At 72.0% G+C, this 42,466-nt stretch carries 29 protein-coding genes and 1 tRNA gene; 16 read left to right on the top strand and 14 right to left on the bottom strand.

The window, feature by feature from the left end:
- The 3 genes from AC2CHG_RS10620 to AC2CHG_RS10610 form a co-directional block, all read left to right on the top strand.
- Nucleotides 1-1,063 (top strand): hypothetical protein (locus tag AC2CHG_RS10620; RefSeq protein WP_484524646.1); only part of this gene is annotated, 1,063 nt, incomplete at its 5' end.
- Between the two features lie 196 nt (nucleotides 1,064-1,259).
- A complete protein-coding gene (locus AC2CHG_RS10615; protein WP_194798746.1) occupies nucleotides 1,260-3,107 on the top strand; it encodes a 2-oxoacid:acceptor oxidoreductase subunit alpha in 1,848 nt (615 codons plus the stop codon).
- Nucleotides 3,100-4,134, top strand: a complete 1,035-nt coding sequence (locus AC2CHG_RS10610; RefSeq protein ID WP_262012677.1) for a 2-oxoacid:ferredoxin oxidoreductase subunit beta — start codon at nucleotides 3,100-3,102, stop codon at nucleotides 4,132-4,134. The genes AC2CHG_RS10615 and AC2CHG_RS10610 overlap by 8 nt, the downstream gene beginning before the upstream one ends.
- An 80-nt stretch (nucleotides 4,135-4,214) precedes the next feature.
- Here AC2CHG_RS10610 and AC2CHG_RS10605 read toward each other — a convergent pair whose 3' ends face one another.
- Nucleotides 4,215-4,862 (bottom strand): FMN-dependent NADH-azoreductase, encoded by a 648-nt coding sequence (locus AC2CHG_RS10605; RefSeq protein ID WP_262012678.1) that lies wholly within the window; start codon nucleotides 4,860-4,862, stop codon nucleotides 4,215-4,217.
- 86 nt (nucleotides 4,863-4,948) lie between these two features.
- Here AC2CHG_RS10605 and AC2CHG_RS10600 point away from each other — a divergent pair, with 86 nt between their 5' ends.
- Complete coding sequence (locus AC2CHG_RS10600; protein ID WP_174361689.1) at nucleotides 4,949-5,431, top strand: MarR family winged helix-turn-helix transcriptional regulator; 483 nt, start codon at nucleotides 4,949-4,951, stop codon at nucleotides 5,429-5,431.
- A 24-nt stretch (nucleotides 5,432-5,455) separates the two neighbouring features.
- On the opposite strand, the gene AC2CHG_RS10595 is transcribed toward AC2CHG_RS10600, so the two are convergent.
- On the bottom strand, nucleotides 5,456-6,469 hold the full coding sequence (locus AC2CHG_RS10595) for a potassium channel family protein (protein ID WP_135243166.1): 1,014 nt from the start codon (nucleotides 6,467-6,469) through the stop codon (nucleotides 5,456-5,458).
- 154 nt (nucleotides 6,470-6,623) lie between these two features.
- On the opposite strand from AC2CHG_RS10595, the gene AC2CHG_RS10590 reads away from it, so the two are divergent.
- Complete coding sequence (locus AC2CHG_RS10590) at nucleotides 6,624-7,265, top strand: helix-turn-helix domain-containing protein (RefSeq protein ID WP_357207756.1); 642 nt, start codon at nucleotides 6,624-6,626, stop codon at nucleotides 7,263-7,265.
- A gap of 125 nt (nucleotides 7,266-7,390) precedes the next feature.
- The gene (locus AC2CHG_RS10585) at nucleotides 7,391-7,981 is read left to right on the top strand and encodes an ATP-dependent Clp protease proteolytic subunit (RefSeq protein WP_194798752.1); all 591 of its coding nucleotides are present in this window, start codon (nucleotides 7,391-7,393) and stop codon (nucleotides 7,979-7,981) included.
- Between the two features lie 48 nt (nucleotides 7,982-8,029).
- Here AC2CHG_RS10585 and AC2CHG_RS10580 read toward each other — a convergent pair whose 3' ends face one another.
- The 3 genes from AC2CHG_RS10580 to AC2CHG_RS10570 form a co-directional block, all read right to left on the bottom strand.
- Entirely contained in the window at nucleotides 8,030-9,829 is a 1,800-nt protein-coding gene (locus AC2CHG_RS10580) for an adenylyl cyclase (RefSeq protein WP_484524645.1), read from the bottom strand.
- A 120-nt stretch (nucleotides 9,830-9,949) separates the two neighbouring features.
- Nucleotides 9,950-10,726: an HAD-IIB family hydrolase gene (locus AC2CHG_RS10575; protein WP_262012681.1), complete on the bottom strand. Its 777-nt coding sequence runs from the start codon at nucleotides 10,724-10,726 to the stop codon at nucleotides 9,950-9,952.
- A 126-nt stretch (nucleotides 10,727-10,852) separates the two neighbouring features.
- A complete protein-coding gene (locus AC2CHG_RS10570) occupies nucleotides 10,853-11,650 on the bottom strand; it encodes a 6-phosphogluconolactonase (RefSeq protein ID WP_402809406.1) in 798 nt (265 codons plus the stop codon).
- Between the two features lie 46 nt (nucleotides 11,651-11,696).
- Between AC2CHG_RS10570 and AC2CHG_RS10565 the strand changes: the two genes are divergently transcribed.
- The 5 genes from AC2CHG_RS10565 to AC2CHG_RS10545 all read left to right on the top strand — a co-directional run bounded on the left by AC2CHG_RS10565 (nucleotide 11,697) and on the right by AC2CHG_RS10545 (nucleotide 16,251).
- Complete coding sequence (locus AC2CHG_RS10565; RefSeq protein WP_484524644.1) at nucleotides 11,697-12,944, top strand: hypothetical protein; 1,248 nt, start codon at nucleotides 11,697-11,699, stop codon at nucleotides 12,942-12,944.
- A 4-nt stretch (nucleotides 12,945-12,948) separates the two neighbouring features.
- Nucleotides 12,949-13,782 carry an inositol monophosphatase family protein gene (locus AC2CHG_RS10560; RefSeq protein ID WP_402809402.1) on the top strand — a complete coding sequence of 278 codons (834 nt, stop codon included), beginning with the start codon at nucleotides 12,949-12,951 and terminating at the stop codon, nucleotides 13,780-13,782.
- Between the two features lie 187 nt (nucleotides 13,783-13,969).
- Nucleotides 13,970-15,052 carry a family 43 glycosylhydrolase gene (locus tag AC2CHG_RS10555; protein WP_463840507.1) on the top strand — a complete coding sequence of 361 codons (1,083 nt, stop codon included), beginning with the start codon at nucleotides 13,970-13,972 and terminating at the stop codon, nucleotides 15,050-15,052.
- A 288-nt stretch (nucleotides 15,053-15,340) separates the two neighbouring features.
- Entirely contained in the window at nucleotides 15,341-15,514 is a 174-nt protein-coding gene (locus AC2CHG_RS10550) for a hypothetical protein (RefSeq protein WP_013283846.1), read from the top strand.
- 74 nt (nucleotides 15,515-15,588) lie between these two features.
- Nucleotides 15,589-16,251, top strand: a complete 663-nt coding sequence (locus tag AC2CHG_RS10545; RefSeq protein WP_463840506.1) for a DUF6882 domain-containing protein — start codon at nucleotides 15,589-15,591, stop codon at nucleotides 16,249-16,251.
- A gap of 8 nt (nucleotides 16,252-16,259) precedes the next feature.
- Here the strand turns inward: AC2CHG_RS10545 and AC2CHG_RS10540 are convergent.
- From AC2CHG_RS10540 to AC2CHG_RS10530, 3 genes are all read right to left on the bottom strand, one after another.
- Nucleotides 16,260-16,335: transfer RNA gene (locus AC2CHG_RS10540), tRNA-Arg, on the bottom strand.
- A 373-nt stretch (nucleotides 16,336-16,708) separates the two neighbouring features.
- Entirely contained in the window at nucleotides 16,709-17,860 is a 1,152-nt protein-coding gene (locus AC2CHG_RS10535) for a hypothetical protein (RefSeq protein ID WP_262012687.1), read from the bottom strand.
- 6 nt (nucleotides 17,861-17,866) lie between these two features.
- Nucleotides 17,867-18,178, bottom strand: coding sequence for a hypothetical protein (locus AC2CHG_RS10530; RefSeq protein ID WP_262012688.1), 312 nt, complete (start codon nucleotides 18,176-18,178; stop codon nucleotides 17,867-17,869).
- Between the two features lie 61 nt (nucleotides 18,179-18,239).
- On the opposite strand from AC2CHG_RS10530, the gene AC2CHG_RS10525 reads away from it, so the two are divergent.
- The 3 genes from AC2CHG_RS10525 (at nucleotide 18,240) to AC2CHG_RS10515 (ending at nucleotide 22,510) form a co-directional block, all read left to right on the top strand.
- Nucleotides 18,240-20,588 carry a TOTE conflict system archaeo-eukaryotic primase domain-containing protein gene (locus AC2CHG_RS10525; protein ID WP_355512341.1) on the top strand — a complete coding sequence of 783 codons (2,349 nt, stop codon included), beginning with the start codon at nucleotides 18,240-18,242 and terminating at the stop codon, nucleotides 20,586-20,588.
- Between the two features lie 93 nt (nucleotides 20,589-20,681).
- Nucleotides 20,682-21,107, top strand: a complete 426-nt coding sequence (locus AC2CHG_RS10520; protein ID WP_174533516.1) for a hypothetical protein — start codon at nucleotides 20,682-20,684, stop codon at nucleotides 21,105-21,107.
- A gap of 140 nt (nucleotides 21,108-21,247) precedes the next feature.
- Entirely contained in the window at nucleotides 21,248-22,510 is a 1,263-nt protein-coding gene (locus AC2CHG_RS10515) for an ATP-binding protein (RefSeq protein WP_174533515.1), read from the top strand.
- A 305-nt stretch (nucleotides 22,511-22,815) separates the two neighbouring features.
- Here the strand turns inward: AC2CHG_RS10515 and AC2CHG_RS10510 are convergent, their stop codons facing one another.
- The 5 genes from AC2CHG_RS10510 to AC2CHG_RS10490 form a co-directional block, all read right to left on the bottom strand.
- Complete coding sequence (locus AC2CHG_RS10510; RefSeq protein ID WP_484524643.1) at nucleotides 22,816-23,430, bottom strand: superoxide dismutase; 615 nt, start codon at nucleotides 23,428-23,430, stop codon at nucleotides 22,816-22,818.
- Nucleotides 23,431-24,479: 1,049 nt separating this feature from the next.
- Nucleotides 24,480-24,683, bottom strand: coding sequence for a cold-shock protein (locus tag AC2CHG_RS10505; protein WP_007074326.1), 204 nt, complete (start codon nucleotides 24,681-24,683; stop codon nucleotides 24,480-24,482).
- A gap of 468 nt (nucleotides 24,684-25,151) precedes the next feature.
- A complete protein-coding gene (locus tag AC2CHG_RS10500) occupies nucleotides 25,152-25,448 on the bottom strand; it encodes a helix-turn-helix domain-containing protein (RefSeq protein ID WP_262012692.1) in 297 nt (98 codons plus the stop codon).
- Nucleotides 25,449-26,031: 583 nt separating this feature from the next.
- Nucleotides 26,032-28,494, bottom strand: a complete 2,463-nt coding sequence (locus AC2CHG_RS10495; RefSeq protein WP_484524642.1) for an ABC transporter permease — start codon at nucleotides 28,492-28,494, stop codon at nucleotides 26,032-26,034.
- Complete coding sequence (locus tag AC2CHG_RS10490; protein WP_484524641.1) at nucleotides 28,488-29,261, bottom strand: ABC transporter ATP-binding protein; 774 nt, start codon at nucleotides 29,259-29,261, stop codon at nucleotides 28,488-28,490. Before AC2CHG_RS10490 ends, AC2CHG_RS10495 begins: the two co-directional genes overlap by 7 nt.
- Before the next feature lie 169 nt (nucleotides 29,262-29,430).
- Between AC2CHG_RS10490 and AC2CHG_RS10485 the strand changes: the two genes are divergently transcribed.
- Complete coding sequence (locus AC2CHG_RS10485; protein ID WP_484524640.1) at nucleotides 29,431-30,588, top strand: sensor histidine kinase; 1,158 nt, start codon at nucleotides 29,431-29,433, stop codon at nucleotides 30,586-30,588.
- Nucleotides 30,585-31,253 (top strand): response regulator, encoded by a 669-nt coding sequence (locus AC2CHG_RS10480; RefSeq protein ID WP_262012696.1) that lies wholly within the window; start codon nucleotides 30,585-30,587, stop codon nucleotides 31,251-31,253. The genes AC2CHG_RS10485 and AC2CHG_RS10480 overlap by 4 nt, the downstream gene beginning before the upstream one ends.
- A gap of 165 nt (nucleotides 31,254-31,418) precedes the next feature.
- Here the strand turns inward: AC2CHG_RS10480 and AC2CHG_RS10475 are convergent, their stop codons facing one another.
- Nucleotides 31,419-42,410 (bottom strand): amino acid adenylation domain-containing protein, encoded by a 10,992-nt coding sequence (locus tag AC2CHG_RS10475; RefSeq protein WP_484524639.1) that lies wholly within the window; start codon nucleotides 42,408-42,410, stop codon nucleotides 31,419-31,421.
- Nucleotides 42,411-42,466: the final 56 nt, after the last annotated feature.

The following is a 42,466-nucleotide window of genomic DNA, read 5'->3' as shown; positions in this document are numbered from 1 at the left end:
GGCCACCACGGCACCGGCGCCCCCGCCGGTCGTGCCGCCGGTCAAGACCCCGCCGCCACCGCCGGCGCAGCCGGCCGGCGGGCCCCTGGGGGTACGCGTGACCACCGGCGACGTGGTCCTCCCGCCGGCCTACTGGAACGCCGACGCCACGGTGGCCACGCTGCTGGTGACGGTGGCCAACACGGGCGGACGGGCGGAGCGGATCAGCCTCGCCTACACGCTGCCGCCAGGGCTGACCGACGCGGGCACCCCGGGTTGCGAGCCGGCCGGCGACGGCAACCACAGCTGCGTCGGGTGGGACGCCGAGCCGGGTGCCCGGTTCAGCGCGACCATCCGGGTCCGGGTCGACGGCGACGCCTGGCGGACCATGCCGCTGGCCGGATCGGTCCAGGTCACCGCCGTCGCGCCCGGGGTGACCGGCGCGGCGTACGACGACGAGGGCTTCGCGGTGCTGTTCCCGCCCGGGCCGCCGGTACCCGGCATCTCGCTGCGCGCCGAGGAGGTGCTGTTCGACATCAGCGGCGCGCCCAGCACGCTCACCGTCCGGCTGGGCAACACCGGCAAGGTCGACGCCGCGGGCCGGATCGAGGTGCTCCTGCCCGAAGGGGTGACCGTGGCCGGCACCGAGAGCGGCTGCGCCCCGGTGTCGGCCGACCGGACCCGCTGCGAGCTGGGCGCGCTGGCGGCCGGGCGGACCGCTACCGTACGCCTGACGTTGGCCGCCTCGGCGGAGGCGCAGCGGCGGGCGCCGCTGTCCGGGGCGGTGATCGGCCGGCTGGATCCGCGTAGCGGGCGGGACCGGCAGGTGCAGATGAGCTTCCGGATCAGCGCCGCGGCGGCGGACACCGTCCCGCCCGGCGGAGCGCCGGCTCCGACCGGTTCACAGGGCGTGCTCGTCGCGGCCGGCGAACGGGACCGCGACGACACCTCGGTCCGGGGGACCGCCATCGCGCTCATCGCCGTGTCCGGTCTCCTGGTCGTGCTCGCGCTGACGCTGGCGACCCGTTCGCTGCGCCGCCGCAGCGACATCACCGCGCCGGAGCGTCCGATCACCGACCGGTGATCATGGATATGTGGTGATCTGGGTTACGGGCCCAGGTACTAAACCCTGCAAAGCAGGGCATACAGCGGCCCGATCCAGTCCCATACGTCGGACCTCGACCAAGGTGGCCCTAACGTGGCGACGTAGGCTCTGACGTGAGAATCGGAGCGGGCCGGGCCGGCGAGGGCGACGGCGCTCAGTTAAGCGAGGTGCGGGTGTGACCAAGCAGATCCGTCAGCTGGACCGGGTGGTCATCCGGTTCGCCGGTGACTCCGGCGACGGCATGCAGCTCACCGGCGACCGGTTCACCTCGGAGACGGCGCAGCTGGGCAACGACATCTCCACGTTGCCCAACTTCCCCGCCGAGATCCGCGCTCCCGCCGGGACCCTGCCCGGCGTGTCGAGCTTCCAGGTGCACTTCGCCGACTACGACATCCTGACCCCGGGTGACGCGCCGAACGTGCTGGTGGCGATGAACCCGGCCGCGCTGAAGGCCAACCTGGCCGACCTGCCGCGCGGGGCGGACATCATCGTCAACACCGACGAGTTCACCCGGCGCAACCTGGCCAAGGTGGGCTACGCGGCCAGCCCGCTCGACGACGACTCGCTCGCCGGGTACGCGGTACACCCGGTGGCGCTCACCTCGATGACGATCGGCGCGCTGGCCGAACTCGACGTGTCCAAGAAGGACGCCGAGCGGGCCAAGAACATGTTCGCGCTCGGGCTGCTGAGCTGGATGTACTCCCGCCCGTACGAGTCCACGCTGCGCTTCCTGGAGCGCAAGTTCGCGGCCCGCCCCGAGCTGGTGGCGGCGAACGTGGCAGCGTTCCGGGCCGGCTGGAACTTCGGCGAGACCACCGAGGACTTCTCCGTCCGGTACGAGGTCAAGCCGGCCAAGATGCTGCCGGGCACCTACCGGAACATCACCGGCAACGCGGCGCTGTCCCTGGGCCTGGTGGCGGCAGGCGTGCGTTCCGGGCTGCCGGTGTTCCTCGGCGCGTACCCGATCACGCCGGCCTCGGACATCCTGCACGAGCTGAGCAAGCACAAGAAGTTCGGCGTGGTCACCATGCAGGCCGAGGACGAGATCGCCGCGGTCGGTGCGGCGCTGGGTGCGTCGTACGGCGGCGCGCTCGGCATCACCACCACCAGCGGCCCGGGTGTGGCGCTCAAGAGCGAGACGATCTCCCTGGCGGTGGCGCTGGAGCTGCCGCTGGTCATCGTCGACGTGCAGCGGGCCGGTCCGTCCACCGGCATGCCCACCAAGACCGAGCAGGCCGACCTGAACATGGCCCTGTACGGCCGGCACGGCGAGGCGCCGGTCGCGGTGATCGCGCCGAAGTCGCCGTCGGACTGCTTCCACGCGGCGCTGGAGGCGGCCCGGATCGCGCTGACCTACCGCACCCCGGTGATCCTGCTGTCGGACAACTACGTCGCCAACGGCTCCGAGCCGTGGCTGCTGCCCGACGTCGAGTCGCTGCCCGACCTGCGGGTCGAGTTCGCCACCGAGCCCAACGGCGAGGACGGCACCACGTTCCTTCCGTACCTGCGGGATCCGCAGACGCTGGCCCGCCCGTGGGCGGTGCCCGGCACGGCCGGCCTGGAGCACCGGATCGGCGGTCTGGAGAAGGCCGACAAGACCGGCGACATCTCGTACGACCCGGCCAACCACGACTTCATGGTGCGGACCCGGGCCGCCCGCATCGAGACGATCCCGGTGCCGGATGTCGAGGTGGAGGATCCGGACGGCGACGCCCGGGTGCTGGTGCTGGGCTGGGGCTCGACGTACGGGCCGATCGGTGCCGCCTGCCGTGGCCTGCGTCAGCGCGGGCTCTCGGTGGCCCAGGCCCACCTGCGGCATCTGGCCCCGATGCCGGCCAACCTCGGCGAGGTGCTGAGCCGCTACGACAAGGTGGTCGTGCCGGAGATGAACCTCGGCCAGCTCGCCCACGTGATCCGGGCGAAGTACCTGGTCGACGCGATCGGCTACAACCAGGTCCGCGGCCTGCCGTTCACCGCCGCCGAGCTGGAGACGATGCTGGAAGAGGTCCTGAAGAATGTCTGAGCCCGTCGCCCTCAAGCTCACCGCCAAGGACTTCAAGTCCGACCAGGAGGTGCGCTGGTGCCCCGGTTGCGGCGACTACGCCATCCTGGCGGCCGTGCAGGGCTTCATGCCGGAGCTGAACATCCCCCGGGAGAACATCGTCTTCGTCTCGGGCATCGGCTGCTCGTCGCGCTTCCCGTACTACATGAACACGTACGGCATGCACTCGATCCACGGCCGCGCCCCGGCGATCGCCACCGGCCTGTCGGTGTCCCGGCCGGACCTGTCGGTCTGGGTGGTCACCGGTGACGGTGACGCGCTCTCCATCGGCGGCAACCACCTGATCCACGCGCTGCGTCGCAACGTGAACCTCAAGATCCTGCTGTTCAACAACCGGATCTACGGTCTCACCAAGGGCCAGTACTCGCCCACGTCCGAGGTCGGCAAGATCACCAAGTCGACGCCGGTGGGCTCGGCGGACGCCCCGTTCAACCCGCTGTCGCTGGCGCTCGGCGCCGAGGCCACGTTCGTGGCCCGGACCATCGACTCGGACCGCAAGCACCTCCAGTCGGTGCTGCGGGCCGCCGCCCAGCACGAGGGTTCGGCGTTCGTGGAGATCTACCAGAACTGCAACATCTTCAACGACGGCGCGTTCGACCCGCTGAAGGAGCCGGCCACCCGGGACGACTTCCTGATCCGGCTGGAACACGGGCAGCCGATCACGTTCGGCAAGGACGGGCAGTTCTGCGTCGTCCACCCGCCGGGTGGCTTCGGGCTGGAGGTCCGGGAGACCGCGAACACGCCGGCCGACCAGATCGTCGTGCACGACGCGGGCGTGGCCGACCCGGCGTACGCGTTCGCACTGTCCCGGCTGCCCGGCCTGGACCTGAGCAACACCCCGATCGGGGTGTTCCGGTCGGTCGGCCGCCCCTCCTACGACAGCGTGGTGCAGGAGCAGGTCGCGGCTGCCAAGGCCGGCGTCGACAAGACCCCGGAGCAGCAGCTCGCCGCGCTGCTCGGCAGCGGCGACACCTGGACGATCCTCTGATCCACCGCTGACCCGTCACGGTCGAAGGGCGGGCCGTTCCCCCGTGGAACGGCCCGCCCTTCGCGTATGCGACAGCCCGGTCAGGCGGCCGCCGAGGCGGGCACCCACAGCTCGTCGACGGCCCGCTCGGCCGCGGCGAGGCTCTGCTCGAACAGCGGGATCAGCTCGGCCATCGCCGGGTTGACCGGGGCCAGGGTCAGCTCGGCGCAGATGAACCGCGGCTCCAGCCCGGTCAGGGAGAGCCCGTGCGGCAGCCACGGCTCGGCGTGGTCCCAGCCCTCCCGCGGGGTGCCCGGGCCGTACCCGCCACCGCGGCTGACCAGGACGACGAACTGGCGGTCGCCGAGCAGCCCGGCGTTCGTCACCGGGTCGTACGCGATGCCGGGGGCGATCAGGTGGTCGACCCAGGACTTCACGCTGCTGGGCGCGCCGTAGTTGTAGAGCGGGAGCCCGAGCAGGACGGTGTCGGCCTGCTTCACCTCGGCCACCACCTCCTCGGTCAGCCGCCAGGACGCCTGCTGCTCCGGGGAGTGCTGATCCGGCGGCACCATGCGCGCGAGGCCGCTCGCCGTGTCGAGGTGCGGCAGCGGGTTCTGACCCAGGTCGCGGTAGGTGACCGTGCCGTCCGGGTGGGCGGCACGCCACGCGGCGGCGGCGCGGGCGGTGAGCCGCCGGCTGATCGACCGCTCCCCGGTGATGCTGGAGTCGATGTGCAGTAGGTGTGCCATTGGTGATTCCTCCTCCGACGATCGTTCGTGCAGGACCAACTATTTATAGCAGGTCGATGTTCCCCGGGCCGCGTAAACTGGGTCACATGTCCGCCGCACCGGTCGAGGAGTCCGAGCGCCGCTCCGGGCCCCTGCTCGACCACCTGGCCCGGCGGATGCGGCTGCGCTCGGAGTCGGTACTCGCCCCGCTGGGCCTGCGCCCCCGCCACCTGGTGGCGCTCACCGTGCTGCGCGACGCCGGCGGAATCAGTCAGCAGGCGCTCGCCGGCACGCTCCAGATCGACAGCACGAACGTGGTCGGGCTGCTCAACGACCTGGAGGCGGACGGCCTGGCCGAGCGCCGCCGCTCCCCGGAGGACCGCCGCCGGCACGAGGTACGCCTCACCGAGGCGGGCACGAAGCGGCTGCGCGAGGCGGAGTGCGCGCTCGCCGGGGCGGAGGAGGAAGTCCTCGGCGCGCTGGCACCGGGCGAGCGGGACCTGCTCTACGACCTGCTGCGGCGGGCCACCCAGGGCCGGTCGTCGACCTGCGGCGAAGTGATCGCGGAGGGCGGCCCGGGCGCCTGCTGACCGCGGGCGCTCAGCGGGGCCGGGTCAGATCGCGGTGGTGGCCTGCGGCCGGTCGTCCCGGACGTGGACGAGCATGTCGCCGGTCTCGATCACCGAGGCGGCACGGTCGTTGAGTGTGACCACCTTGCCCCGGCGGACCAGCGCGATGACCAGCGCCTCCAGCTCGCGCGGCGAGCGGCCCACCTCGCTGCGCTCGGCCGACCGCATGGCCAGCGCCATGCCCTGACCCGGGGTGAGCAGGTCCTCCACCACGTCGATCAGGGGCGGGGCCGAGGTGGACAGGCCGAGCAGCCGCCCGGCCGTGGCCGACGAGACGATCACGTGGTGCGCCCCGCTCTGCTTGAGCAGCGGCGCGTTCTCCGCCTCCCGGACCGCCGCGATGATGCGTACCTGGCCGGCGGTGAGCTGCCGGACCGTGAGCGCCACCAGCACCGACGCGTCGTCGCTGTCCGTCGCGATGATGACCGACTTCGCGGTACGCACGTGCGCCTGCTCCAGCACCGACGAGCGGGTCGCCGAGCCCTCGATCGTCACCAGCCCGTTGGAGGTGGCCTGCCGCAGCGCCGGCCCGCTCCGCTCGACCACCACGATCTTGGACTTGTCCGTGCCGTTCTCCAGCAGGGCGGAGACCGCGCTGCGGCCCTTGGTGCCGTAGCCGCAGATGATGACGTGGTCCTTCACGGTTCTCCTCCACCGCGACAGGCGACGGCCGGTGCGGTACTGCTCGGTCAGGACTTCCAGGGTGGTGCCGACCAGGATGATCAGGAACAGCACCCGGGCGGGGGTGATGAACAGGACGTTCGCCAGCCGCGCCGACGAACTGACCGGCGTGATGTCGCCGTACCCGGTGGTGGAGAGCGAGACCACCACGTAGTAGAAGCAGTCGAGCAGGGTCAGGCCGCTCTCGTCCACGTCGCGGTAGCCGTCGCGGTCCAGCCAGACCACGAAGACCGTGGCGAAGACCAGGCCGAGGGCTGCGAGCAGGCGCAGACTCAGCGCGCTCAGCGGCCCCCGCCGTTGCGCGGGAAAATGGATCACCGTCGGTCCTGCTCCGCCACCTGCACGCCCACAAGATAACGGGTACGCCGGGATCCAGCCCGCCGGGTGACGATCGGTACCCGCCGGGGCCGCTGCCGGCGACGTGGACAGGGCATGATGGGGACGTCGGGACGGCGACCGCGAGGAGGCCGGCATGTCGTTGCTGCGACGCGTGATCGGCGGGGTGCTCCGGCGCATCCGCCTGCGCCAGGGCCGCACGCTGCGCGAGGTGGCCCAGGCCGCCGGCGTCTCCCTGCCCTATCTCTCGGAGGTCGAACGCGGCCGCAAGGAGGCCTCCTCCGAGGTGCTCGCCGCGATCTGCCGCGCGCTCGGCATCCACCTCGCCGACCTGCTCGAAGAGGCCCGCGACGAGCTGCGCCGGGAGCGTCCGACCCCGGTCGGCCCCGGGATCTCGGCGGCCCGCTTCGACCGGGTGCCGGTCGCCCGCACCGGGCCGCAGCTGCGGGTCGGCCCACCACGGCTGTCCGTCACGCGCCGTCCGGCCGTGTCGCCCCGGCAGCACGTGACCCGGCGGCCCGCCGTCTCGCTCCGGCCGCACGTCGCCCGCCGGCCGGTCACCGCCACGCCGCTGCTGGGCGGCGCGCTGCGGCCCTTCGGCCTGGTGCCGGCGCCGCTCGGTGCGCCCCTCGACGCCGCCACGCCGATCGGGTTCGCCGGCGGCATCCGGATCTGGCCGGCTCCCTCCGCCCCGGCCGTCCGCCCCCGTCCGCGTACCTCCGTCACGCTGGCGCGGCGGCGAGCCCGCGCGGGCCGGCGGCGGCCGGTCGCCGCGTAGCTTCTGCCGACGGCGAATCTGCCCCGGGCAGAAAGCCTGGGCCGCACGGGTGCGCCCGGCGGACGCTGGAGACCGCCGGGTTCCCGGGCGGTCCCCCGCCCACCGGCGGCACGGAGGTGGCGGCGATGAGTGGCATCTGGATGCTCGACGAGGGGCAGCCGGCGTTCGGCGACCGGGTCTTCGAACGGCTGCTGAAGGAGCGGATCATCTTCCTCGGCACCGAGGTCACCGACGCGTCGGCCAACCAGATCTGCGCGCAGATCCTGCTTCTCGCGGCCGAGGACGCGGAGCGCGACATCTTCCTCTACATCAACTCGCCGGGCGGCTCGGTCAGCGCCGGCATGGCCGTCTACGACACCATGCGGTACGTCAAGAACGACGTGGCGACGCTGGCGCTCGGGATGGCCGGGTCGATGGGACAGTTCCTGCTCTGCGCCGGGGCGGCGGGCAAGCGGTTCGCGCTGCCGCACTCGCGGATCATGATGCACCAGCCGTCCGGCGGGATGGGCGGCACCGCCGCGGACATCACCATCCAGGCCGAGAACATGCTGCACGTGAAGCGCACCATGCAGGAGCTGATCGCCCGGCACAGCGGGCGGACGCTGGAGGAGATCCAGCGCGACTGGGACCGCGACCGCTGGTTCACCGCCGAGCAGGCCCGCGAGTACGGCCTCGTCGACCAGGTGCTCACCCGCGTCGACCAGCTCGCGGCGTGAGCGGGCGCGGCCCGGCCGGTCCCGCACCGGCCGGGACCCGCCTCGCGGTCAGGGGTAGCTGATCACCGGGCTGGTGCCGTACGAGCCGACGACCGGCGTGCCGATCTCGTTGATCGTGCGCTCGATGCCGCCGCTGCCGTCCAGGAACACGGTGATCGCGTCGTGGAACCGCACCCCGGCCCGGCGCGGCGCCTCGATAGCCCGGTCGCAGCGGATGTCGACGCCCTGGTTGAAGTACGAGTAGACGCCGAGCCCCCACGCCTCGTGCGTGCGGACGTGGTCGGCCACCTTGTACGAGGCCCAGCCGTTGCCGGTCGGGCTGCGCCAGGCCGCCTGGCTCGGCGGGTCGTAGGGCAGCTCGCTCTGGTAGAACACGGTCCGGCCACGCTCGCCGTTCCAGATCGTCTGCCAACGCTGGTAGTGCTCGACGAACAGCCCGTACGCGGTCACGTCGTCGCCGTTGACGATCACGCCGGTGGCGGCGGTGTTCACGGTCCAGCCGATCGTGCCGGCCCGGCCGTGGTCGCCGCGCCAGGCCCAGATGTTGTCGATGAGCGTGTGCCGGCTGTGCACCACGAGGCTGGTCACCGCCCGCCCGGCGTACGGGCCGCCGATGCGGAAGAAGACGTCCTGCAGCGAGATCGGGTTCGTGGCGTGCGACCGGTGGCAGTGCCGCGTACCGACCTCCACCAGCACCGGCGACTCGACCGGCCCGGCGTCCACGAGCACCCCGGCGATGCGGACCCCGTCCACGTCCTCGATCCGCAGCGCCGCGTCCCCACGGTCCGGCACCAGGCTCGGCATGCCGATGCCGAGCACGACGGTGTCCGGGCGGCGTACCCGCAGGGCCCGGTCCAGGTGGTAGACGCCGGGGGTGAGCAGCAGGTGCCGGCCCCGGGCCAGTTCGGCGTTGATGCGCCTGGCCGAATCGGTGGGCCGGGCCAGGTAGAACGCGGACAGCGGCAGCGACGGCACCGGCGCGCCGCCGGTGGCCCAGGTGGTGCCGGCGGTGTTCCGGCGCAGGCGCGGTACGGCGACCCGCCAGGCGCCCTTGGCGTCGACGAACAGGTACGGCTTTTCCCGGGTGACCGGGCTGGTCGGCAGCGTGGTGTACGGCGGGTCGGGGAAGCCCTGCGCGGGCGCGCCGATCACGCCGGAGAAGACCTGGTTCCACACGCCGTTCGTCCACTCGCCGCCGAGTTCGCTGTCGCGGGTGAGCCACTGCTGCTGGGAACCGTTGATGGTGATGCCGTCCACCTTGGAGTCGGCGATGTAGCCGCCGCTGGAGTAGCCGCCGTTGCCGGGTTCCAGCCACAGCACGCCCTTCACGTGCACCCGGCGCATCGGTGACGCCTGCGAGACGGCCCATTGGTTCGACCAGTCCGTCGGGGTGACCGCGAGGTTCTCCGCCGAGCGCCAGAAGTTGGTGAGCGCGGAGATGCCGGCGGGCGAGTTGGGGTCGGGCTGCCCGACCACCCGGACCGCGCCGTGGATCTCCACGTCGTCCGGGTGGGCGCCGAGACCGGCGACTGTCGTGTAGTAGCCGAGCCGGGCGTCCACCTCGTAGCGGCCGGGCTTGAACAGCACGGCGTACCTGTCGAAGCCCATCTCGTTGCGTTCCTGGGCGGTGAACAGCCCGTCCAGCGTGGACTGGATCTCCTCGACCGGCGTGCTGGGGTCGTACACGAAGACGTTCGGGCCGAAGTCGGGCTCGCGGGCGGGTCGCGCGGCCGGCGATGCGGCCGGGGACGCGGCGGCGGCGCCGGCCGGGAGGCCGAGGGCGGTGAGTGAGGCCGCGGAGGCGGTGAGCGTGAGGAAACGGCGGCGGGAGGGGTCGGGTGATCGCATCTGCCTGCCTGTTCGGTGATGGGACGGGAGAGCGCTCTCTCGGCTGTTCCTACCTCATCACCGTCGATACCGCCAGAGCCCGCCGGTTCCGGAACCGGCGGGCTCTGCTGCGGGCTGCGCTCAGGCGCGCTCGGCGCGCTGCTTCACCAGGTCGTCGACCAGCTTCTCGACGTAGTCGGCGGTCTCCTCCCAGCGGGTGACAGCGACGCAGCGGATGCCCATCGCCTTGACCGGGTAGTCGTTGCCACCCACGTCCAGGCGGTCACCCACGAAGAGCACGTTGTCGATCTTCAGGTCCAGGTGCTCCAGCAGCTTCCGCATGCCGTACGCCTTGTCCACGCCCTTGCGGGTGACGTCGATCGACGTCGAGCCGCCGCCGCGCACCTCCAGATCGGGCAGCTTCGCCGCGACCGCGTCCCGCAGACGCCGCTTCTTGTCGCCGTCCGGGTCCCAGCCGTACTTCTCGGCCGCCGGGGCGGACTGCCCCAGCGCGGAGAACGTGATCTGACTGCCCCGATCCTCGATGATGTCGCCCCAGGTCTTCGCCTCCCACAGGCCCAGCGCCTGCGCCGACTCGGTGAGCGCGGCGACCACACGGGCCTTGTCGGCCTCGGTCAGATCCTCCGCGTAGACCTGCCGCCAGTCCCCGTCGGACCAGCGGTAGTAGCGGGTGCCGCAGGTCGGCATCAGGTGCAGCCGGTCGCGCTGCTCCTCGGTGAGGTCGAGGTGGGCGAGCACCTGCGACTGGAACTGCTCGAACCGGCCACCGGAGATGACCAGCACGTCCACCTCGGTGAGCAGGTGGCCGAGCAACTCCGCCATCCGACGATCGATCTGGGACTTGGAAATCGCCAGGGTGTCGTCGAGATCGAACGCCACCACTCGAAGATCGTTCACGAATACCTCATGTCGTCGCGGACAGGCCAGGACCTGCCAGGGTACCGACGGTGACACTCCCGGCGTCCGCGCGCCCCGATCGTCACTCCGCGCCACCTTCCGGTCGCAGGCTATCTCCTCCGCCGCTCACTCGTGGGAACGAGCTGCGGAAATGTCGGAGTACACCACCCCGTCGCCGCAGGCCGCCACCACTGACGCGGGCCACTCGGGGTCATAGTCCCGGCACCGGCTCACCCGCCGGAAGGCGGCCGCCTTCTCCTTCCCGGGCAGGAGCAGCAACGCACGGTGAGCCAAATCGGCCATCGTGGCGATTCCCATGGTGACGCCGTGCGTAGGCACCTCGTCGACCGAGCGGAAATCGGGATACGTACGAAGGTTGTCCCGCCTGGTCGACTCCGCCAATTGCACCACCCGCGTGACGCTCTCCCGGGGCGCCCCCGGGCCGTTGAAGCCCACGTGCCCGTCACCCGATCCGGACGCCAACAGCAACAGGTCGATGCCCCCGTGCGCTCGAATCCGCACGTCGAAGTCACCGGGCCGCTCCGGCCCGGGCACCCACACCTGATCGGCGGGAAGCCGATCCCCCGGCGGCAGCCCTCGGTTGAGCGGACCGACGATCTCCGCTGCGACGTACCGCTCACAACTGTGGTGGCGATCCGCCGGCACCGGCATGAACCCGCCGGCCCCGGAATCGACATACGCGTCCAGCGAGACCACGACGAGCCCGGCAACCGGAACGCCCTGTTCCGCCACGATCCCGGCGAGAGCCCGGAACGCCTGGGTCGCACTTCGACCCGAGGGACAGCCCAGGAGATAGGGACGATCCTCGGACGCAGCGCTCCTCAACCCACGGGCAATTTCCAGCGCCACCTGGGTCGCGAGATCCGCAGCCGAGGCGAATACGACGGACCGGACCCGCACCATTTTCCTCTCCTGCCGCTTTGGAATGGTTCGACGAGATGGAGATGTTGTGTCCCCCGCTACCGTCGTCGATACCCGCCCGGGCGAAATCCGCGCCAGAGGGAAGCCGACGATGTCATCTCCTGCCTCATCCGACGTGACCGCCAATCTGCAGCGATTCGATGGAATTCGGGTACACGATCTTCTGCACGAATACACCGAACGACGCGCCGCCGTGGTCCACCTTCGCGTGGTCGACGCACCGGCAACCTACGTCGGCACGGTCCATGTCGACATCGACGTACCGGTGCCGGCGCGGGGCCGCAGCGCCTGGACACCGCTGGTCAAGTTCGCGGTGCCGCTCCCGCTGGACTCCCTGCGGGCCACCGGCACAGCACCACCCCGGGTCGCCGCTCTGACCATCTCCGGCGGCAGCCGCACTATCGGCGCGCGTCAGGTCACTACCGACTCCTGCCTGATCGTCGAGGCACCCACCCGGGAGCTACGCGGACTGTCCGGTAGCCTGCGCGTCAGTTTCACGAGCGCCAGCCTGTTCTTCCTGATGGGTGGCGACGGCGTGCTCCAAACTTGGCGACTCGGCTTCTCCGTCGAGGCGCCGTCCGCCTCCCGCATGATCATTAACCTCGAACACTCGCCGGAACTATCGTTGCGCTGCCGGGTGGACACGTCCGAGTACCACTCGCTGGCGCAAGGAGTCGGGCCGGGCACCGTTCGCAAGATCGGCTTCTACCCGTACGGCCGAGGCGAGCTCTCCTACCTCTTCGGCCTGCACAGCGAATCACGTTTCCGCAATCTCGCGATGCTGCCCTTCGCCGGATGCGTCGGCCTGTTGGCCTCCGCCCTCACCATCGCACTCGTATACGGCGGCTACACGGACATGGCCGCGGTGACGCTTGCGCTCGCCCTCGCGCCGCCCGTGCTCCAGGCGGTACGACCGTCGACCGGCTTCTACCGATCGGCCGACATCCACAGCCGCAGCCCTGGAGCCTGGATCTTCACCATCTCCATCATCCTGTACGTGCCCGCCGCCCTGTTCGCGATCGTCACGATCACCGATCTCACCGAACTCCGCCGGGTGAGCCAGGTTCTCTGCTACGCGTTCGGTGTGCTGCTCGGCCTGCTGGGAACGGCGATCCTCCTCGCTGTAAGGGAGCAGATCCTGCCGCCGCACTACTGCGACGTCTGCACGGCACGGCTCATCTGGCGTCGCCGAAGCAGGCTGCATCGGGCAAGCAGGCGTACGGTGTGCGAGACATGCTTCGCGGACATCGAAGCCCGAGGGCAGGCGAGAGGCTGAGGACGTGGCGCACGAACCGCTGACATTCGACCTGGCCGCTGAGATCGCCGAAACGGTTCGACCCGCCCTCTCGGACGCAGCGGCGACGACCACTCTCGGTGAGGTCACCGAAGACAAGGGTGGCGGCCACACCGCCCACAAGGTGGACGACGTCGCCGAGCGGGTGCTGTTCGACGCGCTGGGGCGGCACGGGTTCCAGGGACAGGTGTTCTCGGAGGAGGCCGGCCTCGTGCGCCTCGGCGACGAGCCGCGAATGATCGTGTGCGACCCCTACTGCAACACCACGCTGACCTTTCACGGCGTACGGGAGTCGGCGGTGGCCGTGTACGAGTACACCCTCGAGGGAGAGTTTCTCAGCGGTGCCATCGCGGACATCCAGATCCCACGTGTCGTCTGGGCCACCTCGGACACCGGTGTGCACGTCACGTCGATGCACGGCAGCACCACGCCCGCGACCTGCTCGGCCACGGAGCGCGTCGAGGACGCGTTCCTGGTCGTGTCGCTGCTGAAGCGCAACCGCCGGCAGGATCCGCCGCTGAAGCTGCTCGGCGGCCCCAAACTGCTTGGGACGGTGGACGGCGCCATCGTCGCCGCCCGGATCGCGGTGGGTGAGGTCGACGGGTTCGTCGACCACCAGTTCGGTCAGCCGTCCTACGAGACCTTGGCGTACGAGTTGGTGGCGCGCGCCGGAGGCACGGTCACGGATCCCGCCGGCCGACCGATCGACTTTGGTGAGATCGTCAGGGGTCTCAGCCGGGGCGAGGTCAGACGACACCAGATCCTTGCCGTCGCGAACCCGAGCCTGCACCGCGACGTACAAGTCCACCTCGCGGGCTGACGACTGCTCGCCTGGAGCGCGGAGGGGATCGACAGACCCCTTCACGGCCCAGTCGTCGGCGGATACGTCCCTCCCAACCTGACCGACATACTCGCGTCGGGCACCTGCCACCTCCGGCTCATTGACGGGATCGCCACCCATCTATAGCCTCCGACCGGCAACCACCTTCATCAGGGGAGGCTGTCCGGTGAGTTTCTTTCCAATGCGCGGGGCGCTCGCCGCCCTCGCGGCGACCGTCCTGGTCGCCGGCACGGCAGCGACGCCCGCCACGGCGGCCGCCGAGGGCGACCTGTCCGCCCTGGCGAGCTCGTCCACCTTCCCGCTGGCCGACCCCGACACCCTCCTGGCGAAGGACGGCTCGTACGTCACCTACGGCACCACGGTCGGCGCCGGGACCGGCGCGCGCTGCGGCGCGACCGGCAGGCTGTACGTACCGGTCCTCGTCCACGGCTCCGGCAACAGCGTCGGCATGGCCGACTGCGCGTCGCACGACGCCCTGCCGTCCGGCCCGGGCGCCTGGGCCGAGCCCGGCGGCGCGGTCTGGGCACCGGGCGTCGCCCGCTTCGGCAGCCGGTTCTTCATGTTCTACACCGCCTCCCGCAAGGGCACCGGCCAGAAGTGCATCGGACGAGCGATCTCCGACAGCGCCCGCGGCCCCTTCCAGAACCAGGGCGAGTGGGCCTGCCCGGACGCCGGCCGGTGGGCACTCGACGCCAACCCCTTCGTGGCCGGCGGGAACCTGTACGTCACCTACCGGGACGACGCCATCGCCTCCGGCGCCGAGACCGGCATCTCCACCGTCCGCACCGACGGCGAGGGCCGCGCGATCTGGGACACCCGCCGGGACATGCTCAAGAGCACCGACATCACCTGGGACACCGCCAAGACCAGCGGCGGTACGCACGTGGTGGAGAACCCGTCGATGTGGAAGGCCGCCGACGGCGACTGGTACCTCATGTACTCAGGCAACAACTGGGACAGCGCCCGCTACGCAACCGGCATCGCTCGCTGCGGCGCCAGTCCCCTGCCCGGCTCCCGATGCACTCCCATCCGCGAGGGCGTGTCGCGGCCCTTCTTCGGCTACACCGGCAGCGCCGGACTCAACCCGATCAGCGGCCTGCCCGGCAACCACCAGGGCCCTGGCGGGATGGACGTCTTCGCCGCCGCCGACGGCAGCGAGCGCGTGGTGTGGCACTGGTGGAACGGCTCCACCCGCTTCCCGATGACCGGCGTCCTGACCCGCCCTTCGACCGGCTTCGTCGTGTCGTAGTCGGCGCGCCTGGTGACACGACTGCTCACCATGCGCTTTGGTGTGGTCACGCTGGGTTGAACTGCTTCACGGAAAATTGCATTTGGCAAGAGATGGCACCGAAATTTTCTCGATGCGATGCATCTGCTTGTCAGGTACCCGACAGTGAATTGACCACTCTTGTGCTAGCTGTCCGCCGGGAGGATGCTCGAACCGTCGAACGGCACTGCGTCGCCTCACACAGAGGGCGGCGCCCGGCTGCCACCGGACGCCGCATTCGACTCCACCGCTGCAACGGAAGGAGTCACGTTGACTGTAATCCCTCACGGGTCAGACTTCGAGACACCAGAGGACGAGGACGAAACCGTTGCCGAGCCGACCGACCGGCACCGGCTCATCCTGGCGTACATCAAGACGCTCAGTCCGATCATCGCCGCCGTCGTCGCCTGCATCGGGACGCTGGTGGCAGCGCTGGTCCGCTGACCCGCCGGCCCCGCGCTCCGGCTCCGGCCGGACGCGGGGCCGCCCCGCGCTGAAAGGTCTGGCACACTGCGGCGATGCCGACGTTTGATCGACTCTTCGCCGAACATGTCGGCACCGGCCTGGCCCGCCAGATGGCGCTGGCCGACCTGCTCGGCGAACGTGACTGGCAACTCGACGTGCCCGGCGGCATCGCTACGTTCGGGACCGACCTGCGGTACCGCGTCCAGGTCCTCGGCACCGAGAGCCACGACGACGGCACCTGGCTGTGGGCCTGGGCCAACGAGGCCAGCAACCTCCCGCCGTCGGTGCTGCATCTGGCCGGCTGGCTTCGCGAGTACGGACACCGCCAAGGGGTCGCCGAACTCACCGAGCCCACGTTCCCGCTCCAGCGCGCCGACGGTCACCGCCTCGCCCTGCTGGCGTCCGGCCTCACCGGCCGCTGCTACTACCGCGGGCCGTACGACGGCGGCGCCGTCTTCTTCCACCTCGACGACGCCCCGCCGCAGATCACCGCGCCGGTCCGGCCGGAGCGGGTGCTGACCGTCCTGACCCAGGTCCTACAGTCCTTCCCGGTGGAGCACCGCGTCGCCGTCGAGTCGTTCCTGCACCAGCAGGGGTGGCGGCTGGATCGGGCGCCGATGTCGGTGACGGCGCAGGATCGGGACGGGTCGGTCCTGCGTGTCGACTTCGACGCGATGGGCCGGGTCAGCAACCTGTCCGGAACGGTCAGCCCGTAGGCGGAATGTGGTGCCCCCGGCAGGATTCGAACCTGCGACACACGGTTTAGGAAACCGATGCTCTATCCCCTGAGCTACGAGGGCGCGAGCGCCTAGTCTAGCGACGTGGGGGTTCACCTGGGGTGGCAGGGAGTGGCCCCCGTTCACCCACGTCACCCGGACCGCCGTTCTCCCAGCCCAGGACCACACCCGGCGCACACGAACCCCGGTTCGCGACCGGCGGTCGGCCATGGTGACCCACGTTGGCACCGGTTCACCCCGGTCGGCATCCGCTGGAGGAGTCTCCAGGTGACCCCGGTTGATCTTGGCGGGCAGAATGAAGTGTCCGGCGCGATGGGGTCGCGTCGGGGAGCGGACCGCCGCCGGCGTCGACTGTCTGGGGCGTCACGCTGGCACGCCGCACCGGCCATCCACGATCCTCGCCACACCTTGGCGACGGTCAGCGGGGAACCATGCGTCAGCTGTCGAGGCCTGCGAGGTTGAGGCGTTCGAGCAAACTGGGCTTGCGGGCGTGCGCCACCCGTAGCTCGGCCAGCTGGTGCTGGAACGACGAACTGTCCCCGTCGCGTTCGCTGAGTTCGCGCAGGTCGACGAGGAGTTGCACGGCGGTGTCGTACTCGCGGGGTTTCTTCGTGGCGATGAGCTCGTCGACTCGCTGCCAGGCGGCGGGTTGGTCGACTGCGAGGGTGTCGAGGTGCCGTTGCCGGGCTGCTGCGGCGGACCGTTCGCGGCGAATCCGGTCGCGTTCGCGTTGCTCGGCGTCCCGTCGTTCCCGTTCGGCGCGCAACTCCGCGGCGGTGGCGAGCAGTTCCCCGGCGGTACGGGCGGCTGCCGGGGTGGGCGTATCAGTGCGGTGTGCGTCGCGGTAGCGGCGCAGCAGCCGGTTGCGCAGTTGGCTGTCGCCGCCGGTGATCAGGTCGGTCAAGATGGCGTCCTTGTCCCGCGCGGACAGCCCGACGACCCAGGTGCGTAGTTGCGCAGCGGTCGGTTCGCCGGAGGTGGCCGGCGCCGATCCGGCCGCCGCGGCCGCGATCAGGTCGGGGTCGATGCGTAGGAACTCGGCGACGGCGGTGAGGGACGCGTCGAGGGTCCCCAGCCGGGCGGGGACGGGCGGTTCAGGCTCGTCGTCGGCGATCTCGGCGGACTGTACGCAGCGCAGCCAGGCCAGGTAGAGCAGGCGCAGGTCGCCGGCGGCGAGGCGGGCCCGGACCGGGATGATGGAGGCGAGGAGGCCGTGACCGTCGAGGTCCCACTCATCGGTGCCGTCCTCGTCCTCGTCGTGGAGGTCGATGATGACGTGCTTGCCGGCGGTCCACGCGGATGCACTGTCACCTTGGCAGTACTGGGAGACGGTGGCGGGGTCGAGCACGTGTTTCGGTAGTCGCAGCATGAGCTGGCGGGTGCCCCAGTTCGCCAGGTACAGGTGCGCGTCGAAGTACCGTTCCATCAGCGTGCGCGGGTTGCCCTTGAAGTTGCCCCACTCGTAGGTGTTGACGAAGCTGGTGGCAGTGATGTCGGCCCGGGTGGACAGCGACCGCAGCTCGGCCCGCTCGCGGACGGTGAGGGGACGGTCGACGGCGGTGAATTCGTAGTACTGGTACTCGCTCATCGTGGCCTACCTCCCGGCCCAGTGCCGGTAGGCGTCGATCCACGCGGCACCGTCCGGCATAGGGGTGGGTAGCGGAAGGTCGAGAAGACCGACCCGTTGCCGGTGGCGGCCTCGGGCGCAGACCGCGACGATGCTGTCCGCGGCCAGCTCGATCTTGCCTATGGTGACCTCGACGCCGAGGACGGTGGTGGTGAACGGCACCGCCAGATGCTCCTCGATCATGGCGAACAGGCCGGCACGCTGGTCCTCGTGACCGTCCGTGTCGACGGTGGCTTCCTCGATCATCGCCTCCAACGCGGCGGTCCCCTTCGATGCCATCGGCGGAGGATAGCGGACCGGTGTCGGGGTGTTCGGAGCCCGATGCGCGAGGATGGTCGGCATGGGTTCGGTGGCCGATTTCGTCGATCTTCGGCGGGAGGTGGAGCGGTTACGGGCGGAGAACGCCCGGCTGGGGCGTCTGCTGGAGCTGCGCGGCCAGGACACGACTGCGGCGCCGGAGCAGTTGTCCGCTCCGGTTGAGCCGCCAGGGCTGGTCACCATGGCTTCGCCGACCCGGGACAAGCTGACGTTGTTCACCGACCGGTTCCGGGCCCGGGCCGACGTGTACGCCGTGCGGTGGGACAACGCCCGTACCGGCGCAGCCGGATGGATGCCCGCGGTCGCGGGCGGCTGGCGCAAGGGTATGGACCGGCGGGGTGCCACCTACCTGCCCCGCACGACGGAGGTCGTCGCGGCACATCTGGTCGGCGACGTGTTCATGGGCCTGTACCCGCTGATGCCCGGCAACACCTGCCACTTCGTCGTGGCCGACTTCGACGGCCCGACGGCGATGCTCGACGCCCTCGCATACGTGAAGGCGGCACGGGCCAGCGCGGTGCCCGCCGCGTTGGAGATCTCCCAGTCGGGCCGCGGAGCCCACGTGTGGGTCTTCTTCACCGGCGCTGTTCCCGCGGCCACCGCGCGGGCCGTGGGTACGGTCCTGCTGCGCGAGGCGATGGTGCTGCGCGGGTCGATGGATCTGCGGTCGTACGACCGTCTCTTCCCCAACCAGGACGTCCTTCCTGAGGGTGGCTTCGGCAACCTCATCGCCGCGCCGCTACAGGGCCGCCGCCGCAAGGACGGACTGACCACCTTCCTCGACCTCGGCACCCTCGAGCCGTACGCCGACCAGTGGGCATTCCTGTCGACACTGGACCGGCTCAGCCCCGGCGACGCCGAACAGATCGCCCGGCAGGCCAAACAATCCGTCACCGGTGCCGACATCGCAACGATCAGCCGGTCCGCCGCGACGCAGGTCCACCCTCCACTGCCTCCGGTGGTCCACGCGGAGGCCGGTGCCGGGCTGAGCATCGACGCCGGACAGCTCACCCCCGCCGCACTCGCCACGTTCAAACACGCCGCCGCCATGGCCAACCCGAAGTTCTACGAGCTGCAACGACTCCGCAAGTCCACCTGGGATACGCCACGCTTCATCCAGGGCTATGACCTCACCCTCGATGGTCGCCTGATCCTTCCGCGGGGCCTACGGCACACCATCACCACGATCGTCGAGCGCACCGGGTCACGGCTGGCCGTCGCCGACGTACGAAACTCCGGGACCGAGATCGACACCGCGTTCACCGCCGAACTCACTGGCCAGCAGGCCGTCGCGGTCGGCGCACTCCTCGCCCACGACGACGGAATCCTGGTCGCCCCACCGGGCTCCGGCAAGACCGTCATGGCCTGCGCCGTGATCGCCGAACGCAACACCTCCACCCTCGTCCTCGTCGACCGCAAAGCTCTCGCCGACCAGTGGCGCACCCGCATCCAACAGTTCCTCGACATCAAGCCTGGCCAACTCGGTGGCGGCCGACGCAAGCTCACCGGCACGGTGGACATCGCACTGCTGCCCTCCCTCGCCCGGCGCGACGACGTCGCCACCCTGACCCAGGGGTACGGGCACGTCATCGTCGACGAATGCCACCACCTCGGCGCCGCCGCGTACGAGCACTCGGTCAAACGGATCGCCGCGCAGTTCTGGCTCGGCCTCACCGCCACCCCTACCCGACGCGACGGCCTCGGCCAACTCGTCACCTGGCAACTCGGCCCCGTCCGCCACACCCTGACCGACGAGGAACAGGGCACCCTCGCGGCTGCGATGCACACCGATGCCGGCCCCCGTCGAGCGCTGTTCATCCACGAGACCACTTTCCAACCCGGCGACGTCGACCTTGACGCGCCCGGCGCGCTCGCCGAGGTGCACCGAAGGCTGGCCCTCGACGAACCCCGCAACACCCAGATCGCCGACGACGTCGCCGCGGCCCTGACCCGCGGTCGCAACTGTCTCGTGCTGACCCGACGGGTCGCCCAGGTCGAGGCACTCACCGCTCTGCTCGCCGCACGCGGACATCAGGCGCTTGTGCTCCAAGGCGCGGTGAGCACCCGCGACCGGCGGGCCATCGTTGACCGGCTCGACGGCGCGAAGGCCGGCGACGGCCTGCTCGTCATCGGCACCACACCGTTCATCGGTGAAGGCTTCGACGCCCCCGCCCTCGACACCCTCTTCCTCGCCGGCCCGATCTCCTACGACGGCCTACTCGTCCAATGCGCCGGCCGCGTCATCCGCGCCGCGCCCGGCAAGGACCTTGCCGAGGTCCACGACTACCACGACCCGGCCACACCCATCCTCGCCGCCTCACTCCCACGCCGCATGCCCGGATACCGGGCCCTCGGCTTCACCAGAACATGAGCGCATCCCATAGCGATCACCATCACTGGCCCGCCGGTTAAAGAGATTGACAGAAGCCAAGCGCGCTGGGCCTAACATGGCAGGCTAACGGCCATGGGCCGGTTCTCGGAGGATGAGCTGCAGGCGGTTGTCTCCCGGTACGAGGCGACGCGGGCGGCCGGGTTGACCGAGCGGGACGAACAGCTGCGGGCGGACTACCAGCCCTACGGAAACCGGAAGCCCTACGTGGTGGCCGAAACCCTTGCCGCGCTGCACGGCCCCACCGACGGCGCGGTGACGCTTCCGCGTCACCTCGACTGGTCCGGGCACGCCGAGTACGACCTGAACCGGCCCACGCGCCTGGCCAGCATGTACAAGGTGGTGCTCACCGAAGCCAGTACGGTCGAGGATTTGCACACCTGGCTCAATGCCGACCTGCTGCGGCGGCTCTGGCCCACCCTGTGGCTGCCACCCCAGCTCCGCCAGCACTGGGAAGACGCCTTCCCCGAACTAGCCCCGACTCGCAGCAACGCGACGTAGCGGTGGACCCCTTCCACGAACCGCCCCGTTCGCCTGGCCCGCAAATCGAACATCGAATGACCGCGTATCGAACGCTTCGGTGCCGCAAATCGAAAGCAACCTCCCTCGCAGATCGAAAATGCGGCGGTTATGATGACGCCGTGCCCACACCGCATCTAGTCCCCCGCCACGCTGCCGCGCAGGTCAACGCTGCTCTGGCGGACACCCGCGTCGTCTTGATCAGCGGGGCACGCCAAGCGGGCAAGAGCACCCTGGTCCGCCTCGTTGCCGGCGATCGTCTGGCCGAGCGCCGCGATCTTGATCGGGCTCAGGACCGGGCGGCGGCGATCGCCGATCCGGTCGGGTTCGTGGACTCCTCCGAACTCCTGGTCATCGACGAGATCCAGCGCGCTCCGGAGCTCCTGTTGGCCATCAAGGCTGCCGTCGACGAGGATCCCCGTCCTGGCCGGTACCTGCTCACCGGATCGTCTCGGCTGTTCGGCATGGTGGCTGCGCCGGACGCGCTGCCTGGTCGGATGGAAACCGTCGAGCTCTGGCCATTTTCCCAAGGCGAACTCGACGGAGCCCTGGACGGATTTATCGACGCCGTCTTCGCGCTCGGCCCGAACCTGCGACACGAGTCGGACGTGACCCGCGCCGACTACGCGGCTAGGATCGTGCGAGGCGGCCTACCCGAGGCCACCGCCCGCACCGACCCGCGCCGCCGCCAACGGTTCCTCGACGCCTATGTCCAGGCGCTCATCGACCGCGACGTCCGGCAGCTGTCCGACATCCAGCACAAGGGCGAGCTACGCAGGCTGGTACGCCTCCTCGCGGCCAGGTCCGCGACCATCATCGCCGCGAACTCCCTCGAATCCGCCCTCGGACTGAGCCGGCCGACGATCGTCCGCTACCTCCAAGCCCTGGAAGAGATCTTCCTGATCAAACGGATTCCCGGCTGGTCCCGCAACCTCGGCACCCGTGCCACCGCCGCGCCAAAGCTGATCTTCGTCGACTCGGGCATCGCCGCCAACGAAATCGCGACCGACGCCCGGGCACTGCTCCGGCCGGGCGCACCGTTCGGGCCGCTGCTCGAGTCATTTGTGCTGTCCGAGCTGTCCCGGCAGCTCACCTGGTCCGAGCAGTTCGTCGACCTGTCTCACTACCGCGACCAGAGCAGGTACGAAGTCGACGCGGTGCTCGAGAACCGAGCTGGTCAGGTGGTCGGGATCGAGGTCAAAGCAGCCAGCACCGTCGGACCCGACGACTTCCGCGGCCTACGCCGACTCGCCGACCGCCTCGGCGACGACTTCATCGTCGGCATCGTCCTCTATACCGGAACCGCCACGCTGCCGTTCGGCGACAGACTCCGCGCCATGCCGGTCAGCGCCCTATGGCAGGTTTCCGCCTCGACAGCAGATTGACCTCGCTCGCAGGCCGCTCCCCAGCCGTCAGGGGAGTGGGCATGCCCTCAACCGGGCGAGGGCGGTGGTGTGGTGGCGACGAGCAGGGTGAGTTCCCGGACCAGGTCGTCCAGGACTGACCGGTCTGCGCGCGGACCAGTCCGAGGGCGAGGTCAGCGAGGAGGTAGAAGCCGAGCGTGCGGGCCTGGTCGGTGTCGAACGAGGCCAGCAGCGCCTCCGCGCCGGCGAGATCACCGCGGTGGCGGGCGGCGATGACCCCGGCGGCGCGCTGCACGAGGTCGGCGGCGACGGACCGGTCACGCCGGTCAGAGCTTCGGCGCGGCGGCGCGGGCGGCCTCGAACCGGGCGGTCACGTCGGCCCAGTCGACGAGATTCCACAGCCGGTCGACGTAGTCCGGGCGCACGTTGCGGTACTGCAAGTAGTAGGCGTGCTCCCACGCGTCGAACACCAACAGCGGCGTGGAGCCCTGCCCGACGTTGCCGTGGTGGTCGTAGACCTGCTCCACGATCAGCCGCTGCCCCAGCGGCTCCCAGGCGAGGACACCCCAGCCGGAGCCCTGCACGCCCTTCGTCGCCGCCGACAGTTGGCCAGCGAAGCCGTCGAAGGAGCCGAAGTGCTCGTCGATCGCGGCAGCCAGCTCACCGTCGGGGCGGTCGCCGCCGTGCGGGGACAGGTTGTTCCAGAAGATCGAGTGCAGCACGTGCCCGGAGAGGTTGAACGCGAACGTCTTCTCCAACCCGACCAGCGCCGCGAAGTCACCCTTGTCCCGGGCCTCGGCCAGCTGCTCTAGGGCTTCGTTGCTGCCCTTGACGTACGCGGCGTGGTGCTTGCTGTGGTGCAGCTCCAGGATCTCGCCGGACATCGCCGGCTCCAGCGCACCGTAGTCGTACGGCATGTCGGGCAGAGAGTAGACGGCCACCAGCAGCTCCTCGCACCATCGTCGTCGCAGAGTTGGGCGGGCGCCCCGGCGGTGGTGCAGATCATCGCGTTGCCGGAGCGCCCACCCACTGCTGCCAGGATTACGTAGTTGCCAAGCTCTGGCAATAAAGACGAGCCAAGCCGCGATGAGGCCGGACGTACAGTCGGGGCGCAGCACGTCGCGCGAGACCGACACCGCGGCCCACGGGAAAGTGGCACTGAGCAGCGCTTATGCACTTCTGCTGGGCTTCAGCAGGCGATCACAACGGCGCGCGGGTGCGACCGGCGCAGAAAGCCTGGAAAGAGAGAAGCCGCAGGTCATCGGCCTGCGGCTACACACGGAGCGTCGGGTTAGGAAACCGATGCTCTATCCCCTGAGCTACGAGGGCGCGAGCGCCCAGTCTAGCGACCTGAGGGTTCACCTGAGGTGGCAGGAAGCGGCCGACGTTCACCCACCCCGTTCTACCAGCCCAGGACCACAGCCCAAGCACACGAACCCTGACTTGCGGCCCGCGATGCGGCCGCACCTCGTCCGCCTCACGATCAGCGGGCAGGCTCTGGCGCTCGCCCGCCTCGGCGATCGCTCGGGCGTACACCAGGACGTGGACCGCGTGTTCGCCCTACTGCCGGAACACCCACCGGACGGAAGGTCAGCACTAGCCTCACCCTCGGCCCGTACTGCCCGACACGGGCCGCCGCCAACGCGGCGACGGCCTACCCGGGTTTCGGCGACACCACCGACGTCATCGACCACCTCACCGCCGCTGTCGCGGTGTTCGACGCGGCCGGACTACGGGGACCGCAAGCGCTCAGCCGCCTCAAGCTGGCCACGGCTAACGCGCGGCGGGACAAGGGGCGATGCTTGGCAGACGAGCGCCCGAGGTCCGAATCGATCCAGTGGGGAGAGCACGGGGACACTGCTGGGCCGGCTCCACACCGAGACGGCCGGCCTTCAGCCGATCAGATGATTTTCGCGATGGCGTGGTGAGCGCATGAAACGCCGAACGGCGACCCGCTGAACCAGTCGGGCCGCCGTTCAGAGAATCTGGATCAGAGCGGGCGGATGTTCTCCGCCTGCGGGCCCTTCTGGCCCTGAGTGATGTCGAACTCCACCTTCTGATTCTCGTCGAGGCTGCGGAAGCCGCTCGCCGAGATCGCGGAGAAGTGGGCGAAGACGTCAGCGCCGCCGCCGTCCGGGCTGATGAAGCCGAAGCCCTTGTCGGCGTTGAACCACTTCACGGTACCTGTAGTCATGTCTGCTCCTTCGCAGGCTGTCAGAGGCCGCACTGTGCGGACCCTTACGCCGCCGCGTTGATCACCCGCGTCGAAACGACACGAAAAACGAAAAGCGCCTGGATGGGTTTCAGATGCCCCATCAGGCGCCGGAAAACGTCTACTGGAAATCAAAACTGCAACTGGGACACCGTAGCACATGATCCGTTGTTCAACCGATGGCGGTGAGTGGACCTGGTCAACTGAGCTTGCTTCCCTGCGGAGGCGCGCCGGATCCACGCCGCGCTGGGCGACCCGGCGATCGTGGACGCGCTCACCCTGGGTGGCACCGCACCCCTCGCCGAGATGCGCGACTTCCTCACCGTCCTCGACGGGCCGTCGGACCGAGGCGGGAACCTGGACGTGCGCCTGGTGGGCCGGCCGGCTTACCAGCCCGCCGACGGCCTCGCACGAAGGGTGGGCTGGTCAGTCCGGTCATCGCGGCCCCCGCTACTGCTTCTCGTTCTGCCGGAGAGCTTCCTCGAGTTGGTCTTCGAGAATGATGATCCGGCAGGCGGCCTCCAGGGCGGTGCCGCCGTCGACCATTTCGCGTGCCCGGGCGGCCAGGCGCAGCTGGTAGCGGGAGTAGCGGCGGTGCCCGCCGCTGGAGCGGTGCGGGTTGATCAGTTTCGCCTCGTCCAGGCGACGCAGGAAGTCCTGCGTGGTGCCGAGCATCTCCGCGGCCTGCCCGATGGTGTAGGCCGGGTAGTTCTCATCGCCGAACATGTCTTCGGGGTTTCGCCCCATGTCACCTCCACGTCGAGGGCCCCGGCGCTTGCGCGCCGGGGCCCAGGGTCACGAGTCAGAACACCATCTACCGACAGGAACGTCGGCTTGTCGTATCCGCACCAGCCGTCATTGACGGCTTCGGGTGCGAGGACCGCATATGCGTGACCGGAGACCACCTCTCGTTCGATGGAAACTGCGGTGTCCGCCCGGCCTGACATGACGACCGACGGCGGGCGATCCAACGGTGGTGTACGACCCTCCCTTTCCTCTGCTACTTCTTTCCCTTGCTGTCGTACGTTCTGCCGGCGCCGGAGCCCACGCGACTTCACAGCCCCGACACGTGCGGCGAACATCAGCTGGAGCCCTGAAAGAACTTTGGCCCCACCTGCACCCCGGCGTATGCCACGCCGGAACTGACGTGCTCTTACCGCCTCTCGGGAGGAACGGTGAAGCGTGTTCCTCTCCCAGCCGCCCGTCGTGTCCTCACGGCCGGACGGTCCGTCTGCGTCTTGACGGATCTTTCCTCTCGACTCGAAGAACAGTATGCCACACGGCAGAAGATGTCTAGCTCTCCCAGCCTAGATTTCCTGGCCGACGGTCATCAGGATGGCCGCGCTGTGATGTCGATACGTCTGGAGGAGGCGGCAATACGGTTCACCCCACGGCACCGGCGACCCAGTGACCGCCAGGTCGGCAGTGCGCTCGCCAGCACCGCCAGGAGCAGGCAGAGCCCCACCACCCCGCCGACGACGGACCACGGCACCACCAGGTCGACCGGTACGCCGGTCTGCTCGGCCAGGCCGGCACGGATACTCAGCAGACCGACGAACGCGACGGCCCCGCCGAGCAGCGCGCCGATCAGCACCACCAGGGCGGACTCGGCCGTGACCAGCCAGATGACCTGCCGTCGGGTGGCACCGGCCAACCGGATCAGCCGCAGGTCGGCCACCCGGCCGGAAGCGGCCATCAGCAACGTGTTCGCCACCGCGACAGCCCCGTAGCCCGCCGAGACACCGATCAGTAGCAGCGTGAACAGCCAGACGAGGCGGTCCTCGGCGCGGTCCGCCTCGGCCGCCCACCCGGCCACGTCGATGATCCGTGCTCCGGTTGGAGGATCGATCCGATCCTGGACGTACACCGTGGAGGTGAGCGCCGAGGGGTCGTGTGCCCGCACCACTGATCGTGGCAGGAGCAGGTCGCCGGGGATCGAGTCGTCGGTGACGACGGCGACGACGTGCAGCGACACCGACTCCCCATCGGCGAAGACCAGCTCGTACGGCTCGACCGGCCGCCGGTTCGCCGAGGCGGGGAGGACCACCGTGTCGTCGCCGCTCAGGTCGTCCAGTGAGCCGGCGACGACGGTGAGCGCCCGGTTCGCGGCGGCGAAGCCCGCCGGGTCCACGCCGAGCGCGGTCAGTGGCCGGTTCGCCGGCGGCGAGTTCGGGTCGCTCTCGTAGACCGTCGTCGGGAGGAGGGCGGTGCCCCCGGTCGCCGCTACGGCCTGGTCCGACAGGCCTGGTGCGCGGTCGGGCACGACGATCCAGCCGGCGTTGACGTCGTCGGCCCGGCCCGCCGCGTAGGCAGCCGTGGTCGTCCGCACCATTCCGGCGACCAGTACCGCGAACGCGACGGTGAGCAGCACCGGGGCGGCGATCGAAGCGGTCCGCCGGGTCGCGGTCGACGCCCCGGCCCGGACCAGCAGCCCGATCGCGCCACCCGGTCGGCGCACCGGCCACCGCAACATCCGCACCAGCGGGCCGACGACCGCCGGAGCCAGGACTGTGGCACCGGCCACCAGCGCCATCACCGCGTACAGGGCGTACTGCGCCGCGACGCGGGCCTCGTCGGCGGTCGCCGTCCCGATGCTGAGCGCGACCCCCACCGCGACGAGCAGCGCACCGGTGGCGATGCGCAGCTTCCCGATCGGCCGCTGCTCCACCGCCGCTTCGCGCAACGCCTCAAGCGGTCGGACCCGGGCCGCCTGCCGCGACGCCGACCAGACGGCCGGCAGCGAGATCACCGGACCGGCGACGAGCGAGAGAGCGACCGGCCAGTGCTCGTACCCGACCCGGAAGGTCGACGGTTCGAAGCCGGCGTCGACGAGAAGCCGACCCAGCAGCGGCGCGAGCCCGCCGCCCACCAGCAGGCCGGCGATCCCGCCCACGGCGCCGACGACGAGCGCCTCGCCGTACACCATGCGGCGGACCTGACGCCCGGTGGCGCCGACGGCGCGCAGCAGGCCCAGCTCACGGCGGCGCTGGGCGACGGTGAACGCGAAGGTGGAGGCGACCACGAACACCGTGACGAAGCCGGCGAGGGCCGCCGTGGCGGTGAGCACCTGCATGCCGATCCAGCGGGTGCGGGCGTCGTTGCGGGGCTCCAGCGCGCCACGCGCGTCACCGGTGAGAACCGATCCGTCCGCGCCGACGATTCCGCGAGCCGCCGTGGCGACCCGCTCGGGGTCCGCGCCCGCCGCGAGCACCAGCCCGATGGCCCGGACGCCGGGCGCGAGCGTGGCGGCCACCTCGTCGGCGACATGGACGCCGGGTTCGTCGACCAGACCGGTGACGGTGTACGACTCCGGGCCTGCCGCCGTCAGCAGGGTGACCGGCACGCCGGGACGCAGCCCGAGCGCACGGTCCACCACCACCTCGCCGGGCCTGCGGGGCGGCTCGCCGGCGGTGAGGCGCAGTCCACCGAGTCGGGCGCTGGCCCAGCCGTGCCCCTGGTGGGCGTCCTCCCGCCGTCCATCGGTGCCCGCGGGGCGACCGGCGACGAGCGGCTGCGCGTAGAAGGTCCGGTCCGGCACGGCCGCCGCGACACCGGGCAGGGCGGCCAGCCGGCCGGCGAGCTCCGCCGTCGTGGTGGCGGACCAGGGCCGCGTCGGCACGAACGAGTCGGGCGATGCGCCCGCTTCGGGGCTCTGCACCACCACCGCCGCCCGCGCGAGCCGATCCGGCACCTGCGGGCGTCCGGAGGCGAGGAGCAGGGTGGCCGCCGCGATCAGCGTGACCCCGATGGACACGGCCACGAACGCACTGACCGACCGCCGGATGCTCAGCACGCCGGCCCCGCAGGCGTCGCCTCGTGCTCGGACGGGCGGTCCGCACGCTCGGCGATCCGCGCGGCGACAACCGCCGCGGTGATCTCGCCGTCCAGCTCGTCGACGACGCGGCCGTCGGCGAGCAGCAGGACCCGATCGGCGTACGCGGCGGCGGCGGGATCGTGGGTCACCATCACGACGGTCTGCCCCTGGTCGTCGACGAGTGCGCGCAGCAGTCGGAGCACCTGTCGGGACGCCGCGCTGTCCAGCGCCCCGGTCGGCTCGTCGGCGAAGACCACCGCCGGGCGGGTGATCAACGCCCGGGCCACGGCGACGCGCTGCTGCTCGCCGCCGGACAGCTCGCCCGGCCGGTGCCCGGCCCGGCCGGCCAGACCCACGGCGTCGAGCGCGGCGGCGACGTCCCGAGCCGGCGGGCGGCGGCCGGCCAGGCGCAGCGGCAACTCGACGTTCTGCGCCGCGGTCAGCGTGGACACCAGGTTGAACGCCTGGAACACGAATCCGATCCGATCGCGGCGCAGCCGGGTCAGCTCGTCCTCACCCAGGTCGTCGAGGCGGGTGCCGTCGATGGTGACGGTCCCCTCGGTCGGGCGGTCCAGCCCCGCCGCGCAGTGCAGCAGGGTGGACTTGCCCGAGCCCGAGGGGCCCATCACCGCCGTGAACGTGCCGCTCGCGAAGCCGGTCGTCACGCCGTCGAGCGCCGTCACCCGCCGGGTTGCGGTGCCGTACACCGCGCGTAGCCCCGTCAGGGTCACCGTGTGTGTGGTCATGGCCGCCACGGTGCCCGGTGTGCGGGGTGCCGCGCGTCGTGCCGGCGTGGACACTTTCCGGCCCTCCGCCGGGTGGAGGCGGAGGGCCGGAATCGCCGGTACGTCGTCCTCCGGGATGACCGCCCGCAGGTGGACGCGGCGGACCCGGCCGGCCGATACCGTCGTGCGGGTGACAGCTCCCCTGCTGACCCGGCGGCTGCGGCCGGTGGACCTGTACGTCGTGGACGCCGTGCTCGCCGTGGCGGTCGGCGGGCTGCTCTGCCCGTACGCGGCCCTGGAGTCGCCGTTGCACGGTGGCGTACGCGAGCCGCTCTGGGTGTCCGTGCTCGTCGGGATGTCTCTCGGGCTGCCGTTGGCCGTCCGGCGACGGTGGCCGGTCCCCGTTTCCGTCATGATCAGCGGCAGCACCGCAGCAGCCCTGGTCACCGGCGTGATTCCTAACTTCGCCGCCGCCGCGCCGGCGGTCGCCGTCGGTCTGTCCTTCTACACGGTGGGCGCGTCGACGGCCACCCGCCGGTCGCTGCTCAGTGCCGCCGGTTGTCTCGCTCTGGTGAGCGTCGCGCTGGCGCTGACCGCTGGTGATCTCTGGTCGCGGACCGGTGCCGTCGTCTACGCCGCCGTCATGATCGCTCCTGCCTGGGTGATCGGCTGGTTGGTCCGTGAGCGCCGCGCCCTCGCCGCCCGGCAGGGCGAGCATGTGGTCCGGCAAGCCGTCGCCGAGGAGCGGTTACGGGTGGCGAGGGAGCTGCACGACGTGGTCGCCCACACCTTGAGCCTCATCGTGGTGAAGGCGGCAGTCGCCAACCACGTCGCCGAGACCGATCCCCGCGAGGCGGGGGCCGCACTGCGGGTGATCGAGGAGACCGGCCGCAACGCGCTGACCGATGTACGCCGGGTGCTCGGGGTACTGCGCGAGGACACCCCGTACGCCCCGGCGCCCGGGCTGGACGAGTTGCCCGTGCTCGCCCGGCAGGCGGCGATCGGTGGTGTGGACGTTCGGCTCGACGTACGGCGGGAGGAACCGGCCGGCGCGGTGCCGGAGTCGGTGGGACTGACGGTCTACCGGATCGTGCAGGAGGCGGTGACCAACGTGGTGAAACACGCGGCGCCGGCGGCCTGCCGGGCGACGGTGACCGTCACGCCTCGCGAGGTCCGGGTCGAGGTGACCGACGACGGCCGCCGGCCTGTGCTGCCCGGCGGGGAGGGGCACGGGCTGATCGGCATGCGGGAACGGGTGACGTCGCACGGAGGCGAGTTCCACGCCGGGCCGTGCTCCGGCGGCGGCTACGCGGTGACGGCGAGTGTGCCCTACCGGGTGGCCGCGTGATCCGGGTGCTGATCGCCGACGACCAGGCGCTGCTGCGCGGCAGTTTCCGGCTGTTGGTCGATTCCACCCCGGGCCTCACCACTGTCGGCGAGGCGGGCACCGGCGTGGAGGCTGTGGCGCTGGCCGCCGAGCACCGGCCGGACGTGGTGCTGATGGACGTGCGGATGCCGGAGATGGACGGCATCGAGGCGACCCGGCGGATCTGCGGCGAACCCGCCACCGCCGGCACCCGGGTCGTCATCCTGACCACGTTCGACCTGGACGAGTACGTCTACGGGGCACTGCGGGCCGGAGCCAGCGGGTTCCTGCTCAAGGACACCCCGCCGGCGGAACTGCTGGCCGGCATCCGGGTGGTGGCCGCCGGTGAGGGGCTGCTCGCGCCGACGGTGACCCGCCGGCTCATCGACGAGTTCGCCCGTCGGCCCGAGCCGGCCCGGCCGCTGCCACGACGGCTGGACGGGGTGACCGAGCGGGAACGGGAAGTGCTCACGCTGATCGGCCGGGGCCTGTCCAACGCGGAGTTGGCCGGGCACCTCGGTCTCAGCCTGGCCACCGTGAAGACGCACGTCGGGCGGTTGCTGACCAAACTGGCGGTACGTGATCGGGCGCAACTGGTCATCGTCGCCTATGAAACGGGCTTGGTCGGACCGGGCGGCCTGCGCTGAGACCGGGTGGCCTGCGCTGAGAGCGTCGCCCCTCCGGGGAAGAGACACCAGGCGTGCCTGGCGACGCGGACGCTCCGACCGGAGGCACGGGGACGCGAAGCCCTCGACGCCCTCGGCCGGCGGGGACGGGGCCCGGCCGGTGCCGGCCGGGCCCCGGTGCGCGGGTCAGCCGTGGCCGGTGCCGGCCAGTTCGGCCAGCCGGCGGTCGGCCTCGTCCTGGATGCGATCCTTGTCCGCCACGATGACCGTTCCCGGGTCGGCGTCGGGCAGCTCGTCCTCCAGCCGCCGGATCGGCCGGTACGACCAGCCGACGGCGGCCAGCAGCAGGCTGCACACGCCGGCGGCCACCGCGGTGAGCGCGATGCCCCGTCCAGGGCCGTGGCCGACCAGGACGGCTGCCAGGTCGGCGACCGGCCCGGTGCCGGAGACCAGAGGGGTGAAGACCCGCTCGGCCAGCGGTGCGGCGGTGAGGAAGCCGACCGGGACCATCAGCCAGGTGAGCATCAGGTTGGTGGCGAGCACCCGCCCCTGCAGCTCCAGCCCGACCTTGGCCTGCACCAGCGCCAGCAGATGGGTGTTTACCAGCGCCGACGTCAGGCCGAGACCGAACAGGCCGATGGCCGGGAAGACCGGGTTCGGCCGCAGCCCCGCCACGATCATCGCCACGCCCAGCAGCAGGATTCCGACAAGCACCCCGGTGGTACGCCGCGACGTGCCGCCCCACACCCCCATCAGCACGCTGCCCAGCAGCATGCCGATACCGCTGGCGGCGAGCACCATGCCGAGCACCGACGGGTCGCCGAGGGCGAGGGTCAGCGGGGTGGCCAGCACCTCCACCACGGCGAAGAAGTAGTTCAGCGCCGCAGCGAGCAGGATCAGCGAGAGCAGGCCGTGCCGCCGGGAGACGAACCGCCAGCCGCCGAGCAGCTCCCGGCCGAAGGACTCCTCACGGCGCTTGAACATGGTCGCCGGGAAGCGTACGGAGAGCGTGATGCCCACCGCGACCAGGAAGCTCACCAGGTCGATCAGGACCACCCCGCGCAGCCCGACGGCGACCACCAGCGCGCCGCCGAGCAGCGGGGCGAGGACGGTGCCGGTGGCGCTGCCCAGCGACACGATGCCGTTGGCCCGGCCGTAGTACCGCTTCGGCACCAGCTGGGTCACCGCCGCCAGGTACGCGGGTTGCTGGAAGGCGTTGGCGACGGCGCTGACAGTGACCGCGGCGAAGACGTGCCAGATCTGCAACCGGTCCAGCCAGAGCAGTCCGGCCAGGGTGACCGTGCCGGTGGCGGCGAGGCAGTCCGCGCCGATCATGACCAGCCGCCGGTCGAACCGGTCGGCCACCGCCCCGGCCACCGGGGCGAGCACCGCCGCCGGCAGCAGCGCCAGCATCGCGGCCAGCGCGAACCAGGAGATCGAGCCGGTGCGCTGGTAGACCCAGAGCGACACGGCGAAGTTGGTCAGACCGGTGCCGACCAGGGAGATCAGCTGCCCGAAGGCGACCAGGAGGAAGGTGCGCAGGTCACCCCGTCCCGGGCCGGCCGGGGCCGCCCGCCCGTCCCGGGGTGGCGGCGTCGCAGGTCGTGCCCGGCCTGGGGGCGCCGTCGCCGACCCGGCCGCCACCGGGACAGCCGGCTCGACCGAGGTGGCCGGCGCGGCCTCGGGCTCGGGCTCGGGCTCGGGCTCGGGCTCGGTGAGGATGATGTCGGCCAGCTCGCCGGCCTGGTGCTTCTGGAAGTAGTGGCCGGCACCGCCGATGGTGCGCAGGGAGACGTCGTCGGCGAAGTAGGTCCACTCCCGGTAGCGCTCCTCGTACAGCTCGGTGGTGCGGTCGCCGGTGCCCACCACGCAGACGATCGGCGCGGCGAGGCGGCGGGCGGGCGGGTCGGCGTAGACGTCGGTGTAGTAGTCCTCGCCGATGCGGGTGTCGCTGAGGAAGACGCCCATCAGGAAGTCCTTCTCCCGCTGGTCCAGCACGTCGGTGAAGAAGCCCATGGCGCGCAGCATCTCCAGCGCGTGCCGCTTCGAGGTCCACCGCTCCATCGGGAAGACCCGGCGGAACCAGCGGGCTGCCCGGCCGGGCAGCCGGGGTGCCGGAAAGTGGCCGCCGACCACCAGCCGGCGCAGGTCCACCCCGGCCTCCTCCAGCCGCCGGGCCAGCTCGACCGCGATCGCGCCACCGATGCAGTGCCCGTAGACGATGACCGGCCCGGTGATCCGTTCGGTCACCTCGGCCACGCAACGGTCGACCAGCTCGTCCAGCGGGGGCGTCGGCTCGTCGGCCCGGTTCACGTCGTGCCCGGGGCGTTGCAGCGCGTAGAGCGCGACGTGGTCGGGCAGGGCCGCCGCGAGCTGCTGGAAGGTGACCGCGCCGGCCCCGGCGAACGGTACGCAGACCAGCGTCACCGCCGGCGGCGCCGACCGGGCCGGGGTCAGCTCGTGCAGCAGCCGCCGGGGCTGACCGGCGGTCGCCTCGGCGTTGCCGGTCAGGCCACGGATGGTGGGGTGCCGGAACAGGTCGAGCACGCTGATCGGCGGGTCGATGCCGCTCAGCGCCCGGATCGCGGTGAACGAGTCGCCACCCAGGTCGAAGAAGTCGTCGTCGATGCCGACCCGGTCGTAGCCGAGCACCTCGGCCCACCGCTCGGCGAGGGCCTGCTGCACCGGGGTGGTCGCCACGGCCGAGCCGACCACCCGCCCACCGCGTTCCGGCGCCGGCAGGGCGGCCCGGTCCAGCTTGCCGTTCGCGGTGAGCGGCAGCGCGTCCAGCAGCACGTACGCCGACGGGACCATGTAGTCCGGCAGCCACTCGCGCAGTGCCGCCCGCCAGCCCCCGGCGCCCGGGTCCTCCTCCCCCGGCCGCAGCGCCAGGTACGCCACCAGCGCCGGCTCGCCGTCGGTGTCGCGGACCAGCACCGCGCTCTCCCGTACCGCGGGGTGCCGTTGCAGGGCGGCCTCGATCTCGCCCAGCTCGATCCGGTAACCGCGCAGCTTCACCTGCGAGTCGTTGCGACCGAGGAACTCGATGCGCCCGTCGGGGCGGAACCGGGCCAGGTCGCCGGTGCGGTACATCCGGGCACCGGGCTGCTCGGCGTACGGGTCGTCGAGGAACCGTTGCGCGGTGAGCTCCGGCTGGCCGAGGTAGTCGCGGGCCACGCCGGCGCCGCCGAGGTACAGCTCGCCGACCACGCCCACCGGGACCGGCCGCAGGGCGGCGTCGAGGACGTACGCCCGGGTGTTGGCGATCGGCCGGCCGATGGTGACGTCGACGTGCTCCGGGTCGATGGTCTCCATCGTGGACCAGATGGTGGCCTCGGTGGGTCCGTACACATTGACCAGCCGGGCCACCCGGGGCGCGAGGTCCCGGGCCAGCGGCTCGGGCAGCGCCTCCCCGCCGCAGAGCGCGGTCAGGCCGGGCATGCCCGGCCAGCCGGAGCCGAGGAGCAGCCGCCACGTCGCCGGGGTGGCCTGGAGCACCGTGGCCCGCTCGGCGGCGAGCAGCGCGGCCAGCGCGGTCGCGTCGTAGCCGACGTCCCGGCCGGCGATCACCACCCGTGCGCCCACCACCAGCGGCAGGAACAGCTCCAGCACCGAGATGTCGAAGGCGAAGGTGGTCAACGCGACCAGGGTGTCGTCCGGGCCCAGGCCGGGGTCGTCGGCCATCGCGAGCAGCAGGTTCACCACGCTGGCGTGGCTGACCCGGACCCCCTTGGGCCGGCCGGTGGAGCCGGAGGTGTAGAGCACGTAGGCCAGCTGCTGCGGGGTGGTGACCGGCTCCGGGGCGGTGGCCGGCTCGACGGCCAGCCCGGGGTCGTCGACCCGGAGCACCGGGCCGGCGAAGTCGGCGAACCGTCCGGCCAGCGCGGGCTCGGCGATCAGCACCCCGGCCCGGCTGTGCTCCAGCACGTAGCGCTGCCGGTCCAGCGGGTACGACGGGTCCAGCGGGACGTACGCGCCGCCGGCCTTGAGCACGGCGAGCAGCGCCACCAGCAGGTCGGCCGAGCGCTCGAGGCTGACCGCCACTGTGGCGTCCGGTTCGACGCCGACCCGGCGCAGCCGGTGCGCGAGCCGGTTGGCCCGCACGTCGAGTTCGGCGTAGCTGAGCGTGGTCCCCTCGAAGGTGACGGCCGGCCGCTGGGGACCACGGGCCACCTGGGCCCGGATCAGCTCGGCCAGGCCCACCGGGGGCAGCGGGCGGGCGGTGTCGTTCCAGTCGTGCAGCTGCCGCCGTCGCTCCGCCTCGGTGAGCAGCTCCAGCTCGGCCAGCCGGCGCGTCGGGTCGGCGACGAAGCCGGCCAGCAGGGTCTCCAGGTGGGCCAGCATCCGCGCCGCGGTGGCCTCGTCGAAGAGCGCGGTGTTGTACTCCAGACAGCAGAGCAGCCCGTCGGGGTTGTCGTACGCGTAGAGAGCCAGGTCGACCTGGGCGGTGCCGGAGTCGACGGGCAGCTGCTCGACCCGCAGGCCGGGCAGCTCAAGCCGCTGGTCGGGCAGGTTGAGCAGGTTGACCATCACCTGGAAGAGGGCGTTGCGGCTGAGGTCCCGGGGCACCTTGAGCGCGTCCACCACCCGCTCGAACGGCGCCTCCTGGTGCTCGTACGCCTCCAGCGCGGTGCGCCGGGTCTCCTCCAGCAGCCGGGTGACGGTCCAGTCGCCGTCCAGGGTGGTGCGCAGCACGATGCTGTTGAGGAAGAAGCCGACCAGGGGTTCCAGTTCGGACCGGACCCGGCCGGCCACCGGGGAGCCGACGCAGACGTCGGGCTGGCCGGTGTAGCGGAACAGCAGGGTCTGCACCGCGGCCAGCAGGGTCATGTAGAGGGTGGCGTTGTGCTCCCGGCCGAGCCGGCGCAGCCGCTCGGTCAGGTCCACCGGCAGGGTCAGCCGGGCGACCGCGCCGTCGAAGGTCTGCACCGGCGGGCGGGGCCGGTCCGTGGGCAGGTCCAGCGCGGTCGGCGCCCCGGCCAGCCGCCGCGTCCAGTACGCCAGATCGTCCGCACCGCTCGCGGCCCGGTCCCGCTGCCAGCGGGCGTAGTCGGCGTACCGCACGGGCAGCTCGGGCAGGGGCGACGGCCGGCCGGCCAGGAACGCGGCGTACAGGGCGCCCAGCTCGGCCCGGATGACGCCGAGCGACCAGCCGTCGGAGACGATGTGGTGCATGGTCAGGCAGAGCAGGTGCCGCCGGGGGCCGGAACGGAACAGCACGGCCCGGAGCAGCGGCCCGGCGGCGAGGTCGAACGGCCGGCGGGCCTCGGCCACCACGGCCACCCGTTCCCGCTCGGCGAGCGCGGCATCGCCGGCCTCCTCGCCCGCCCCGCCGCCGACCGGTGCGGGGTCCGGGCCGGTCAGGTCCACCACCGCCGGGGCGACGCGTTCGGCGGAGAGCACCAGCTGCACCGGGTCGCCGCCGTCGGGACCGGGGCGGAAGACGGTACGCAGCGCGTCGTGCCGGCGGACCAGCTCGGTCAGCGCGTCGGTGAGCACTGTGACGTCCAGCTCGCCGTGCAGCCGCAGACCGGTGGCCACGGCGTACGCGACCTGGTCGTGGACCTGCTCCAGGAACCACAGCCGGCGCTGCCCCGAGGAGACCGGCGCCGGCCCGTCGTCGTCGGCGCGCGGGATCGGGGTGGCCGCCGGCGCCGGGGCGTCCGGCAGGGCGGCGGCGATACCGGCTGCGGTGGGGCGGGCGAAGACCGCGTCGATCGGCAGCGCCACGCCGAGCTGGGTGTGCAGCCGGGCCACCAGCTGGGTGGCGAGCAGCGAGTGCCCGCCCAGGTCGAAGAAGCTGTCGTGCACGCCGACCGGGGCGATGCCGAGCAACTCCTCGACGATCGCGGTGACCTGCCGTTCGGCGTCGTCGCGCGGCGCCTGGTAGGCGATGCTCAGCGCCGGCCGGTTCCCGTTCCCGGCCTGCGGGGTGCCCGCGTCGTCGGCCGGCTCGACCGCCTCCGGCAGGACGGCGGCGCCGGTGACCGGCGGTGCCGACGGCCCGGAGGCCGGGCGGTCGATCCAGTGCCGGGTCCGCTCGAACGGGTAGGTGGGCAGCGGCACCCGGCGCCGGTAGGCGTCGCCGTGGAACGCCGCCTGGTCGATCCGGACGCCGGCCAGCCAGAGCCGCCCGATTCCGTCCAGTGCGGTGAGCAGGTCGTCGGCGTCGGCCTTCGGGTGCCGCATCAGCTGCACCACCTGGCCGGGTCGGGCACCGGCCTGGCGGACCAGGCCGCCGAGGGTGTGCCCGGGCCCGGCCTCGGCGACCACCAGGTCCTGGTCGACCAGCCACGCCGCGCAGTCGGCGAAACGGACCGTGCGGCGCAGGTGCCGCACCCAGTGCTCGGGGTCGGTGGCCTCGGCGTCGGTGACCGGCGCACCGGTCACGTTGGACAGGTACGGCAGTCGCGGCGTGCGGTACCGGACCTGCCGCGCCTCGGTGCGGAACTCGTCGAGCACCGGTTCCAGCAGCGGCGAGTGGTAGCCACGGTCGGCCCGCAGCCGGCGGCACTCCACCCCGTCGCGGCGCAGCCGCTCCTCGGCCCGGTCGACGGCGGCGGGACGCCCGGCCAGTACGCAGAGCCCGGGCCCGTTGACGGCGGCCAGACCGAGATCGTCGCCGAGCAGCCCGGTCAGTTCGGCCTCCGGCAGTGACACGGCCAGCATCGCGCCGGGTTCGGTGCGGCCGGAGAGGCGGCTACGGGCGCAGACCAGCCGCAGCGCGTCGGCGACGTCGAAGACGCCGGCCAGGCAGGCCGCGACGTACTCGCCGAGGCTGTGTCCGGCCAGCACGTCGGGGCGTACGCCCCGGTCGATCAGGGTGCGGCCGAGGGCGTAGCCGGTGACGAAGAGCGCGGTCTGGAAGACGGTCGGGTCGGCGAGGGCCCGCTCGGCGTCGGCCCGTTCGGCGGGGTCGGGCAGCAGCACCGGGCGCAGGTCCACCCCGTACCGCTCGCGCAGCAGGTCGGTGCACTCGTCGACCACGGCCCGGTAGCCGGGGTCCGCCGCGTACAGGCCGGCGCCCATGCCGACGTGTTCGGGGCCGTGGCCGGGGAAGACGAACGCCAGCCGGCGGTCGCGCCGGTCGGCGTGCGCGGTGGGCAGCCGCTCCGGAGCGGCCAGGCCGTCGAGGGCGTCGGCGACGTCCGCGCAGACCAGGGTCCGCCGGTGCGGCATCGGCTGCCGGCGGGCCAGGCCGGCGGCGACGTCCGCCAACGGCAGATCGGGGTACGCGGCCAGGTGCTCCCGCAGCCGTGCGGTGGCCCGGTCCAGGGCGGCCGGCGTACGCGCGGAGAGCAGCAGCAGCCGCGGGCCCGGCGCCGTCGGTGCGGCCGGCGGGGCGGGCCGGGCCGGGGGCTCCTCCAGCACCACGTGGGCGTTGGTGCCGCCCATTCCGAAGGAGCTGACCCCGGCGCGGCGGGGTCCCCGGTCGGCCGGCCAGTCGCGGCTGGTGCCGAGGAGCCGGAACGGGCCGGTGGCCAGCTCCAGGGCCGGGTTGGGCCGGGTGACGTTGACCGCCGGGGGCAGGGTGCGGTGGCGCAGCGCCAGCACCGCCTTGATCAGGCCGGCGACGCCGGCCGCCGCGTCGGTGTGGCCGATGTTGGCCTTCACCGAGCCGAGCGCGCAGAACTGCCGGTCGTCGGTGCCCCGCCGGAACGCCTCGGTCAGCGCGGCCACCTCGATCGGGTCGCCGAGCAGGGTGCCGGTACCGTGCGCCTCCAGCAGGCCGATGTCGCGGGGGTGCACGCCGGCGTCGGCGAGCGCCCGGGTGACCACCTCGACCTGACCGGCCACCCCGGGCGCGGAGTAACCGGCCCGGCGGGCGCCGTCGTTGTTTGTGGCGGAGCCGCGGATCACCGCGTGGATCTCGTCGCCGTCGGCGAGCGCGTCGGCCAGCCGGCGCAGCACCACCACCCCGGCGCCGCTGGAGGCGATGGTGCCGCGGGCGTCGGCGTCGAAGGGCCGGCAGTGCCCGTCGGGTGAGAAGAGCCCGTCGGAGTGCAGGTAGCCCTGGCGCTGGGCCGGGAAGACGGTGACGCCACCGGCCAGGGCCAGGTCGCACTCGCCGGCCAGCAGGCTGCGCCGGGCCATGTGCACGGCGACCAGTGAGGTGGAGCAGGCCGTGCTGACGCTGACGCTGGGCCCGGTCAGATTCAGCTGGTACGACGCCCGGCTGGCCAGGAAGTCCTTGTCGTTGCTGACCGCGAGCTGGTACTCGCCGACCGCGCGGACCACGTCCGGGTTGCTGCGCAGGTGCTCCAGCAGATAGGTGGTGCGTCCGGAGCCGGCGAAGAGGCCGACCGGCCCGGCGAAGTTCTCCGGGTCGTGCCCGGCCCGTTCGAGGGCCTCCCAGGCGATCTCGAGCAGCAGCCGGTGCTGCGGGTCGAGGACCTGCGCCTCGCGCGGGGTGAAGCCGAAGAAGGCGGCGTCGAAGCGGTCGATGTCGGCCAGCTCGGTACCCCGGCGAACGTACGCGGGGTCGTGGACCAGCGCCGGGTCGGCTCCGGCGGCGAGCAGTTCCTCGGTGCTGAACTCGCGGACCGCTTCGATGCCGTCGCGGATGGTGCGCCAGTACTCCTCCGGAGTGGTCGCGCCGGGGAAGCGCAGCGCCATGCCGACCACGGCGACCGCGTCGCCGGGCACGCCGGTGCGGGCCGGGGCCCGGCGGGTCGGCGCGGACTCGACGTCGGCGGCGAGGAACCGGGCCAGCGCGGCCACAGTGGTGTGTCGGAACAGGTCGGTCACGGTGGCCACGTCGCCGAGCCGCTCGACGAGCCGGGTGTGCACCGCGAGCAGCTTCATCGAGTGCCCACCGAGGTGGAAGAAGTTGTCCCCGGCGTCGATCCGGTCGACCCCGAGCACCTCCCGCCACACGTCGGTCACCAGCCGCTCGGCCTCGGCGAGACCGAGCGCGGCACCGCCGGTCGGCACGCCTGCCGTTTGCTCCACGGTGGCCGGTCGCGAGCCGGCTGCCGCCGGTTGCCCGATGGCCGGCGGCGAGCCGTTCTCCGGGGCGGGCAGGGCGGCCTCGTCGAGCTTGCCGTTGCCGGTCAGCGGCAACGCGGCGACGCCGACGAACGCGGCGGGAACCATCCAGGCGGGCAGCTCCGCCGCCAGCGCCGTACGCAGCGCCGCCGCGTCCACCGCCCCGGTCAGGTAGGCCACCAGCCGCGGATCGTCCGGGTCGTCGTGGCGCAGTACGACCGCCACGTCGGCGTCCGGCCGCGCCCGGCGCAGCGCCGCCTCGATCTCGCCCCGCTCGATCCGGTAGCCCCGCAGCTTCACCTGCCCGTCGCGGCGGCCCAGGTACTCCAGGATCCCGTCGGGCCGGTAGCGGACCAGGTCACCGGTGCGGTAGAGCCGACCGGTGCCGTACGGGTCGGGCACGAAGCGTTCGGCGGTGAGGCCGGGCCGGCCGAGGTAGCCACGGGCCACGCCGGCCCCGCCGACGTACAGCTCCCCGGTGACGCCGACCGGGACCGGGGCACCGCGGTCGTCGAGCACGTACCGCGTGGTGCCGGCGATCGGCCGGCCGATCGGTACGTTGCCGGTGCCCGGGTCGTCCGGGCCGACCTCGTACACCACGCAGCCGACCACCGTCTCGGTCGGGCCGTACTCGTTGAACAGCCGGGTGGCGCGCGCGTGCTGCCGCCACAAGGTCAGCTGGTCGGCGCGCAGGTTCTCGCCGCCGATGACGAGGCAGCGGGTGCGGCCCGCCGCGGCGGCCGGGCCGAGCTGCCGGCTGACCAGCTCCAACTGGGTGGGCGTGAGCTTGACCAGGGCGTACGGGGTGGTCCGGGCGCGCAGCGCCTCGCCGAGCCCTTGCGGACCGGCGTCGGCACCGATCAGCTCGACGGTGGCGCCGGCGACCAGCGGCACCAGCAGGCTGGTGACGGTCAGGTCGAAGCCGACGGACGAGTGCGTCGGCACCACGTCACCCACCCCGACCCGGTACGCCGCCGCGGCCCAGCGCAGATAGTTCACCACCCCGCGGTGGGTGACCTGGACACCCTTGGGACGGCCGGTGGAGCCGGAGGTGTGGATGACGTACGCCAGGTCGCCCGGGCCGGGCCGGGTGGTGGTGCCGTCCCCGGCCGAGCCGGTGTCGGTGGTGGTGCCGTCCGCCGCCAGCTCGACCACGGCGGCACCGGTGGACGGCAGCAGGGCACGCAGCTCGGCGCGGGTGAGCACCACCGGGGCGGCGGCGTCGTCCAGCAGGTGACGCAGCCGGGCGGCCGGGTTGGCCGGGTCCAACGGCAGGTACGCCGCGCCGGCCTTGAGCACACCGAGCAGCGCGACGGGCAGCGTCACGTCCCGGTCGAGCAGCACGCCGACCAGGTCACCGACGCCGATGCGGTGCCCGCGCAGCACGGCGGCCAGCGCCTCGGCGCGGCGGTCCAGCTCCCGGTAGGTCAGCGCGTGCCGGCCGTCGGTGGCGGCCACCGCCTCCGGTACGGCCCGGGCCCGCCGCTCGATCAGCGCGTGCACCACCGTCGAAGGCGCGGCGTCTGTGCCGGTGTCGTTCCAGTCGACGAGGATCCGGTCCCGCTCGGCGTCGCTGAGCAGGCGGGCGTCACGCACCCGGGTCGCCGGGTCGGCGAGCAGGTCGCCCAGCAGGACGCGGAACTGGTCGGCGATCCGGTCCACGGTGGCCGTGTCGAGCAGGTCGGTCCGGTACTCCAGCAGCACCTCCGAGCCGCTCCCGGCGGGGCGTACGGCCACTGTGAGATCGAACTTCGCGGTCCGGGTGGGCAGCTCGACGGCTTCGGCCGCCACCCCGTCCAGGCGCAGCGGTGCCGGGGCGTCGGCCTGCACGAACATGACCTGGAACAGCGGGCTCCCGGCGGGGTGCCGGGGCGGCCGTACCGCTTCGACGACCCGGTCGAAGGGCAGGTCCCGGTGATCCTGGGCGGCCAGCACCGCGGCACGTACCCGGCCCAGCACCGTCTCGAAGGAGGGGTCGTCGCCGAGGTCGGTGCGGACGACGACGGTGTTGACGAGGAGCCCGACCAGCGGTGCGGTCTCCGGGCGGTCCCGGTTCGCCACGGGCGTGCCCACCGCCACGTCGTACCGGCCGGTGAGGCGGGCCAGCAGCACCTGGAAGGCGCCGAGCAGCACCATGTAGGGGGTGACCCGCAGCCGACCGCAGAGCTCCCGCAGTGCCTCGGGCGGCACGTCGAGCGGGTGCCGGCGCAGCGCCCCGGCGCGCGACGGCGTGGCCGGGCCGGGCC

The sequence above is a fragment of the Micromonospora sp. ATLC20 genome (assembly GCF_057196585.1).
Note: the sequence above shows the minus strand (reverse complement) of the source record. Positions and strands in the feature narration are given on the sequence as shown.

What these genes read in the sequence shown, in the direction of transcription:
- AC2CHG_RS10610 (WP_262012677.1), top strand. Translation starts at nt 3,100, where the DNA reads ATGTCTGAGCCCGTCGCCCTCAAGCTCACCGCCAAGGACTTCAAGTCC.
- AC2CHG_RS10605 (WP_262012678.1), bottom strand. Translation starts at nt 4,862, where the DNA reads ATGGCACACCTACTGCACATCGACTCCAGCATCACCGGGGAGCGGTCG.
- AC2CHG_RS10600 (WP_174361689.1), top strand. Translation starts at nt 4,949, where the DNA reads ATGTCCGCCGCACCGGTCGAGGAGTCCGAGCGCCGCTCCGGGCCCCTG.
- AC2CHG_RS10590 (WP_357207756.1), top strand. Translation starts at nt 6,624, where the DNA reads ATGTCGTTGCTGCGACGCGTGATCGGCGGGGTGCTCCGGCGCATCCGC.
- AC2CHG_RS10585 (WP_194798752.1), top strand. Translation starts at nt 7,391, where the DNA reads ATGAGTGGCATCTGGATGCTCGACGAGGGGCAGCCGGCGTTCGGCGAC.
- AC2CHG_RS10580 (WP_484524645.1), bottom strand. Translation starts at nt 9,829, where the DNA reads ATGCGATCACCCGACCCCTCCCGCCGCCGTTTCCTCACGCTCACCGCC.
- AC2CHG_RS10570 (WP_402809406.1), bottom strand. Translation starts at nt 11,650, where the DNA reads ATGGTGCGGGTCCGGTCCGTCGTATTCGCCTCGGCTGCGGATCTCGCG.
- AC2CHG_RS10545 (WP_463840506.1), top strand. Translation starts at nt 15,589, where the DNA reads ATGCCGACGTTTGATCGACTCTTCGCCGAACATGTCGGCACCGGCCTG.
- AC2CHG_RS10535 (WP_262012687.1), bottom strand. Translation starts at nt 17,860, where the DNA reads ATGAGCGAGTACCAGTACTACGAATTCACCGCCGTCGACCGTCCCCTC.
- AC2CHG_RS10530 (WP_262012688.1), bottom strand. Translation starts at nt 18,178, where the DNA reads ATGGCATCGAAGGGGACCGCCGCGTTGGAGGCGATGATCGAGGAAGCC.
- AC2CHG_RS10525 (WP_355512341.1), top strand. Translation starts at nt 18,240, where the DNA reads ATGGGTTCGGTGGCCGATTTCGTCGATCTTCGGCGGGAGGTGGAGCGG.
- AC2CHG_RS10520 (WP_174533516.1), top strand. Translation starts at nt 20,682, where the DNA reads ATGGGCCGGTTCTCGGAGGATGAGCTGCAGGCGGTTGTCTCCCGGTAC.
- AC2CHG_RS10505 (WP_007074326.1), bottom strand. Translation starts at nt 24,683, where the DNA reads ATGACTACAGGTACCGTGAAGTGGTTCAACGCCGACAAGGGCTTCGGC.
- AC2CHG_RS10500 (WP_262012692.1), bottom strand. Translation starts at nt 25,448, where the DNA reads ATGGGGCGAAACCCCGAAGACATGTTCGGCGATGAGAACTACCCGGCC.
- AC2CHG_RS10490 (WP_484524641.1), bottom strand. Translation starts at nt 29,261, where the DNA reads ATGACCACACACACGGTGACCCTGACGGGGCTACGCGCGGTGTACGGC.